Annotated in this window: 41 protein-coding genes, 2 pseudogenes and 1 riboswitch (1 of these 44 cut by a window edge); of the genes and pseudogenes, 5 read left to right on the top strand and 38 right to left on the bottom strand. The window is 46.6% G+C overall.

Annotation, left to right across the window (positions count from 1 at the left end):
- Positions 1 to 101: 101 nt before the first annotated feature.
- The 15 genes and pseudogenes from ACQ5DJ_RS04070 to ACQ5DJ_RS04000 form a co-directional block, all read right to left on the bottom strand.
- Positions 102 to 1,034, bottom strand: coding sequence for a D-alanine--D-alanine ligase (locus ACQ5DJ_RS04070; protein ID WP_429841298.1), 933 nt, complete (start codon positions 1,032 to 1,034; stop codon positions 102 to 104).
- Positions 1,031 to 2,536, bottom strand: coding sequence for a PLP-dependent aminotransferase family protein (locus tag ACQ5DJ_RS04065; RefSeq protein ID WP_429841297.1), 1,506 nt, complete (start codon positions 2,534 to 2,536; stop codon positions 1,031 to 1,033). Before ACQ5DJ_RS04065 ends, ACQ5DJ_RS04070 begins: the two co-directional genes overlap by 4 nt.
- Positions 2,537 to 2,734: 198 nt before the next feature.
- Entirely contained in the window at positions 2,735 to 2,965 is a 231-nt protein-coding gene (locus tag ACQ5DJ_RS04060) for an aspartyl-phosphate phosphatase Spo0E family protein (RefSeq protein WP_429841296.1), read from the bottom strand.
- A gap of 195 nt (positions 2,966 to 3,160) precedes the next feature.
- On the bottom strand, positions 3,161 to 4,411 hold the full coding sequence (locus tag ACQ5DJ_RS04055; RefSeq protein ID WP_429841312.1) for an aminopeptidase P N-terminal domain-containing protein: 1,251 nt from the start codon (positions 4,409 to 4,411) through the stop codon (positions 3,161 to 3,163).
- 223 nt (positions 4,412 to 4,634) lie between these two features.
- Positions 4,635 to 6,266 carry a peptide ABC transporter substrate-binding protein gene (locus ACQ5DJ_RS04050; RefSeq protein WP_429841295.1) on the bottom strand — a complete coding sequence of 544 codons (1,632 nt, stop codon included), beginning with the start codon at positions 6,264 to 6,266 and terminating at the stop codon, positions 4,635 to 4,637.
- A 27-nt stretch (positions 6,267 to 6,293) separates the two neighbouring features.
- On the bottom strand, positions 6,294 to 7,250 hold the full coding sequence (locus tag ACQ5DJ_RS04045) for an ABC transporter ATP-binding protein (RefSeq protein WP_429841294.1): 957 nt from the start codon (positions 7,248 to 7,250) through the stop codon (positions 6,294 to 6,296).
- Positions 7,243 to 8,266 (bottom strand): annotated as a pseudogene (locus ACQ5DJ_RS04040) (ABC transporter ATP-binding protein). Before ACQ5DJ_RS04040 ends, ACQ5DJ_RS04045 begins: the two are co-directional and overlap by 8 nt.
- A 13-nt stretch (positions 8,267 to 8,279) precedes the next feature.
- Positions 8,280 to 9,227 (bottom strand): ABC transporter permease, encoded by a 948-nt coding sequence (locus ACQ5DJ_RS04035; protein WP_429841293.1) that lies wholly within the window; start codon positions 9,225 to 9,227, stop codon positions 8,280 to 8,282.
- Positions 9,228 to 9,231: 4 nt separating this feature from the next.
- A complete protein-coding gene (locus ACQ5DJ_RS04030) occupies positions 9,232 to 10,164 on the bottom strand; it encodes an ABC transporter permease (protein WP_429841292.1) in 933 nt (310 codons plus the stop codon).
- A gap of 109 nt (positions 10,165 to 10,273) precedes the next feature.
- Positions 10,274 to 10,378, bottom strand: a riboswitch (SAM riboswitch).
- A 94-nt stretch (positions 10,379 to 10,472) separates the two neighbouring features.
- Complete coding sequence (locus ACQ5DJ_RS04025; RefSeq protein ID WP_429841291.1) at positions 10,473 to 11,255, bottom strand: sulfite exporter TauE/SafE family protein; 783 nt, start codon at positions 11,253 to 11,255, stop codon at positions 10,473 to 10,475.
- A 31-nt stretch (positions 11,256 to 11,286) separates the two neighbouring features.
- Complete coding sequence (locus ACQ5DJ_RS04020; protein WP_429841290.1) at positions 11,287 to 12,705, bottom strand: MBL fold metallo-hydrolase; 1,419 nt, start codon at positions 12,703 to 12,705, stop codon at positions 11,287 to 11,289.
- Between the two features lie 26 nt (positions 12,706 to 12,731).
- Positions 12,732 to 13,307, bottom strand: coding sequence for a hypothetical protein (locus tag ACQ5DJ_RS04015; protein WP_429841289.1), 576 nt, complete (start codon positions 13,305 to 13,307; stop codon positions 12,732 to 12,734).
- 34 nt (positions 13,308 to 13,341) lie between these two features.
- The gene (locus ACQ5DJ_RS04010) at positions 13,342 to 14,541 is read right to left on the bottom strand and encodes an FAD/NAD(P)-binding oxidoreductase (protein WP_429841311.1); all 1,200 of its coding nucleotides are present in this window, start codon (positions 14,539 to 14,541) and stop codon (positions 13,342 to 13,344) included.
- Positions 14,542 to 14,673: 132 nt separating this feature from the next.
- Positions 14,674 to 15,317: pseudogene (locus ACQ5DJ_RS04005) on the bottom strand (response regulator).
- The gene (locus tag ACQ5DJ_RS04000; RefSeq protein ID WP_429841310.1) at positions 15,295 to 16,386 is read right to left on the bottom strand and encodes a PAS domain-containing sensor histidine kinase; all 1,092 of its coding nucleotides are present in this window, start codon (positions 16,384 to 16,386) and stop codon (positions 15,295 to 15,297) included. The pseudogene ACQ5DJ_RS04005 and the gene ACQ5DJ_RS04000 overlap by 23 nt, the downstream one beginning before the upstream one ends.
- Positions 16,387 to 16,576: 190 nt before the next feature.
- Here ACQ5DJ_RS04000 and ACQ5DJ_RS03995 point away from each other — a divergent pair, with 190 nt between their 5' ends.
- The gene (locus ACQ5DJ_RS03995) at positions 16,577 to 17,794 is read left to right on the top strand and encodes an MFS transporter (protein ID WP_429841288.1); all 1,218 of its coding nucleotides are present in this window, start codon (positions 16,577 to 16,579) and stop codon (positions 17,792 to 17,794) included.
- A 25-nt stretch (positions 17,795 to 17,819) separates the two neighbouring features.
- Here the strand turns inward: ACQ5DJ_RS03995 and ACQ5DJ_RS03990 are convergent, their stop codons facing one another.
- From ACQ5DJ_RS03990 to ACQ5DJ_RS03980, 3 genes are all read right to left on the bottom strand, one after another.
- Positions 17,820 to 18,452, bottom strand: a complete 633-nt coding sequence (locus tag ACQ5DJ_RS03990; RefSeq protein ID WP_429841309.1) for a YczE/YyaS/YitT family protein — start codon at positions 18,450 to 18,452, stop codon at positions 17,820 to 17,822.
- 63 nt (positions 18,453 to 18,515) lie between these two features.
- Entirely contained in the window at positions 18,516 to 20,333 is a 1,818-nt protein-coding gene (locus ACQ5DJ_RS03985; RefSeq protein WP_429841287.1) for a PAS domain S-box protein, read from the bottom strand.
- A 154-nt stretch (positions 20,334 to 20,487) separates the two neighbouring features.
- Entirely contained in the window at positions 20,488 to 21,057 is a 570-nt protein-coding gene (locus ACQ5DJ_RS03980; RefSeq protein WP_429841286.1) for a cupin domain-containing protein, read from the bottom strand.
- A 231-nt stretch (positions 21,058 to 21,288) separates the two neighbouring features.
- Here ACQ5DJ_RS03980 and ACQ5DJ_RS03975 point away from each other — a divergent pair, with 231 nt between their 5' ends.
- Complete coding sequence (locus ACQ5DJ_RS03975; protein WP_429841285.1) at positions 21,289 to 22,332, top strand: FUSC family protein; 1,044 nt, start codon at positions 21,289 to 21,291, stop codon at positions 22,330 to 22,332.
- Here ACQ5DJ_RS03975 and ACQ5DJ_RS03970 read toward each other — a convergent pair.
- The 6 genes from ACQ5DJ_RS03970 to ACQ5DJ_RS03945 all read right to left on the bottom strand — a co-directional run bounded on the left by ACQ5DJ_RS03970 (position 22,305) and on the right by ACQ5DJ_RS03945 (position 28,410).
- A complete protein-coding gene (locus ACQ5DJ_RS03970; protein WP_429841284.1) occupies positions 22,305 to 22,925 on the bottom strand; it encodes a nucleotidyltransferase family protein in 621 nt (206 codons plus the stop codon). The two genes, ACQ5DJ_RS03975 and ACQ5DJ_RS03970, sit on opposite strands and share 28 nt — an antisense overlap.
- Complete coding sequence (locus ACQ5DJ_RS03965) at positions 22,915 to 23,967, bottom strand: XdhC family protein (protein ID WP_429841283.1); 1,053 nt, start codon at positions 23,965 to 23,967, stop codon at positions 22,915 to 22,917. The genes ACQ5DJ_RS03970 and ACQ5DJ_RS03965 overlap by 11 nt, the downstream gene beginning before the upstream one ends.
- A 42-nt stretch (positions 23,968 to 24,009) precedes the next feature.
- Entirely contained in the window at positions 24,010 to 24,483 is a 474-nt protein-coding gene (locus ACQ5DJ_RS03960; protein WP_429841282.1) for a (2Fe-2S)-binding protein, read from the bottom strand.
- A gap of 3 nt (positions 24,484 to 24,486) precedes the next feature.
- On the bottom strand, positions 24,487 to 25,320 hold the full coding sequence (locus ACQ5DJ_RS03955; protein ID WP_429841281.1) for an FAD binding domain-containing protein: 834 nt from the start codon (positions 25,318 to 25,320) through the stop codon (positions 24,487 to 24,489).
- Positions 25,307 to 27,631 (bottom strand): xanthine dehydrogenase family protein molybdopterin-binding subunit, encoded by a 2,325-nt coding sequence (locus tag ACQ5DJ_RS03950; RefSeq protein ID WP_429841280.1) that lies wholly within the window; start codon positions 27,629 to 27,631, stop codon positions 25,307 to 25,309. Before ACQ5DJ_RS03950 ends, ACQ5DJ_RS03955 begins: the two co-directional genes overlap by 14 nt.
- Before the next feature lie 95 nt (positions 27,632 to 27,726).
- Positions 27,727 to 28,410, bottom strand: a complete 684-nt coding sequence (locus tag ACQ5DJ_RS03945; RefSeq protein ID WP_429841279.1) for an MOSC domain-containing protein — start codon at positions 28,408 to 28,410, stop codon at positions 27,727 to 27,729.
- Positions 28,411 to 28,536: 126 nt separating this feature from the next.
- Here ACQ5DJ_RS03945 and ACQ5DJ_RS03940 point away from each other — a divergent pair, with 126 nt between their 5' ends.
- Positions 28,537 to 29,433, top strand: a complete 897-nt coding sequence (locus ACQ5DJ_RS03940) for a LysR family transcriptional regulator (protein WP_429841278.1) — start codon at positions 28,537 to 28,539, stop codon at positions 29,431 to 29,433.
- A gap of 88 nt (positions 29,434 to 29,521) precedes the next feature.
- On the opposite strand, the gene ACQ5DJ_RS03935 is transcribed toward ACQ5DJ_RS03940, so the two are convergent.
- The 4 genes from ACQ5DJ_RS03935 to ACQ5DJ_RS03920 all read right to left on the bottom strand — a co-directional run bounded on the left by ACQ5DJ_RS03935 (position 29,522) and on the right by ACQ5DJ_RS03920 (position 32,721).
- Complete coding sequence (locus tag ACQ5DJ_RS03935) at positions 29,522 to 30,136, bottom strand: MarR family winged helix-turn-helix transcriptional regulator (RefSeq protein ID WP_429841277.1); 615 nt, start codon at positions 30,134 to 30,136, stop codon at positions 29,522 to 29,524.
- 110 nt (positions 30,137 to 30,246) lie between these two features.
- The gene (locus ACQ5DJ_RS03930) at positions 30,247 to 30,486 is read right to left on the bottom strand and encodes a glutaredoxin family protein (RefSeq protein ID WP_429841276.1); all 240 of its coding nucleotides are present in this window, start codon (positions 30,484 to 30,486) and stop codon (positions 30,247 to 30,249) included.
- Positions 30,487 to 30,657: 171 nt separating this feature from the next.
- On the bottom strand, positions 30,658 to 32,022 hold the full coding sequence (locus ACQ5DJ_RS03925; RefSeq protein WP_429841275.1) for a sensor histidine kinase: 1,365 nt from the start codon (positions 32,020 to 32,022) through the stop codon (positions 30,658 to 30,660).
- Between the two features lie 12 nt (positions 32,023 to 32,034).
- A complete protein-coding gene (locus ACQ5DJ_RS03920) occupies positions 32,035 to 32,721 on the bottom strand; it encodes a response regulator transcription factor (protein WP_429841274.1) in 687 nt (228 codons plus the stop codon).
- A gap of 147 nt (positions 32,722 to 32,868) precedes the next feature.
- On the opposite strand from ACQ5DJ_RS03920, the gene ACQ5DJ_RS03915 reads away from it, so the two are divergent.
- A complete protein-coding gene (locus tag ACQ5DJ_RS03915) occupies positions 32,869 to 33,522 on the top strand; it encodes a C40 family peptidase (protein ID WP_429841273.1) in 654 nt (217 codons plus the stop codon).
- 81 nt (positions 33,523 to 33,603) lie between these two features.
- On the opposite strand, the gene ACQ5DJ_RS03910 is transcribed toward ACQ5DJ_RS03915, so the two are convergent.
- Positions 33,604 to 34,452, bottom strand: coding sequence for a M15 family metallopeptidase (locus tag ACQ5DJ_RS03910; protein ID WP_429841272.1), 849 nt, complete (start codon positions 34,450 to 34,452; stop codon positions 33,604 to 33,606).
- Between the two features lie 196 nt (positions 34,453 to 34,648).
- On the opposite strand from ACQ5DJ_RS03910, the gene ACQ5DJ_RS03905 reads away from it, so the two are divergent.
- Positions 34,649 to 35,311, top strand: a complete 663-nt coding sequence (locus ACQ5DJ_RS03905; protein WP_429841271.1) for an S-layer homology domain-containing protein — start codon at positions 34,649 to 34,651, stop codon at positions 35,309 to 35,311.
- Positions 35,312 to 35,363: 52 nt separating this feature from the next.
- On the opposite strand, the gene ACQ5DJ_RS03900 is transcribed toward ACQ5DJ_RS03905, so the two are convergent.
- The 9 genes from ACQ5DJ_RS03900 to ACQ5DJ_RS03860 form a co-directional block, all read right to left on the bottom strand.
- Positions 35,364 to 36,200, bottom strand: a complete 837-nt coding sequence (locus ACQ5DJ_RS03900) for a M55 family metallopeptidase (RefSeq protein ID WP_429841270.1) — start codon at positions 36,198 to 36,200, stop codon at positions 35,364 to 35,366.
- A 24-nt stretch (positions 36,201 to 36,224) separates the two neighbouring features.
- Complete coding sequence (locus ACQ5DJ_RS03895; protein WP_429841269.1) at positions 36,225 to 37,646, bottom strand: serine hydrolase domain-containing protein; 1,422 nt, start codon at positions 37,644 to 37,646, stop codon at positions 36,225 to 36,227.
- A 291-nt stretch (positions 37,647 to 37,937) separates the two neighbouring features.
- The gene (locus ACQ5DJ_RS03890) at positions 37,938 to 39,812 is read right to left on the bottom strand and encodes an ABC transporter ATP-binding protein (protein ID WP_429841268.1); all 1,875 of its coding nucleotides are present in this window, start codon (positions 39,810 to 39,812) and stop codon (positions 37,938 to 37,940) included.
- Complete coding sequence (locus tag ACQ5DJ_RS03885; protein ID WP_429841267.1) at positions 39,809 to 41,548, bottom strand: ABC transporter ATP-binding protein; 1,740 nt, start codon at positions 41,546 to 41,548, stop codon at positions 39,809 to 39,811. Before ACQ5DJ_RS03885 ends, ACQ5DJ_RS03890 begins: the two co-directional genes overlap by 4 nt.
- The gene (locus ACQ5DJ_RS03880) at positions 41,545 to 42,099 is read right to left on the bottom strand and encodes a helix-turn-helix domain-containing protein (RefSeq protein ID WP_429841265.1); all 555 of its coding nucleotides are present in this window, start codon (positions 42,097 to 42,099) and stop codon (positions 41,545 to 41,547) included. The genes ACQ5DJ_RS03885 and ACQ5DJ_RS03880 overlap by 4 nt, the downstream gene beginning before the upstream one ends.
- Positions 42,100 to 42,159: 60 nt before the next feature.
- A complete protein-coding gene (locus tag ACQ5DJ_RS03875; RefSeq protein WP_429841264.1) occupies positions 42,160 to 43,272 on the bottom strand; it encodes an NADH:flavin oxidoreductase in 1,113 nt (370 codons plus the stop codon).
- Positions 43,273 to 43,560: 288 nt separating this feature from the next.
- Positions 43,561 to 43,989 (bottom strand): MarR family winged helix-turn-helix transcriptional regulator, encoded by a 429-nt coding sequence (locus tag ACQ5DJ_RS03870; protein ID WP_429841262.1) that lies wholly within the window; start codon positions 43,987 to 43,989, stop codon positions 43,561 to 43,563.
- Between the two features lie 209 nt (positions 43,990 to 44,198).
- On the bottom strand, positions 44,199 to 45,785 hold the full coding sequence (locus ACQ5DJ_RS03865; RefSeq protein ID WP_429841261.1) for an esterase/lipase family protein: 1,587 nt from the start codon (positions 45,783 to 45,785) through the stop codon (positions 44,199 to 44,201).
- Between the two features lie 51 nt (positions 45,786 to 45,836).
- Positions 45,837 to 46,007, bottom strand: partial view of a thioesterase II family protein gene (locus ACQ5DJ_RS03860; RefSeq protein WP_429841260.1) — the end only. It continues 558 nt past the right edge of the window; the window shows 171 of its 729 coding nt (coding positions 559-729); its start codon lies beyond the right edge, outside the window; its stop codon occupies positions 45,837 to 45,839.

Raw genomic sequence — 46,007 nt, 5'->3', positions numbered from 1 at the left:
TAGTGGCCTAACGGCCCGGGTTTTTCTTACTGTCCACTAAACGGGGCCTTGACCACCCACTACATGTAGGGTTTCTCTTCCGTTAGACACTTGTATATATGCTATCCGTTAGCAGTGTTACCCCATTCCTGTTTCCGCTCATGGAGAGATATCTCGATAATACGGTCCAGCAGTTGTGTAAAGGTCATACCTGCTGCAGCTGCACTCTTTGGAAACAGGCTGTTGGCTGTCATCCCCGGTAAGGTGTTCACTTCTAGTACATAAGGCATATCCTGACACAAAATCATATCGACCCTCGCATAGACCTTGCACTGCAGCAATCGGTAGCTGGCGAGCGCCGCCTCGCGTACACGCTGCTGGGTATCGGGAGGAAGCTCGATCACCTTCTCCTCCGCGCCGCCGTCCTCATATTTCGCTCGGTAATCGAACCACTCTGAATGCGCGGAGCGAATGCCGATAATCGGTAGTACCTCGCCATCCAGAATTGCGCAGGTAAGCTCTGTCCCTTTCAAATAGGGCTCAATCAAGATCCCCTGATCCAAATGGCTTGCTTCCTGAACAGCCGACAGCAGCTCCTTCTCATTATGCACGAGCTTGACCCCGATGCTGGAGCCTCCCGTATTCGGCTTCACAATCACCGGGTAACCCAATTGCTCCACCGCCTGAGGATCATATACATCCTTCCAGTAAAATCCTGCAGGCGTTTGAATGCCAGCCTCCTTCAGCAGCATTTTGGACAGCTGCTTGTTCATACATAGGCTGCTTGCCAGGACACTGCTTCCTGTATATGGAATACCCAGTGTCTCCAGCGCTCCCTGTACCGTTCCATCCTCGCCATATTGGCCATGTAGCGCCAATAGCGCGAAATCGATGCCTGCCTGCTGAACCTGTGTGATTAAATCCGCTCGTTGCGTAACGACAATGGGAACTGCCTCATAACGACTGGGATCCAAATGATTGATCATCTCTTGACCAGTCTTCAGGGAAACCTCGCGCTCTGAAGAAATACCCCCCATAATAACGCCTATCTTCATGATGACACCTCATTGTTCTTCAAAATGGTTCGCGCCTGTTTGCCGATTATCTGAATGCCTCGCTCGATATTTTCATCCGTTACTCGTGAAAAACCAAGCCGCAAAGTATTCGTCCCTGTTCCTTCTTGAATAAAAAATTTGTCCCCCGGTGTAAAAATGACACCGTGTTCTACGCATGCTTCTAGTAGCTCGCGTGTGTTTACGCCTGACGGAAAGCTAAGAAACAAATGCAAGCCCCCATCGCCAGACAGCTGCGCCAGAGGGAGATGTGCTTCACAGCATGCCTTCGTCAACTCATATTTGCGCTTATATTCCATGCGCGCTTTTTTTACATATTTATCAAAATTTCCATTCAGCAAATATTGGTATAGTATCGCTTGATCGATGGTAGATGTATGAATGGTGCGTGCACGCTTAATGCTTTCCAGGTTGTCGATCAACGCCCTGTCTCCAAGCACCCAGCCCACTCGTAATCCTGGGAACAGTACCTTGGAGAAGCTACCAATATAGATGACTCCGTTCCCTTTCCCTGCTGTGGCGATTAATGGCGCAACATGCGCTCCCGAGTAGCGCAGCTCTTCATTGAATCCATCCTCGATCACCGGAATCTGATAGCGCATCAGCAATTTCATAACGGCACTTCGCTTCGCTGGCGACATGACAATGCCTGTCGGATTGTGATAAGAAGGAGTCAAATAGGCCAGATCGAAGCTGTTTGTCTGCTTCTGCAATACCGCCTCAAGCTGCTCCACATCAATACCATCACTCTCCATCGGAATGCCGGTAATCTCAAATCCTTGCAGCTTCAAATTCTTGATCGCAGTATGATGGGTCGGATTTTCACAAATGGCTGCTCCACGGCGAGCAGAAGGGCGGAGTGCCGACAGTACTATGTCAAAACCTTCAGTAAACCCGCTTGTAATCAGCATATCCTTGCCGCTTACATCGACGCCCTTATTCTCCATATAACGCATTAAGTAATCGATCAGTGGCTTGTAGCCCTTGGCATAGCCGTAGTTGAGCAGCACCTGTCCTTCGATTGCCATCCGATCCATAAAGGCTCGCCTTACATCCCCCAGATCAAACAACTGCTCATCCGGCGCGATGCTTGTGAACGAAATCGTTCCTTTTTTAGCGCGAATGCCCTGCTTCATCATGTCCATCTCAGCAGCGGATACAGCATATTCATTCATTCGTGCCTTCCAGTCGATCTGCCAGGAGACGGAGCTGTCAGCGCCTCCGTTATCCGAAGCCAAATGGCCCACCATAGCAGTAACATAGCTGCCTTTGCCGGGAATCGCATACGTAAATCCGTCATCCTCTAGACCTTCGTAGGCTGCGATGACTGTATTGCGACTCACTTTTAGCAAACTGCTCATTTCTCGTGTGGAGGGCAGCTTTTGATCTGAGTGAAGCGCGCCTTTGACTATTAAGCGTTTGACGTATTCTTTCACTTGTATCGCGACTGGACGGTCACCAACAAGCTTGAAATCCTGGAACATCCTTCATCGCCCCCGTTTATAATGATGGCATGGGAGACGAAAGAAAAAAAGAACCACCGCACTGGATTTTTCATCCTTCGGTGGTTCCTCTGTAGCAGTCAGCATCCACCCAGCGGTAAAAATGAAAGTAAAAAAGAACCCATTTTTCCTAAGGGTTCCTCTTTTGTTGTTATTTTTAGTAGGCCGATCGTGAATCCTTCACCAGATGCTATCCGCTTTATGGTTGTTTTGCGCCATCATAATATATTTGTCCAATTGCTGGCTTACACCCAAAACTGCGTCACTTGAAAGACCATGTTGTCCTGCCAATTCAATCATTTGCTGTCGTAGTTGTTCGATGCTTGTTTCTAGATCTAAGTGGTGGCGACTTTCTTCTATTCCCGCGCCCCAGATCTTACTCTTACCTTTCAGGGATGTTCCTGGGTGCACAGGAACGTCGCTTTCTAATGAACTTGTGATAGTTTTTATGTTAAGCACCTCCTATTTTTACAAATTATTACATTATCAAGTATAAATGAATATGCAAGAATTCACCATCTAAGAAAAAATTGAATAGAAAAAAACATCCTATCGAGAGGATGTTTTTTCCTATTATGGATGAATCCATTCGCTCGTAAACGTTCCCTATTCCTTTTGCCCGATTAACAATTCCACTTCTTCAATTTCCTTCGGGATTTGCGATGAGAGCACCTCGTAGCCGTCTTCCGTTACTAACACATTATCTTCAATCCGAATGCCAATCGCTTCTTCCTCTATGTACAGACCAGGTTCAATCGTGATCACCATACCAGGTTGCAAAACAACATTGTAATCCGGGATATCGTGGGTATCCAGTCCAAGGTGATGAGACACAGGATGATAATAGTATTTGGACAGCTCACTGCTCTCTTGGATGAGTCCAAGACGTAGCAGACCATCTCTCAAGACTTCTTTCGTGACATCATTTAGTTGTGGAAGTGTGGCACCAGGCTTCACTGCTTCTATGGTCTTGATTTCTGCCTCGAGCACGAGTTGATAGATCGCTTTCTGACGTTCTGTAAAGCGACCATTCACGGGAAACGTGCGCGAAATATCAGCCGCATAGTAGTTCGATGTCGCACCGAGGTCGAGGAGGACCAAGTCACCATCTTCCGCAGGCTGATTATTCGCTTCATAGTGCAAGATAGTGGCATTGATCCCACTAGCAATAATGGGCAAATAAGGAATCTCGCGAACACCATGCGATTTCAACGTGAAATCATAGTGCGCCTCTAGCTCATATTCCATGATTCCAGGACGTGCATGCAACCACATGCGTCGGATTGCTTCATCTGTGATCGCAATCGCACGTCTGATTTCTTCGATTTCAGCCGGACTCTTCACATTGCGCAGTTCTTTCAGCCATGGGCCCGCATCGTGAATCTGCAGGGTCCGGTATTTCTTCTGCGCGTCTTCGGCAAAAGCCTCTTGAGGGGTCACCTCATCGCTCCACAAATAGCGATACAAGTCAAGATACAGCGAGGAATTGCCTTCGCAGCGCCTCATAAAAGTTCCAAATGACTCTAGCCACTCATCGAGATAGTCGAAGTGTTCGATACCAGACTGCTCTTTCGCCTCTTGATCCGACAAGACGGCTCCCGTCCATTTCGCTTCCAGTTCATTTGGGCGCTGGAGAAATAACGTTTCGGTCACGATACCAGCGCGTTTCGTGATCATGAGAATGAGGTTGTTGCGCGCAATGCCGGTTAGATAATAGAAGTTGCGGTTCGGTGAAAACGGATATTTATCGTCATGGCTGCGTGTTTTGACAACCCCTGAAAATAGTACAAGCGCGCTGTGATCAGGCATTTTTTCTGCGAGTCTTTGACGGCGATTGATGAACTCTTTTGAATCCATGGTTATTGTCATCTGCTTTATACCCCTTCGCCTTAGAGTTCAGTATAGTCTGATAATTGTCCGCCGATTTCACTTTGATAGATCGTCATATATCCTCCTTTCTTCTATATTTTAGGATACTTTCATCTTTTTAGAAACGACTTTCGTAATAAAGCTATTATTGCGTCCATAAAACAAGGAGCAGTTGTATTACGCAAGCTGCTCCTTGTTTTAGTAGATTACGTTATTCTGCGACTCTTTTCGCCCAACGCAGGTCCGGTGTCCCCGTTACACTAAAGCGGATGCCTTCGATCTTTTTGCTGTTCAGATAGTTATCGTTATTGAAATAAACCGGGATGACGGGCATGTCCTGCATCAAAATGGTTTCAGCGTCGTGCAAAAGCTTCATGCGTGCTTCCTCGTTTTGTTCGACCTTCGCTTTTTCGATCAGCTCGTCAAACTTCGGATTGGCCCAGCTGGTGAAGTTGCGGGAGCTTTTCCCTGTGTACAGCTCCAGCATCGCGAGCGGATCGAGGTAATCGCCGCCCCAACCCATGCGGGCAATCTGAAAGTTTTTCTGCTTGAACGTATCGATGTACGTTTTCCACTCCTGATTTTCCAGCTTCACTTGCACGCCTAGGTTTTGCTTGAACATTTCTTGCAGCGCTTCGGCGATCTTCTTGTGGTTTTCTGCGGTGCTGTATTTCAGTGTAATTGGAGGAAGCTCTGCCCAGCCTTCTTCCTTCAAACCTTCAGCCAGGAGCTGCTTTGCCTTGGCCGGATCAAACTGATAATAAGGCGCCACTTCTTCTCGGAAGTCCTTGCCCGAAGGAGTTTTCACTCCGAATGGCGTATAACCGTACGCCGGGAGTTGGCCTCCCTTGGTCACGTTTTTCGTCAGGATCTCCCGGTCGATCGCGTAGGAAAAGGCCTGACGAATTTTCGCATTAGTAAACGGCTTTTCCTCTACGTTAAACGTGTACGTATAAATGCTGTAGTCCGGGAATGATTTGTACTCTTCTTTTTCTTTTTCCTGCTCAATTACGTCGATCGGCAGAGAGTCAATCAGATCAAGCGCTCCTGTTTTGAACATCTGATAGTAGGTAGTTGCTTCGTTTACCATCTTGAAGTGGACGGTGTCCATCGTTACCTTTTCTTTCTCCCAATAGCTCTGGCTTTTGGCAATTGTCAGCTGACTGTTGTGGTCCCAGCTCTCCACGGTGTACGGTCCATTGGTCACGATACCTTTCGCTTCGGACGCCCAGTTTTTGTCTGCATCCACGACTTTCTTGTTCACCGGCAGATAAGCGCGACTCATCATGATTTTCGGGAAATAGGTGATCGGGTCTTTCAGTCCGACGATGATTGTTCGGTCATCCTTTGCCTTGATCTGAACGTCATCCACGTTGCCTTTGCCCGTGTTGTATGCCTCCGCGCCTTGTATGTAATAGAGAGCGGATGGTTCATAGGCGGCGGTTTGTGGATTCAGCACGCGCTTCCAGGAGTATTCGTAGTCATGTGCCGTCAACGGATCGCCGTTCGACCATTTCATTTCGGGACGCAGGGTAAACGTGTAGGTTTTTCCGTCCGGGGAGACTTCCACCTTTTCTGCTGCGCCTTCGCTGATGTCGCCATTCTGGCTATAACGGTACAATCCTTCATACAGATGGTCAATCACCCAGTACGAGGTGGTATCGGAAGCGAATGCCGGATCTAATGTGTACGGTTCGCCCCGCAGGTTAGCGGTAATGACTTGTTTGACGGCTGCTGCCGTCTGTTGATCGGAAGACGCAGCCGGTTTATCGCTGCCGCACGCAGAAAGCGCAGGCACAACGAGCGAAAGCATTGCGGCAAAAGCGAGTAATCCCTTTTTCATTATGATTTCCTCCTTGTTCTCCTCTGTCTACTGTACAAGATGGCAAGCGATCCAGTGTTCGTGCTTCACCTCCTTCCAGACCGGCGCTGTTTCGGTACAAACGCCTTGAGCAACCGGACATCTGGTGCGAAACGGGCAACCGCTTGGCGGATGAATGGGGCTGGGCGGTTCTCCGGTCAGTACGATCTGCTCCCGCTCTTCGCGCTGGGCTGGATGGGAAACCGGCATAGCCGAGATCAAGGCCTGCGTGTACGGATGTAGCGGTGTGGCAAACAACTGCTCGCTCGGTGCAAGCTCCATCATCTGTCCCAGGTACATCACGCCGATCCGGTCGCTGAAGTGCTTCACCATCGACAGGTCATGGGCGATAAACAGATAGGTGATAGACCGCTCTGCCTGAAGATCGGCTAGAAGATTGACGATTTGCGCTTGGATGGACACATCCAGTGCGGAAATAGACTCGTCTGCCACGATAAAACTAGGCTCCACCGCAAGCGCACGGGCGATGCCGATACGCTGTCGCTGTCCGCCGCTGAATTCATGCGGAAAGCGTTTTGCGTGGCTTGGATGCAATCCTACTAGCTCCAGCAGCCGATAGATGCGTTCTTCTCGCTCTTTTCCTTTTGCCAATCCATAGGAGTCGATTCCTTCTGCGATGATGTCGCCCACTCGTAAACGCGGATTGAGCGAAGCCTGCGGATCTTGGAAGATCAGTTGCATGTGGCGGTTTGCTTCCCGTCGCTCACGTCTATCCATACTGGCGATGTCTTTGTCTTGAAACAGGATGCGCCCCGCACTAGCCGGGTACAGGCCAACGATAGTCCTGCCCAGCGTAGACTTGCCGCAGCCGCTTTCCCCAACGATTCCGAGCGTCTCCCCTCGTCTGATTTCAAAAGAGACTCGGTCAACAGCTCTAACCCGTTGGTCTCCGCCAATCTCAAACGATTTAGCGAGATTCTCCACCCCTACAATGTTGTCAACCATGTATCTCCCTCCCTGCTACCATCCATTCTTCTGCTCTTTTGGGCACGCGGGTCGTTCAGCCAGCAACTCGCCTCATGCTGATTCAAAAACGAATTCGATTGCGGCATATGCTCCAGGCAAATTTCCATGGCAAACCGGCAACGGGCAGCGAACGGGCAACCGGCAGGTGGACGAAACAGATCCGGCGGTGTCCCTTCGATGGGGATCAGCCGTTCTTTTTTACCCGCATCAAGACGTGGCACCGACTGCAACAGCCCTTGTGTGTATGGATGGCGTGGATTGTCAAAGATCTCTCCCACCGGGCCGCTTTCCACCACTACGCCTGCGTACATGACCGCTACATGGTCGGCTACCTCTGCGACGACGCCCAGATCGTGGGTGATCAATATGATCGATGTGTTCGACTGCTCCTGTAACTCTTTCATCAGACGAAGAATCTGTGCCTGAATGGTCACGTCGAGCGCCGTCGTCGGTTCGTCGGCGATAACCAACTGGGGTTGGCAGGCAAGTGCCATCGCGATTCCTACACGCTGCCGCATTCCTCCGCTTAGCTCGTGCGGATACTGCTCAAATCGCCTCGCCGCTTCTGGAATGCCTACCCTCACAAGCAGTTTCAGCGTCTCTTCCTTTGCTTCTGTCTTCGTCTGCTTTCGATGTTTGATCAGCCCTTCCGCAATCTGCTGGCCGATTTTCATCGTGGGGTTCAGCGAGGACATCGGGTCCTGGAAGATCATACCGATCTGCGAGCCGCGAACTTGCTGCCATTCCAGCTTCGTCAGCCCAGTCAGTTCACGCCCGTGAAACCGAATGCTGCCGCCTTTTACCTGACCGGATCGCGGAGGAATCATCCCCATCAATGCCCGGGCGGTCACACTTTTTCCGCAGCCGCTTTCCCCGACAATGGCCAACGTCTCACCCTCCTTTACAGAAAAGGAAACCCCTCTTACTGCCTGCACGTCTCCACCGTACGTACAAAAGGAGACACGCAACTGATCGACTTCCAACAATGGTTTCACGATGTACTCCTCCTCATTTCCTGATCCGCGGGTCCAGTGCGTCCTGCAATCCATCCCCGAGCGCGTTACACGCGAACATGGTAAGGGAAATCATGAATCCGGGAAAAAACAGTCGCCACCACTGTCCGCTCAGCATAACGGCCAGCGCGTCGTTGGCCATGGTTCCCCAGCTGGCGGTTGGTGCCTGCACTCCCAGCCCAAGAAAGCTAAGAAACGATTCGGCGAAAATCGCGTGCGGTATCGTAAAGGTCAGGTTGACGATGATGACGCCGATCGTATTCGGCAGCAGATGCTTAATGATGATTTTGACGTGAGAGGTACCCAACTTTTCTGCAGCCAGCACAAACTCCTGACGCTTGATCTGCATGATTTGTCCTCTGACCAAACGAGCCATGCCGACCCATCCGGTTAGTGATAGGGCAATAATGATTGTTGCGAGTCCAGGCTCCAGAACCACCATCAGCAGGATTACCACCAGGAGATACGGAATGCTGTACAGAATTTCAGCTAATCGCATCAGGATGTTATCCACACGGTCGCCCAACTTGTTCCTTCCTGCCATGTAACCGGATATCCCGCCGATGCATACACCGATCACCAGGTCGATGGCAGCTGCCGCCACACCAATAAACAAAGAGATTTGACCACCTACCCAGGTACGTGCCCACATGTCCCGCCCCAAGTCATCCGTTCCAAACCAGTGCTCACCCGACAGTGGCAGATTTCCCTTTGTCAATGACTGTTCATGCGGGCTGTGGGGAACGATCATCGGCCCGATGATCGAGAGGGTCACCACTGCCATGAGCAGGAAGAACCCGAGCATTGCCAGCTTGTTGCGGAATACTCGCTGCAATACCTCCTGCCAATACCCAAGACTGGGACGTTCCCGAATTTCCTCGGATAGCCGGGTTCGGTCGACTGGTCGAAACAGCGAATCCAGTTGTGTTGCCTGATTGGCCATAATGCTACTTCCCTCCACTCGTCAATCTGATGCGCGGGTCAATCACCCGATACAGCAGGTCGATGAGGTACAAAGTAAAAATGAGCACAAAGCTATAAAACACTGTCGTTCCCAAAATTACGGGGTAATCGCGGTTAAAAATGCTTTCCACGAAGTATTTGCCGAGCCCGGGAATAGCGAAAATCTTTTCCACCACAAAGGTTCCTGTCATCAGGTTGGCAAATAGCGGACCGATAAAAGTAAGAACCGGCAATATGGCATTCCGTATCCCGTGTCTAACGACAATGGACAAGGTGCCAAGCCCTTTCGCCTCCGCCGTGCTTATGTATTCCTGTTGCCAAACCTCAAGCATGCTGGCTCGTACGAAGCGAGCGATAATGGCGAGCGGACCGATAGCGAGCGCAAGCGTTGGAAGAATCGAGTGTTCCCAGCTCCCCCACGCAGCAACGGGAAGCAGCTCCCATTTGACCGCCAAGTACTTGATCAACAGTGGCGCCAGAATAAAACTGGGGACGGAGATCCCAATGATGGCTGCAAACATAGACAAGAAATCCAGCGTTCGATTGTGATAGAGTGCCGCTACGATTCCCAGTGTGATTCCACCTGCCAGCGCGACAATAAACGACTGGAGTCCCAGAACGGCCGATGCGGGAAATCCCTCTGCAATCAGCGTGTTCACATCCCTCGTCTTCGACTGGATAGAAGGCCCCAAATCAAATTGCAGCAATCCTTTCAGATAGAGCAGGTACTGTATCGTGATTGGCTGATCTAGGTTGTACTCCGCCCGCATGTTCTTTACCACTTCTTCTGGAAGCATTTTGGCATCAGACGCAAACGGGTCACCCGGAATCAGGTGCATGGTCACAAACGTTACCGTGACAATCATCCACAGTGTCAAGATCATGAGAAAGCCACGCTTGACCGCATAATAAAGCACATTGTTTCCTCCTTCATATAATAACGAGTAAAAAGATGTGAATACTATGAATTTAAAATATAGAAAACCCCTCTCCGAAAAGAAGAGGGGCGATTAGTCGGTTCCCACCTTCTTATCTCGCAGAATAACTCCGCAGGAATTAGCACCGTAAGGTCAATCAGACCAAGGTTGCCGGGTTTCATCGGGCCAGTCCCTCCACCACTCTCGATAAGAACGTTCTATGAAATTTAATTACATCGTAAAATTCATTTTTATCTTATCATTTTACTCGGATATGTCAATCCTGTTCAATGACATTTGATTTTTCTTTATAATATCAGGATGTCAGCCCAAATCTTAATCGTGGTGGCTAGGATCAACAAGGCAAGAATGGTTTGGAGAATCCGGGTGCCCAAGCGTTTGCTGACCTTCGTACCGAGCGGCGCTGCCATGATGCTGGCGATGACCATAATCACAGACGGCCATAGCAATATGTCCCCTGCCATCCATTTCCCTACCGTCGAACCGATGGAAGAAAGAAAAGTGATAGCAAGAGATGTAGCAATCGTAACTCTTGTCGGAATCTTGAGGATGATCAACATGATGGGAACCAAAATAAAAGCGCCAGCTGCCCCGACAATTCCGGATGCACCCCCAACAATCAAAGCGGATAATACCGCTGTTGGTTTATGAAAGATAACCTCGGTCTGTTCACGTTCGTCCATCCGCTTTTTTGGCAGGAACATCAAGATTACAGCAATCGTGGCCAGAATGGCGTAAACGAAATTGATGGCATCTGCCGAAAGATATTTTCCTCCATATCCTCCAAGCAAGCTCCCGACAATAATGGCACTCCCCATGTACACAACGAGCTGGTAATGAATGAGCTTATCTTTGCGCAGACTCCAAACAGCAGCTAGGGTGGCAAAAAATACTTGGACTGCACTTATTCCGGATACTTCGTGAGCTGTGTAAGCAACCAATCCAAGGGCGGGCGGAATGTACAGAAGCATCGGATACTTGATGATGGAGCCCCCGATTCCGACGAGACCAGAGATAAACGATCCCGCGAAACCGATAACAAAAAGTGTGATCACAAGGTCGATAGTCATAGGCTCACCCTTTGCAACATCTCGCTTCGTTTTATTCCTGCTCTACAACTGTTAAGCCGTCTATTTGCCAATTCAAGATTCCGCCACTCAAATTCATGACATCCTTGAAGCCATTTGCTTTAAGAATGCTTGCACCAATAGCAGATCGGGCACCGGAACGGCACTGTACGAGAAGCGGCTTATCGTGAGGAATCTCTTCCAGCCGCATGGCGAGCGTACCGAGCATGATGTGCTGGGCATCCGGAATATGTCCTTCCTTCCACTCAGCCAGATTGCGTACATCTACTACGTGAACCTCTCGCTTTTCCACCCGTTCTGCAATCTCCAACGGTGTTACCTCTTCGATTGTCTCGAGCGAAGACGCTTTACTTTCCATTAGCGTGTCGCAGTCGAGAAAACCTGTGACATGATCAATCCCTACGGAATGCAAGGCTTGCAAAATCTCGTCCAGCTCATCTGGGGTGGCCAGGATATGAACCGGGCGATCGTAATCAACGATCCAGCCCGCCCAGTTGGCGAATGACTTGTTAAAAGGAATGTGAAGTGTTCCCGCTAGATGCCCCTTCGCAAATTTCTGAAAAGGACGCGTGTCGACAATCTGTCCGTTTTCAAGCGATTCTTTTACCTGTTCAAGCGAGTTGAACTCTTGAACAACAGGGAGTTCGTTGAGCAAGGCAGGCCCTTCCTTATTAACCCGTTTCATCACTGCAAAATACGTTGGTGGCTCTGGTTGTCCATCCAGGAGTGCCTTGACGAATTCCTCTTCATTGGAGTGTGACATCGCCCAGTTAAAGAGCTTTTCATAACCGACGGTAGAAGACGGCACGGCCCCCAGTGCTTTCCCGCAAGCACTTCCCGCGCCATGAGCTGGCCATACCTGCATATAATCCGGCAGTTGCTTGAATTTTTGGAGAGACTGGAACATGGCTCTTGCGCCTGACTCGGACGTACCCTTCATTCCCGCTGCTTTTTCCAGCAAGTCCGGTCTGCCGATATCTCCCACAAAGACGAAATCTCCTGTGAAGATCCCAATGGGGCGATCTGCATTCCCACCGAGGTCTGTCAAAAGGAAGGAGATGCTTTCTGGTGTATGTCCAGGGGTATGCATGACTTCAAATAGCAAGTTCCCGATATAAAAGCGATCCCCATCATGAACAAGCTGATGGTTCAAACCTTCCAAGTATTGATATTTCCACTCTTCATCGCCCTCATTGGATAAAAATAGTTTCGCCTGATAAGCTGCGCCCAGTTCCCTTGCACCAGAAACAAAATCAGCGTGAATGTGGGTTTCGGTGGCGGCTACAATGGTAACCCCCTCTGCTTTGGCGACTTGAAAATAAGGAGCCAGATTGCGGCCGGGATCGATCACAATCGCCTCCCCGGTTTTTTGGCAGCCTACCAGATAAGATGCATGGGACAGTTTTTCATCATAAAAGTAACGCAACAACATCGTGCATTCCTCCTTTTACACCTCTATTATTTGTTTGATTTTTCCGCGAGTACTTCGAGCAGCGATTGGGTAAAACGAAGTGTCTTTTGGACGGTGGGATCCTTCATGAGCTTGTAAAGCGTGAACACGGAAACGGGTTCGCTTTTATGTTCGGCTCTTACTTTTGCTTCTTGGAAGACGGCCATTCCGTGCTCCACTTGCGCGGACACAGGAGCGATGTACGCTTTCACACCGTTAAGCAGATATTGCTGTGATTGCTTATCCTTTCCAAAACTTTCCAAAAAATCAGCAGCTTGTTCGAGGACGCTGACATACTTAACGAGCTTTGGCATCTTATCAAGCAAAGTAAACAGGGCGTCTATCGATTCTTTTTCCACAAAGAAACGGGACAGTTTACCATCTACTCGTTCAAACAAATACCGTAGCGATTCCTGATCGCGCAAGATCGATGTTGCTACTTCAAGTCCCTCTTCGACTGCCAGGACGGTATCTTTTATCTTCGGGAGCTTTTGGATCAATATGGTGATGGCTTCCTGAACTTCTGGATCAGATAAATCCTCTAAAAACATGTCAGAGCTTCTCTGTTCCTTCCTGTCATTCAAAATGTTGCTCTCCCCCTCTCTTTCAAAGACTGGCTTACATCAATCCTTTTAACATGCCATTCCAATAAAGGATGGGAAGCAGCTCTCTTTTCATCAGGTACATACTGAATCTCTCTTCAGATTGGTCAAAAGGAAAGGTTTCACATGGCATCAGGTTGTAATCAAATTCAGCCAGCACCAGTTTGTTGTATCCCGTTACGAGTGGGCAGGATGTATAACCGTCGTACTTGGCAGTCATTCGATTACCATTGATCAGTGCGAGCAGATTTTTCTCGACGACTGGCGCCTGTTTGCGAATAGCAGCTCCGGTTTTGGACGTGGGAAGATTCGCGCAATCTCCTATGCCGAAAATAGTGGGAAATCTTTTGTGCACAAGCGTAAATGGATCGACATCGACCCAGCCTCCTGTGTCTGCCAAAGCGCTGTTTGCAATGAAATCGGGCGCTTTCATGGGAGGGGTCACATGAAGCATGTCATACTTCCATACTTGCTGCTCTTTGGTGTCCAGATTCTCGAAAACGGCTTCTTTGGTATCCGCCCGCACTTCCATTAGGTTATGCTTGTATCTGGTTTCGATGTTCTTGCGACGAATGACGTCATTGAGAGTATTGGCATACGTCGGAACGTCAAAAATACTTCCCTTCGCCGACGCAAAAATGATCTCTGACTGGTTGCGAACATGTAACTTGCGAAAGTAATCATCGGCCAGATACATGATCTTCTGAGGGGCTCCGCCGCACTTTACGGGTGAGTTCGGGTGCGTAAAAATGGCAGTGCCGCCTTTAAAACTCCGGATAGCTTCCCATGTACTTTCTACCGTTTGGTAAGCGTAGTTGCTGCAAACACCGTTCTTGCCGACGGCATCTTTTAGGCCCTTTACCCCCTCCCATTCTATTTGCAGACCAGCAGCAACAACGAGATAGTCATAAGAGACGATGGCTCCCTGTTTCGTACGAAGCGTGTGTTGTTCCGGTTGAAACATGGTGACCGCATCGCAAATCCAGTCGACGCCCGCGGGGATCAGAGAGGCGAGGTCACGTTCGGATTCCTCTTTTTTGGCTGCACCCCCTCCGACTAATGTCCACAAAGGCTGATAATAATGCTTGAACGTAGGGTCGATGATGGCGACTTGTCCCATGAGCCTGTTGGAAGCCCGGACGATACGGGCAGCAACAGAGATACCGGCTGAACCTGCTCCCACGATGACAACCGTATAATGAACTTGTTTTGCCATAGTTCCTCCTTCGACGACGATATCATTTCCAATCGTACGATGATGGTTCATGAGGTGTAGTCTCTCTATTCAGTTTATTCCTTTGTCATTTTTTCCATATAGGGGAAGTCCCCTACTTTTTGGTCTATGCGATTAAAATGCCAGATCGAGATATCTATTTTTAATAGCGTATTGGATCAATTGATGCTTGGAATCCAGTCCTAGTTTCTGCATGATATTCGTTTTGTGGTTCTCTACGGTTTTGACACTGATTAACAGCTTATCTGCCATTTCTTTATTGGTATAGCCAAGCACAATGAGTCTGACAAGCTCCTTTTCACGTAGCGTTAAAACAGAAGGCATCGTCTTGGCATCCGATTTCAGCCATAGATTGATGATCTCTTCCGAAACGGAAGTCTTGTAAAAGCGTTTACCTCTGTAGACCTCCACAATGGCTTGGAGCAGCAGCTCGCCATGGCTGTTTTTTAAAATATACCCGTGAGCTCCGACAGTAATAGCCTTTTGGACAAAATCTCCTCGTCATGCATGGTCAATATAACGATTTTCACGAAAGGATTCGACTTGCGAATCTCATTGCTCGCTGAAAACCCATCTAGCCCATTCGGCAATGACAAATCCATCAGCACCACATCAGGCTCCAGCTGATTTGCTTTTAGGATGGCATCGTTCCCTGTATGACTCTCTCCGACAATTTTAATTTGAGAGTAACTTTCGAGAAGCACACGCAATCCCTTCCGAATCATCGTGTGATCATCAACTAAAAGCACTCGTATCACTCTGCTCTCCCTCCTTACCCACTACCGTTACCTTGATCGATGTACCTTCGTGGAGCACGGAGTGAATCTGAAGAGTCCCCTCCATGTGATCCACGCGTTCTTCCATATGTTTGAGACCCAGACCAACCTGAACCTGATCGCGAACAAAACCGATTCCGTTGTCCTGAATCAGTAAAGTCAGTTGGTCGTCTTCCTTGTACAAGATGACTTCAATGAGTGTCGCCTTCGCGTATTTCAGTGCATTATGTAAGGCTTCTTGGATCACACGGTACAAATTGATTTCCAAGATTGGCTGAAAATGATCGCTAACATTGCTGTAGGAAAAGGTAATGGAAACATCCTGATGTGTTTTGTTCAAGCTAGAAACAAGATGGCGTACTGTAGGAATCAGCCCCAGTTGATCAAGACTATGCGGACGCAGCTGTAGAGAATACAGCTTGACGTCTTGTATCGCTTTTTCCAGCTCATTCACGATCTCTTGCATGAATTCCCGGAAATGTCCTTCCTTGTTGAGGCGCGCTTGAATCGCCTGAATGCCTACCGAAACGGAATACAAGGATTGTCCTACGCCGTCGTGTAACTCCTGCGCCAGGCGCTTATGCTCGTTTTCTTGGGCTTCTAGCGTTTTTTGCAGAACCTGCTTGGAGATTCTGACTTCCTCTTCTTTTTTCTTGACCGTCATATCTTTCAATACCAAAAGGACATCCTGCATGTTTTGTTCACCATTTTCATAGATGACAGCCGTGCTCATCTCCATGTCGACGTACCGCCCTTCATACGTGGGCATCGCAGAGAGAAAATAGGGAATCTCCCGTTTGGCGAGCAAATAACATCGTTCTTCTCCCGTTTCCAGCTCTCTGTTTTGGCAGTAGGAGCAGAACGGCACCTTTTCTCCTCGTTTCCAACCGGTCATTTTCTCTGCGGATGGATTCATCACCATAATTTTTCGTTCCTGATCCATGAGAATAATCCCGTCCTGCAAATGGTCGAAGATTTGCTTCAGATAACCGCTATCCATCGCCTTCCCTTCATCGCCAGAGCGTTCAGAATAAGTCGGACTTTGATCCATCATTGGTCCTCCAAGCTACAAGTTTTGTTTTTATCCAATCGTAAGAGACAGAGGAAGTGTTTCAAATAGGTACCTTCCCCTATCTTATTGGGTTTCTGACATAAATACCTTGACTTAACTATGTGGAACAGGTAATCTTTACGCGCACCACAAACGGGATTTCATATAGTAGAAAGGTTGTATTGACTTCATGGCATTATCTCAAACTACTACCAAGAAACAGGTCAGCAAGGAAAAGTCTTCTCTCTCTTTGCTCTCTCTTACCGCAGGCTCATTTGCCATTGGGATGACGGAATTTGTCATTATGGGTCTGCTGCCGAATGTTGCAGCGGATTTGGATGTTAGTATCTCATCTGCGGGTCAACTCATTACCATGTATGCTCTAGGAGTAGCCGTCGGTGCACCGATACTGACAGTCCTCACCCACCGAATTCCCCAAAAGAAGCTGCTCTGTCTACTAATGGTTCTGTTTATTCTCGGGAACGGAATCTCTGTTTTTGCTCCCAACTACGCCATTTTGATGGGAGCACGCCTGATCACCGCTTTGACACATGGGACATTCTTTGGGGTTGGGGCTGTTGTAGCCTCCAGTCTTGTAAGTCCTGACAAACGTGCCGCAGCCGTTTCCATTATGATGGCAGGTCTGACGATCGCCAATATTATTGGTGTGCCTCTGGGGACTTTCATCGGTCAACATATGGGGTGGCGAGCATCATTTGGCTCTATTGCGATCATGGGAATCATAGCACTGATCGGAATACTCGTTTTCGTCCCAAAAATGCGGCAAGAAAACACCGGGAGTATCACTGGGCAAATTACCGCTCTTCTCAAGCCCAAGCTCCTTCTGTACCTCCTTATTGGAGCACTAGGCAACGCAGGTCTATTCACCGTGTTTACGTATATTACGCCACTGCTGACACAAATTACCGGTTTTGCTGAGTATCATGTAACGTGGATTCTTGTCCTCTTCGGCTGTGGAGTGACCATCGGCAATATCGTGGGCGGAAAGCTTGCGGATTGGAAGCTGATGCCTTCCATACTCGGACTTTACTTTACGATTTGTATCATTCTCACGCTGTTTACGTTTACCGTATATAGTCCAATTACTGCCGTATTGACCATTTTTCTATGGGGCGCTGCTTCTTTCGCTGTATTTCCAGGGCTGCAAGTACGTGTGATGAACCTCGCACAGAATGCTCCGGCGCTTGCTTCTACCTCCAGTCATTCTGCCGGAAATCTAGGAAATGCAGCTGGTGCTTTCATTGGCGGATGGGTTATTACTCATCTTGATATTACCGCCCTTCCATGGGTCGGTGCTGTGCTCGTAGCACTGGGTCTGATTTTAGGAATCGCTTCTTATATAGCTGAACGCAAGCTGCAACAAAGTGAAAAAGGGTACTCCATGTGAGCACCCTTTTTTCTTTTGTTCTGGTCTAAGCCGTTCCATACGGTTTTGCAAGGAGTCGTTCCCACATCGGAATAAACTGCTTGATCAGCGGTCCAATCGCAAGTGCCGTCACAAAGGTTCCCACCGAAACGGGCCCACCAAGCAACAATCCCAACACCATTACCGTACACTCTATACCGATTCTGACTTTACCGATGCCCCATCCCATTCGCTCATGTAAAGCCAACATAAAACTGTCGCGTGGACCAGCTCCCAATCGCGGCGAAATATACATGCCCGTGCCAACCGTATAGATGAGCAGACCGACAGCGAACAAAATGGCTCGTTCTATAACGGTCTCTCCTGTAGGAATCCAGTGCAGCCACATGAATATGTCAATAAACAGCCCGAAGAAAAACATGTTTAAAAACATACCCACGTTAGGCCGGATCTTGCCAATGATGTAGGAAGCGAGAATGATTATGGCTCCCACGATTTGCGACCATATGCCGATAGTCAGTCCAAATGTCTTCTGTAATCCAATATGCAGTGTATCCCACGGTGCAACACCTAAATGAGCCTCAATCATCATGCCAATACCAAACGCCATGACCGCTAGTCCGCTCATAAACACACTGTATCGAACGGCAAGCGGATGAAGTAGTAACTTCCTCCACATCATTTTCTCCCCCTCTAAAATTTCTAGCTTTTACAGCACACGTAGGTGGGGATTTGGTGAATGTTACCTTATTGGCAACTTGATTTCCACGATGGTACCCTTGTTGATCTCACTTGAGATGCTGATGGTGCCTTTGTGATCTTTCATTATTTTATTGCTGACAAGTAAACCTAAGCCTGTTCCTTTCTCTTTCGTGGTATAAAAAGGTTCGCCGAGTCTAGGTAGCAGCTCTTGGGAAATGCCACATCCATTGTCGGTAAAGCGAATTAGTACGTGGTTATCACGTAGGCATGTGGTTTCTATGCTGATTTCGCCATTCCCCGTGATTGCATCCAGGGAATTCTTCAAAATATTGATAAAGACTTGTTTTACTTGATTTTCTTCTCCATTAATCGTGATCGGAATATGGCTGAAAATGGTGTTGATCGTAATGTTGTTTAGATTCGCTTCTGATTCGAGAAACTTTACCACACTTTCAATGAGAGGGTGTAATAGAATCTGCTTCACATTCAGAGTTTGCGGTTTCGCCAATACAAGCAGCTCACTCACGATAAAGTTGATGCGATCTAGCTCGGCCAACATAATGTCTGTATAAATGGCGCCATCTGATAGTGTTGGCCGCAAATACTGAATAAAGCCTTTTAATGACGTAAGCGGATTTCTTATTTCGTGCGCGATACTTGCAGCCAATTCACCGATTACGGACAACTTCTCTGTTCTCCTGAGAAGTTCTTCATTTTGCTTCATCTCCGTAATGTCACGTGTAACGTTGATGAAGTATTGTCTTTCGCCATCCGAGCTGAAAAAAGGCATTCCTTTTGATTCGAGGTAGATCCATTTCTCGTTTTCCACTTTGTATCGATACTCACATGTAATAGGTATATGGGATTGAAGCATAGTGGAAAATCGCTCACAGACGAGTGATGCATCTTCTGGATGTATGCTTTCAATGATAATTTGGCTCGTCCCTAATTTCTTCAGATGTGAAGGTGAACTATACGATACGTGACCGTTCTTATCAATCACGGATATAAAGTCTGCCGTGTGTTCCGCAATAAATCGATACTGTTCCTCGCTCTTGCGCAAAGCTTCTTCAGACTGCTTTCGCTCGGTGATATTGCGTGAAACGAAAAGAAAGCTATCGACTTCTTTGTTCTCAGACATGATCGGAACACAACGCGACTCCCAGTACACCCACGATCCATTTTTATGGCGTATTCTGATCTCCATTTGTACATTTTGGGGATTCGTAGAGAGTAAGTAACGCAGGTCTTGCACGATTTTCACATCATCGGGATGAATGAGATCAAAACTATTCGTTTGCAGAAATTCATCCGGTGTGTATCCCAAATGGTGCTCGATAGAAGGAGATACAAAAAGATTATTCATGTGTACATCATGCTGACAAATAACATCACTTGTATTTTCTACGAGGATACGGTACTTTGCCTCGCTGGTCACGAGAGCCTCTTCCGCCATTTTGCGGTCTGTAATGTCCCTTGCGATGACTGAAGTGCCAACGATCGTTCCTTCTGTATCTCTTATAGGGGAAGCTGTTAGACCAACCTGCACGATCTGGCCATTTTTTCGTTGACGCACGGTCTCATAGCCCGTAATATTTATTCCTTCATATTTAACCTCGTGGAAAATTTCCTTTGTCTCATGAATGAGATCTTCAGGTACAAGACAGTACGGGTCGTTCAGGAGGTCTTGATATGTCCAACCATAGATTTTTTCAAAAGCACTATTCACAAAAAGTATATGACCCTGCATGTCCCTAATTGAAATCGCGTCTGTAGTCGTTTCAACCAGTGACTGTAGCAGCTCTTTCATGTTGAACTGTTCTTGTCTAAGGTCGACTCGCTGAGCTTCTTTATCCATAGGTTTATACCTTCCTTAAACGAAGATTGTGAATAATGTTAATATTCTATGCTTGTTGAAAATATCCTTGAGAAATTATCTATCCCACTAAAAAAAATACCGCCCCTTAAAAAGGAGCGGATATTCAGGCATCATTTCCTAATCTACTCGATTTTTATTGGGTGCTTTCCTCAGAAGCCATAGCACTGGCTTTCGTCTCATGAACGGTGCCAAATGGATGTTGAGGTGGCGCGTAGATGGAATATACTTTAAGCGGCGTATTACCCGTATTAATGACATTGTGCCATGTGCCCGCAGGGACCATGATGGCATCGTTATCGTTGACTCTTTGTTCAAAATCTAAATGATCTTTGCGATCCCCCATCCGAACAAGTCCTTGCCCTTCTTCCACTCGGATGAATTGATCCGTATTCGGATGAATTTCTAAACCAATGTCGTCTCCAACATTTATACTCATCAGCGTCACTTGCAAGTGCTTCCCTGTCCATAATGCCGTACGGAATGTATTGTTTTGCTTTGTGGCTTGCTCAATATTCACGACAAATGGCTTTGGTCCATAATCTCTTAATTCGATGGTACGCTGATAAGGATTCCGGCTTCTATTCCAGCTTGCATGGTTCCCATTGTAATAATGAGGACTCCAGCCATAGTGAAAATGGTTGTTATTCCAGCTGGCAAGCATGGGATAATGCCATTGATAGTAATAGTAAGAGTTGTTGTACATCTCCATCCCCTCTTCACTGTATAGGATTTACCCTTTAGCCTATGTGGTTACCTGATGAGAGGTAACTATCCTGAAGAGCAATTTCGGATGGGTCTTCCTCCACAAACACATTCCTTATAAATAATCGTCTCATGAATACGAAAACCGTACATGATAATCCTAACGATAAGGGTAAAGGAAAAATAAAGATATTACGTGAGGAGTTCGTGGCGAATTGGAGAGGAAGGCTCTATGTGTCATGAAGAAAGGGCGAACGAATTGAACAATAAAATCATGAATTTTATCAAATACAAAGGGGTTGTATGGAAAATCCCGCTTGCCTCCGCACTGTCATGGGAGCTTGCGGAATGGGCTGGGTCCAAGCATCCGTACCTGGCTCCTCTGACGGTCATTTTAACCATTCAATTATCGCTCGACAAATCCATACAATTCGCTTGGCAACGTGTTTTGGGGACCATTGTCGGAGTCCTTTTTACTGTATGGATAACGCCTATAATCGTTACAGACGGTTGGAGTATCGGCCTTCTCTTATTTGTCGGCGCTCTCATCGTAACGTGGGTGAAATGGGATCATGCCATCCTGGTGCAAGTTGCTCTTAGCATCTTATTAGTCATGTACTTTCAAAGCAAAATGCCAACTTATTCTCTAGATCGTATACGCGATACAATCATTGGAGCGGTAGTCGCCATTGTCATCCATATCATGTTATTCCCTCCCGATTCCGTTCACAAAGCCCGCAAAAAGATGATTCATTTCTCTGATCATCTATCTAATCATTTTAAACAGACTGCGGCTTGGATTAATGAGGGCTGTCCCGCCAATAAGACCCAAGCTTTGCAAACAAAATTGCAATCGCTATTTCAGGAGCTTCATCAGGCGACAACTGAGCTGGATAAAGCAGAAAAGGGCTTGCGTTACCATCCGTTTGGCACCCAAAAACGCGAGGCTTTGAAACCACTGACTCAGCAAATGGAACTGCTTCGGTCGGGATATGCCAATCTAGTCGATATGATACGAGTTTTTACGAAATGGTCGGAAAGTGGCGATTTTGCGAAGGAAAATCAACAAGTATGGACACGGCATGTAAGCGAGTTAGCGAAGCTGATTCAGCAATGGAAAAACGGATTGGATGATCCTGTAACTTCTAGCTCCACGACCACGGAATCCACTCCGCAAATAAAATCCCCTGTCCATATGCAAAACGCTCTATACCCGGCTGCGTTACATATGAACGCCGAACAAGTGATTCAAGATTTCCAGCGTTTTACTAAATGACTGTAGTCTTCAACCGTATCGACATCCGTGAATAAGTCCGCGCTTGTAAAATCGATGGATACTCCCAATGTACTTTCTCGGATGAGCTTCCTCGCTCCTTGGTCGTACTCCAATCGCAGCAGGTCAGGGAACATCCGCCGAGCAAAAATAACGGGTGGTCTGGACAAACCGTCATGCCTCGAGGCTACGAAACCAACGTTGGTCGTAGCCTGATAGTGAATGAGCAGTTCATTGATCATCGCTGTTGTAATCAATGGTTGATCCGCTAACAAAATCATAACAGCTGCCGCGTTCATCGCTTGTGCAGCCGCTATACCGCAACACAGGGAGTGCGATTGCCCCAAGTGCGATTCCCAGCAGTGAATTACTGTCCACTTTCGATGAGACGGTCCCTGGTAAAATGTACGATCGATCCAATCTGCCGTAGGGTCGCCAGATACGATTACGACATCATCCAACTCGGAGCGTAAGGCCGCTGCCAACGCATAATTTCCCAATTTCATAGACCCCAATGGAAGTCGAAGCTTATCCGAACCCATTCGGGTACTTTTTCCTGCCGCCAAATAAATACCTACGATTTTATTAGGCTTCATGGGAACCACTTTCTCGCCTTTGGTTTTTTCTTCGTACCGATATCAGTTCTGCTAAAATACTGATGGCAATTTCCTCTGGCCCCTCAGCTCCTATGGCGAGACCTACAGGAAAGTGAACATTCATTGGAACCTGTAAGCCTGATAGCAACCGTTCCGTTCTCCTTTTCGATCCCAAAATTCCTACATAACGAAGCTGCCGATCAGAAAGTAGTCGAAGCAGCTGTTGATCCCTTCTCAAATAGTGAGTCATAACAACCACATAATCGAAGGGAGAAAATTGAATGGCACGTATTGCTTCCTCCGGAAACCCCAAAATAAAAGACGTAGCATCCGAAAAAAAACGTCTGTCGCATAAAGCCGGTCTCCAATCTGAGACGATTACGGAAAAGCCGGTGGCTGCCGCCAATTCGGCAAGCGGTCTCGAATCTGGTCCCGCACCAAATATGATCAGACGCGGTTGTGGGTCATACCGATGCACGAAAACATCGGATTGGATAGTTGAGATAAATCTCATGCCGCTCGTACAGGAAGGCTCTGACTTGGTCGATATCATATCTACAAGTGCCTGAGGAAATTCTCCTCTCCACTCCCCGAACAGCTGAAGATTTTCGGTCAGGAAAGCATAATCGGTAACAGAACCGTCAGCGCCTAATCTTTTAACGTGCATGACCACGATTTGTTGATCCAAGTAATGCTTCAATGTACATAAATGATCCAGTAGAGTATCATGAACCGGCTCCATTGTTACATGAATGACACCGCCGCACCCTTGTTCTTCCCCCCAAGACAAAATCTCCGATGATTGCATATCGAATAAGAAGCTGCGAGAAATGCCTGCTTCCAACATTTCAGGTACGAAAGACGCAAGATGAGCCTCCAAACAACCGGCGCTTACTACCCCAATTTGGGAACCACCTTCCAGAAACAGCATGGAGACACCTTCTCGACGATAGGCGCTCCCTTCGACTTGGGTAATCGTCGCTAGCACGCTTCTTAGGTCGGTACGTTGAATGGTTTCCAAAATACGATGGATTTCCTCCAACCTCTCCCCTCCTTGGGCTACCAAAGGCAGCAGGACCTATCCTTATTTTTTGGGTGTAAAAACGTCCTTCACCGCATTGTGAATTTCTTCATAGGACATGCATCTGCAAATGTTGGATTCTAGCCAAACTTTGATGGTTTCTTCATCTGCTTGCGGGTGAGTATTCCGTAGCCCTTCACAATTCATAATAAAGCCCGACGTACAGTAACCGCACTGGAATGCCTGATTCTGAACAAAAGCATGTGGAACGGGTGAATTTCTCAAACCCTCAATCGTAGTAATGCGCTTCCCATTCGCCTCCACGGTAAGCATCAAGCACGCTTTCATAGTTAGTCCGTCTACCAAAATCGTACACGTGCCGCAATCGCCGTTATCGCAGCCAGATTTACTTCCCGTGAGTCCTAATTTGTCTCGAAGTGTGTATAAGAGAATATCAGCCGCTCTTCCATGAATGGCTTGTTTTTCCCCATTCACTTCGAATTCAATAGGATACCATGTAATTCTATGCGATGACATGCTTTACCCTCTTTCTAAAGTTTTGATTGCATCAGCCATTGTTTGCTTAAGGACAAATTTTCGATAAGGTGCGGAGCCTTCAGCATTCGTTATCACTGGAGCAGGTAATTTACTCATCGCCTGCTCAATTCTTACTGCCAATGGGATCGAGGATTCGTTCAACACCTCTTCGATTTCAAAAGATCGGAACGGGAAAGAGCACACGCCACTGTATGCCGTATGAATCCGATTATTTTTCTTAAGTGCAGCTATTGTGACAAGCGGGTAACCAATTTTGCCGATCTGTCTTTTTTTGTAATGAACATAAGGCGATGATAAATAACTTCGGTGTGTTACGGTTTGCACAAGCAATTCATCCGGTTCCAATCTCAATTGTTGTGTGAATACCTGATGTATGGAAGCCTCTTTTACTCCTCGTATTCCTGCTATGATCACTTTACTGTTTGCCAATAATAGCGGCAAAACGGCCTCCCGGAAATGAATTCTTCCAGCAATATTTCCCCCGAGCGTGATTTTATTCCGCGCTGTTTGATCGGCAATGCCCTGTGCCGTTTCACTGAGTAACGGAAACAAGTTCGCCGCGGATAAAGCAGATAATGTGACACAAGCTCCGATAACCAGCTTATCGTTCTGGATTTCCATTACATTGCACGCTGGAATTGCTTTCAAATCAATAACAGCACCCGGATGAATGGAATTCGTTCGAGCCCATGTGATGATTTCCGTGCCTCCGGCGTAATACATCGGATTTTTACCCCGTTTGTGCAGCAACTGAAACCATTCCACAGCTTTCTGAATGGAAGCGGGTTGGTAATAGTCAAAGTCAAACGGAATCATGGGTCGTCCTCCAGATCATCTCAGGCGTCAGAGGCAAATGATTAAGCGCTACTCCAGCGGCGTTACTCAGACTATTCGCCAATGCTGCGGGCATACCAATTAATCCGTGTTCTCCGATGCCACGCAATCCGTAAGGCGCTTCCAAATGAGGTGTCTCAACGAAATCAATAAGGTACTGCGGCTGCTCACCAAAACGAATCAATTTGTAGGTTCGAAAATTCGGATTTAAGATGGCGCCTTTCTCATTGAATAAAAAAGCTTCGCGGCTAGCAAAACTTAAGCCCATGCTGATGGCACCTGTAACTTGGCTGCGTGCAAATACAGGATTGATTATCTTACCAGCATCGATGACTGATGCTGCTTTCACAATTTTGTACGTGTAGTCTTTCGTATTGAATTCTACTTCTACCGCCTGTGCGCCAACTGTCCATTCCGGGCCGGGATTTCCCTTACCTGTTTCAGGATCCAGTTCTGTTAAGTTCCGCATCGCATAGCTTCCGCGACCGATAATTTGACCGCCGATCGTATTTCCATTTGGGTATTGATAGCCGTTAGCGATTTTCTCAATCCGTATCCCTCTATCAGGATGATCCGTAAAGAAAACCCTGCCCCCTCCTACCTCCAAATCCTTCGGTGAACATTGCAATACGATGGCAGCTATGTTTTTTAACTGTGCGATGGCATTATCGGCTGCATGTAGAATCGCATTGCCAACTAAAAAGGTACTGCGGCTCGCCACTGTTTTCCAATGATGAGGATCGGCCTCGGTGTTCACTCCTGTAGAAATTTGAATCATTTGCTCATCCATCTGTAATCGCTCTGCCAACAGCTGAGTCAGTGCGGTTCTCGTACCTTGACCGATTTCTACTGCACCGCAGAGCAGATTAACGCTTCCATCCTCATTAAACGCAATAATAGCTCCTGCACCGGCATCGGTCGGCGTACTTGAATTTTTCCAGAAGCAGCAAACCCCTTTTGCACGAATGAGGTGGCCATTCGATGTCCGCGACGGAAGGTCGTCCCAGTCGATTATTCTTTGTAATTTGGCAATACACTTGGGCAAATCCCCCAAATTACTTCGATTCAGCAAGGTTTGCGTGGGGGACGTATCTCCGGGTTCTATCGCATTGTATAAGCGAAATTTCAATGGGTCCATCCCCACTCGGTTCGCCAAAAGATCCATCGCCCGTTCTATGGCAAAAGTTTGTTCTGGATGACCGAATCCTCGAAATGAGGTGGAATATGGATGATTCGTATACATGCAAAAAGAATCGCATTGAACGTTGTCGATGCGATATGGCCCCGTACAATCGGAGGCTCCGGCTCGGCTCATGACCGCACCCCGATCGGAATACGCGCCGCCGTCATACAAATGCAAAATTTCGGCGGCCATTAGTTTTCCATCGCGGGTACAGCCTAGCTTGATTTTGGCATCCAGGCCGATATGTACGGGAGAAGAGATCATATCCACTTCCCGAGAGTTTACGAATTTTACAGCTCTTCCTCCAACCGCACGGGAAGCCAAATAAGCAAGAAATTCCGGTTGAATCGCGGCTTTTCCTCCAAAACTTCCGCCGACTAATGGCGTATGAACAATTACTTTATGAAGGGGAATATGAGCAGCTTGGCTGATTGCCCTACGGATGACGTAAGGCGATTGTGAAGCGGAATGGATGATCACTCTGCCATCGGGCATAATTTGTGCCGTACTGCATCTCTTTTCCATTGCAGCGTGATCCGATTGTGGTAAAGTCACCTCGACCTCTACGATATGGTGGCAATTTCTCCAACCTTCCGCCATATTTCCCTTGCGGATTTTGGTTCTGTTCGCAATGTTGGTTCCCGGCTCAGGGTAAACCTCTTCGTGGCGTTTGTACTCGGCAAGATGATCGTGAACAAGTGGAGCATTTTTTTGAAATGCCTCCCGAGGGGAAAGAACCGTCGGCAAAAGTTCATAATCCACCTTGATTCGGTAAGTCGCCATCTCTGCAATATATTCTTGTTCCGCGACCACGAGGGCAACGGGCTCGCCGTAATATCTTACTTTGTCTATTGCGATTGGAGGACGGTCTTCCAGTGGTGACCCTGTCAGTTTCGGGTAATATTGTCCGGTTATAATCGCTTTTACACCGGGTATTTTCATGGCTTCAGTCAAATCGATCGATTTTATGGTAGCGTGAGCATGCGGACTGATAGCAACTTTGGCATGTAGAAGTCCTGGTGTAGAACGATCATTGGTATATTGGGCTGTCCCTGTTACCTTTTCCCATGTTTCCTTTCTAGGAATACTTTTCCCAATTGATCGTCGCATGTAGACCCCATCCTTAAACCGTAATGAGTTTGCTACGCTCCCGTACTTCCTAGCCTATATATATACAACACTTGTTGTCCGTATTAATGAAATGGCTATGATTGGTTGCCTGTCAGCCTTTCGCGCGTATCAATTTCTATGCCGGATAATCGTTTGGTAAAGGTCGCTCGCCAATTTGTAGATAGCTCCTCTACTTCAAGTAGCTTTTTCATGCCCTCGATATTCTCTTTTTCTTGATGCATGATTTGGTTTGCATAAGAGACTGTTATCGCTTTTGGATGAGAAGAGAGTCTTGTCAATCCATCCGTAGGAGACACAAGCCCTTCTTTCAGCACGCGAAAATAAAAACCGGTATAGCCGGTCTCCTGAACCTTTACCAACATTTCAGGCACACCGTAACGCACGGATAATTTATAACAAGGTTGTCTCGGTTGACTGACCTGTACGATCGCTTCCCCTAGCTGAAAGGTATCACCGATGCATACGTCCGTCTCAACTAATCCCCGAATCGTCATATTTTCTCCGAATGCACCGATTGCCAGCTCTCTCTGTAATTCAGCTTCCCAGAATGGGTAGTGTTCATACGGATAGACGCATACTGCCTTTTCCTTCCCTCCATGGTGGACAAGATCTGCCTGTCCATCTCCTTCGAAGTTCAAAAAGGATAAATAAAGAGCTTTTGTGGCGGGGGTTTTGTAAATGCCGGTAGAAACCTCTTTGTTTTGATACTGTACTTGTTTTGGTTTCCCTACATTTATGGAAAGGATTTCGATATTCACAAGAGATCACCTCATTCTTTCATGGAATGTGTATTGTGCACTACATCCATATAATTTCATAATAGTTTGTTCTATAATAATAGGAAAATCCTATTGTTAGATCATGTATCGCCGGAGGGATGGTCGTTGGAGCTCAAGCAATTAGAGTACTTTATGGCACTGTGCCAGGAGTTGAATTTTACTCGTGCAGCCGAGAAATTGGGCATTGCGCAGCCTTCACTCAGTCAGCAAATCCGTTTGCTTGAGCATGAAATCGGCATGCCCTTGTTTGATCGCGTCGGCAAACGAACGGTTATGACAGAAGCAGGCAAAACATTGCTTCACCACAGCTATAATGTGTTTCATGAGTTGTCACAGGCACGTGCAGCGATTAGTGAGCTGCAAGGCTTAAGCAGAGGCACTTTAAAAATTGGCGTACTGCTGACGGTTGTCAATTACTTGCTCCCACCTACTGTTATCGAGTTTCACCAGCGTTATCCGAAGGTTGAATTGTCTATTTTCGGGTTAAGAACCGGTGATATTTATGAAGGACTTTTGAAAAACGAACTCGATCTTGGTATTGTTTTTTTGCCTATGGAGCATGACGATCTGGAAACCATTCCGCTCTATACAGAAAATCTGGCCTTAGGAGTACCTGTGGCTCATCCGATCGCGAAGGAACCATTTGTTTCGCTTGCGATTTTGAAAGAAACCTCCTCCATTTTATTGCCCAACACGTACTTTTTGCGTCAGTTGATTGATGAAAAGTGTCAGGAGCTGGGCTTCTCGCCACAGCCTGTTTTGGAGATGACCACAATGGAATCTATCACGAATATGGTCGGGCAAGGTGTCGGTGTCACGGTACTTTCGAAAGGCTACCTCGACTATATCGATGATAAACGGATTCGCACAATTCCGATCCAACAGCCCACTATCACGGCGCAAATCGGTATCGTTTATCGGAAAAACAAGTATTTGTGTGCAGCAAGCCGAGTTTTTATGGAGCATTTGATTGCTACGGTAAAACGCGATGATGCTCGATGATGAGAGAGTCAAGATCAGTTTATGGCGAGGCAAATCATTGTTCAATAGCATAGTTATTATCGTTTCGATAGGTATTACCTATCATTATTTAGTCATTCCCAGAGGAAAGATGCTCGGGGCATTCTCTCAAAGATGCTTCGTGCGTGAGATACTTTTCCATGAACGCGCAATAATGAGGTGTATGGGAATCACCTGTATTCGGTCGAAAATGAATGCAGCCTAAACAGGGCTCAGCTACAACGAGATGTCCACGTCTTTGCATCGCTGTTATCACGGACCCGAGCCCGATCTCGAAATCTTCCAGTATCTCATCTGGAATTGAGTGAAGGGCTTCCTCCAGTGTATGCCCCCATTTTTCAAGGCTCGATGCAGCTTCTTCCCCTATTGCAGTCAGTTGAAGCAGGGTCACTCGACGATCTTCTTTTTTAGGTACTTTCGTCATGTGTCCTTTTGTTACGAGGCCATTGATGATCTTAACAGCTGTCACATGCGTTGTTCCTATTGCTTTGGCAAAGTTACCAATGGACGCCACGTCGCTTCTCGTATACAAAGTGAACAGCAACGCCTGAATTTGTACGGGTGACAATCCCTGTTCATCACTCTCAGCCTGGGACACCTTTTTTATCGCTTGGGACATACGAAATAGCGCCATCATGATACGGGCTGAGCGATTTTCCTTACGTTGTTGGGGATCAAACATCATGAGCTTATCTTACCTTCCATGTTCCATTCTTCTATCCATTGTAAATGGAAACATGGTCGTGTAAAAGTATAGGCAAAAGGAGGCGCCTCAAAAGCACCTCCTTTTCTAATTCAGCCGTTTTTCACATCTTCCAAGCTTGCCCCAAAGTTAATGTGGTAGACGTTTCCGCCAATCACGAGAGCAGGTACTGATTGAATACCAGCCTTCTCTGCTTCCTCAAGGCGATTCCGCGCTGTACCAAGGTGGACAATTTCGAGATCGATTTTTGTTTGATCCAGGTAATCAAGGACGACTTGCTCCGCATCTACACATACTGGGCAACCTGCGTGATAAAAAATGGCTTTTAACATTAGGAATCAGCTCCTATCGATTTTATGTAGCATTGCTACGTACTTGATTATAGGAGCCACTATCTTTCGGAACAATTACAAATTCCCTATGATTATCATAGGGAATCACGATCATTTTTTCGAAAGCGAATGGCGGAACATGAGCCGCCCTATCGTTATTCATCCGAGTCGTCAGGCCACCCCCGCTTTTTTCAACAAGACATGAACAATCAAGCCTCTTTCCTCGGAAGGAGCAATAGAGATGCTCCCCTCGTGATCTGCGACAATCGCTTGAGCGATGGCCAGACCGATCCCGCTTCCTCCCCTTTTTCGTGTACGGGATTTATCCACGCGATAGAATCGCTTAAACAGGTGGGGAATCTCTTTTGCTTGAATACCGATCCCTGTATCCTCTACTACAATGTGCACGGCCTCTTCATCCTCATATGCTCGTACCTTCACTTGTCCTTCATCTGTGTATTTCCGTGCATTGTCCAAGAGAATGTCCAATAACTGTCGAATCCTCTCCCGATCCATCAAAAGGACAAGAGCTTCTTCCCATTCAAATAGCAGCTTAATTTGTGGAGGGAAAATGGGTACCCATGCTTGCTTTACTTCAAGTAGCAGAGGGGTTAATGGCTGCACGACTTTCGTTGAGCCTAGTTGTGAGGTATGCTGCAATTTGGCTAGCGACAACAGGTCATCAATGAGTTTGAAAAGTCGTTTACACTCCTGCTGAACAGCAGCAAGTGCTTCGTCCCTTACTTCAGGTTTGTGCCGCCCCCATCTTTGTAAAAGACTTACATATCCTTCAATAATCGAGAGCGGTGTACGCAACTCGTGAGATGCATCTGTGACGAATCTCTGTTGATAGACCATTGCTTCTTCCATACGATCTAACAACAGATTAAAGGCATGGATCAGCTCGTAGATTTCATTCTCTACGCGATGATGATGAATTCGTTGGGAGAGACGTTGAGGGAAAATGGAATGGATTTGCTGGATCAGATGATCGAGAGGCTTAAGTCCCCAGTTACTTAACCAATAGCCTCCAATCGCCGAAAGAAGCAAGGTAAAAAAAGAAGAGAGAAAAAGAATGGTGAGCAAAATGGAAAAATACCATTCAAGCGCTTCTGTTGTAGTCGAAATTTGTACAACCAAAAGCTCCGATGTGAACGGTAGCTGTACAGATTCTTTTGCGACCAAGGTCCTTTCATAATAGTCTTCCGGCTCTTTTGTCCAATTGGCTCCCTGTATCGAAGCGATTTCCTTGCCGCTTTGGTCGCTAATGTTTATGAATTGATTGACGTCAGCGTAATTGGTTAACAAACGAGTCAAATAGGTAATCGTCAGCGAGGCTTCTTCTGTGATTTCCGTTTTCAAATCGGCTGCGATGGCCGTTGCTTTCTGATTGAGCAATTTTTGCTCATGTTGATGGACGAGATTTGAGGTACTAAAAAAAATAAAAATGGACAAAAAGAGAAGCAAGACCAGCATGCCAGAGCTAAATAACAGCGTAAGTCGCCATTTGAGTGAGTATCTGCGATGTGTAAGCACTGCGCTCTCCTTTTAATCTCGTAATGTATATCCAATTCCTCGAACGGTATGAATCAGTTTGACGGACGGATCACTTTCAATTTTGTTCCGCAAATACCGGATATACACATCCACGATGTTGGTATTCCCCATAAAGTCAAAGCCCCAAACAGCTGTGAGAATTTGCTCTCGCGAGACCGCTTGCTCCTTGTTTTGAACCAGATAATGAAGCAAATCAAATTCGCGTGCTGTCAACATGATTTCCTCTTCATCAAGGAACACTCGTCGCGCGTTGGGCTGGATACGCAATCGGCCAACCACTATCTCCTGGTTCGCTTTTGAGTCCCGTTGACGCAATAAGGCCCGAATCCGGGCAAACAACTCCTCGATTGCAAACGGCTTCGCTAGGTAGTCATTGGCTCCACTGTCTAATCCCGTCACAATATCAGGAACCTCTCCACGAGCCGTGATCATGATAATAGGGACATCTTTGGTTTCCCGAATTCGTCGGCATAATTCTATCCCCGATAGTTCGGGCAGCATGACATCCAGCAGGATGAGGTCGTATTCAATCGTTAGTGCCTTTTCTAATCCGGAAAGCCCGTCGTATTCAATATCCGTCGAAAATCCTTCATTCTCTAACTCCAACTGTAAGTATCTTGCCAAGTTATGCTCATCTTCCACGAGCAGCAAATAGCCTTTTCCATCTGGCGTAGGCATGCGAATCATCTCCGTTTGAATATCTTACCAACAGTTTTCTCAGAAAACTCTCATGAAATTCTACCGGGAATCTTAGTTTTATTCTGTACGATAAGAGCGTGGATGAGAAACACACAACAAGATCAACCATTCAGAAGGAGGAACATCATGACAAAGCGAAACTGGAAAGGTACAACTACTACGGTCGTAGCTATTCTAATGGGGACTTCTCTTCTCATGAGCGGACAAGCCTATGCGGCTTCTGAGACAAGCCTCACCTCCACAATTACAAATAATCAAGATAAACAGCAGAATCAACAGGCTGATTATGAGCAATTTGATCAAATGGTGCAAGATGGTATCAATATCGACCTGACAGCCAATGAGGAAAGTAATACCAGCAGTATTCAGAATAAACAGACACATGCTACTCCCTCTTCCGACATGGCCGATCAGGTCATTTCAGAAGGAATGAAGTATAAAGGCGTACCTTATAAATTTGGTTCTAGCAAAAATACAACGCGAACATTTGACTGCTCTTCCTTTACACAGCGAGTGTTTAAGGAAGTCGGAGTAAGTCTGCCGCGAGACTCACGTCAACAGTCTAAAGTCGGTCAAAAAGTCTCGAAGGATCAACTGCAAAAAGGAGATCTCGTTTTCTTCCGCAGCTACGGTAGCTCGTCTTCTCGCATTACGCATGTTGCCATCTACGCTGGGGACAATAAGCTGCTGCATACGTACGGTAAGCCGGGAGTTACGACAACCAACTTCAAAGGGACTTCCTGGGAAAAACGCTTTGAGCTTGGAAGACGTGTGATTTAATCATCTTCTGGGGCGCAACAAAAAAAGGCTGCTGAGAGCTTCAGCAGCCTTTTTCGCACGCTATGCAAAAGAATGAGCAAACTACAAAAACTCTGTTACAATGACACCTCCCTGATTGTCGCCAGAAAGCACATACTTCCCATTGGTAGGTACTTGAATCATGATGCTAGTCGCCACTGGATAATAATAAATTTTGTAGTCGCCGCCATTTATCGTCCCTGACACTTCCTTCGTCTCCTGCAAGTAATTCACATACTCCTCCAAGGATAATTGACGCTCTTGCATAATGGCGCTGTGCGGCAAACCTACAAACCGGTAATGCATAGGATTGTAAGGAACGCCAGTGATTGCGACCTTTTCCTTCGAATAGCGCAAAATGAACCCGTTTTTCCAAGCGTTTTCTCGTAGCCATTTCCCTTCTGGGGATGCGTCGATTTTCATTTGTGTGGATGTAACATCCAAGGCTGTACCCAGATGATGTTCGTGAAAACAATCTGGCAATGCATCGTGGTCATGTCCCTTCTCTTCAGCCGAATTTCCCGGTTTTTCCAAGCTTCGATAGCCGCTTTTGAGCATGAAATGCTTTACATTGTCACTGCTTGCTGCATAGACCATCTCGTTGAACGCTTTCGCTGCGTTCTCAGACAATTCAATGGAATTATCTTGCAAGCGATAGCCATCCACTAAATATTTGTGCGAAGACAAATGGATCACATCGGATGGCACCGCCTCTGAATGGATCGGATCGTTCTTGTTGACCAGTAACAAATCGCCCTGATAAATCTGATCTTTTTCAACGCGAATCTCTTTGTATTTAGGGAAAGCTGTAGCATTCGGCTGTTTTTGCCATACGTCCTCTACAAAAGGTTGCAAAAATGGATAACCCAGTAGTAATAAAAGGATACTTAGTAAGAGAAATCGCTTTTTCATTTCCTTTTCCTCCATGGTTCAAACACTATTCTTTTCAATATGATGATAATAGGCAATAATAAATGAAATCATGCTCAAAAGATAAACTTTTCCTTAAAACTTTTTATTGTATAAGGTGTGAGAAAGAAAGCTGAAACGTTGCCAATTGTTCCTCGTCAAATGGAGTGAAACTTCAAAAATTGACGAGGTGGCTACTATGAATATCAGACAAAATATGATGTCTCTTTCCATCCTTGCTTTTTTAACTGTGTCATTCGCTCAACCAAGCTTTGCTGCAACGACTCCTTTTACGGATCTTGCCCACTCGGGAGCGAAAGATAAAATTCTTGCCTTACAACAACAAGGTGTGATAAAAGGCGTAGATGATAGCAAATTTGCACCTAACGAAACGATAACGGCAGCTCAAGGCATTCAACTGATTGTAAATGCCTTTGATTTGAATCTGGCAACAATCCGTTTTGTAAAGGCTCCACAAGCCACTGACTTTTTTTCCAAAGCGGATAACGATGCTTGGTATGCAGAGAGTCTGATCATAGCGGCTGCGAACGGATTGGAGCTACCAGCTGATCTCGATCCGAATGCAGAATGGACCAAAGAGCAGTTCATTCACCAGCTAATGAGAGTCATGGAGACCAAGAGTAATCTGCCCATGATCAAACTAGTACCAGTAGAAATCCAAGATAATCATGAACTCACCGTGGATTACCAAGGCTCCATTCAAAGAGCTTTGGCAAGAGATATTATCGAATTGGATAAGGAAAACAAGCTCCATCCGCAAAAGCTCATCACGCGTGAAGAGGCAGCCGAAATGATTTATAATTCCCTTGCCTATTTGAAAAGCCATATGCCTCTGAACTAAAACGAAAAAAATGCAGCGATCCTCGTGATGAGGAGCTGCATTTTTGATTTATTTAACCAGTAATCATCCGATTCACTTGCCCAGTTATCAACAGCATCGCTTGCAAAACGGGCATCATGCTAAGAAGATCAGGCGAATGGAAGCGTACCGTTCGTCCTTCGATGAGTTCAATTCCTGGCATCCAGCTGACTGCTGTGGCAAATTGTGATTTCGTAAACTCGACTTCTATCGTATTCTCTACTCTTTGCTCGAGCGGTTTCACTGTACTGCGATGGAGCAATGCTTCTTTTGCTTGCTGACGGATCAATTCTCTCGCACGAACGGGATGCATCGCTTGCGACGAGAGTCCCGTAATTCCTGTCTTCACAGCGACCGTAAAGACTCCAGGGATATCTTCTTCGACCTCTTTGGCCGTTTGGGAATCTCCGGTAACGAGTACGACAGGAACACCATAGGCTCCCGCGATTGCTGCATTTAAACCTGCTTCGCCCACTTCTTTGCCATTTAAGATAAGCCGATGGATTGCAAGCCCAGACAACGTATGATTGAGTACCGCATCTCCTGTTCCCGCTTTTCCATGATAACCGATGAAAAATGCGGCATCGCAGCTACTGTCGATCCCCTGCATCATACAGAGAGGCTTGAAAAAACCACGGATGACATCTGCCTGTGGATGCAATTCTTCCAGGATGATATTGTTCATCGGTCCATGAGATTCATTGACGATAATTTGGGTAGCTCCTGCTTCCAGTGCACCCTCAATCGCCGCATTAACATCTTGGGTCAGCAGTCTTCTCCCCGCTTCGTAATGTCCGCGACCGGGGATAACATCCTCCCATTCGCTTAGTCCGGAGATTCCTTCCATGTCCAACGAAATAAACACCTTCATGAGAAATAGCCTCCCTATCTTTGATTAGGTTGCTTTCGACATTTGGCGCGATCCCAACGCCAAGCGCTTGACTTCACCGTCTGGTTGGCGAACAAAACGGATGAGTGAATCGATGTTGTGTCGCGTGAACAGAAACGTATCTTCACCAACGGAACGCAGTGGGAACTCATCACTGCCTAGAACAAGTACGAGCTGTCTCTGTGCTTCATCGAATCTGATCTCTACTACGTCTCCTTCCCCGGATTTATATGTACCGGGACATTGCTGCAAGTAAGCAAGCGACACTTCCCATTCGGAAAATGTGGCGAACTGCGTATCGAGTGGGCGACCGAACATGCTGTTCAACAAACCTAATGTCAGATTGGAAATAGGGGCATCATCCATGTTGGTCAAAAGAATGCCAGTTACTCCCACCTCCGGGACGATGAACATTTGCGCGGTCATCCCTTTTAAACCGCCGGTATGGGTAAGTAAGGTGTAATCTTCGGAAAACGGAAACACGCCGAGTCCGTAACCATAGCTGCGGCCCAAATCAATACGGATAAGAGGAGAAGTCATTTGTGAGAAGCTATCTCCCGAAATGATTCTCGCTCCATTTGAAAGCCCGCCTGTCCGATAAACATCTGCATACCGAAGCATGTCACGTGCAGACGATTTGAGGAAGCCTGCTGCCCGCATGGAGGGAGCATCCCACCAACCGGGAGCACGTACTACTTTTCGAACACCATCTTTCATGCGCGGTGTGTACAGCATGGTAGCATTGTCGTCCTCGCCTAATTCCTCCACATGAAAAACTGTTCGTTCCATCTCAAGTGGCTGTAAAATATGCGCTTGGACATAAGCTTCGTATGTTTTGCCGCTAACACGCTCAATAATCGCCCCAAGCAAGCCAAAAGCTTCGTTCGAATAACTGAATTCAGTCCCAGCAGGTCCCAACAATTCAAAGGGCAGCTTCTCTATATATGCCATGAGGCCTTCGAAGGTATCGATTGGGAGTTTACAGTGCGCTTCAAAACGGTGAAGTAATTCTTCTGCTGTCGGATCGGCTTGTAAGCTGGGTAGCATTGCGGGAATGAGAGATGGAAGTGGTGGAAATCCGAGGGTATGTGTCATGAAATGATGAATAGTAATGCTTTTTGTTTGGGCTTCATCCGGTGTGCGAAACTCAGGCAAATAGGTGATAACCGGATCATGCACGGAAAGCTTTCCTTCTTCCTGAAGCTGCATGATCGCCATACATGTAAACGACTTCGTAATTGACCCGATGCCAAATACCGTATCTAGATCGATGAGAGCTTGCTTTTCACGGTCCCGATAGCCAAACGATTTTTCATAAGTGAGTTCCCCGTCTTTGGCTACGGCAATGATCGCACCGGGAACTTGAAAATCATCCATCAGCCTTTGGACGTATGCTTCAAACGTCGCTTCCCACTCATTCACCTTCATGTCATTCCTCCTTAGGTTCATTACTTACAAACAGGAAAGCAATTTCAATTTCGATCTCGAAGTATACACTTCAAAAAAATGAGGATATGAAGTTTATGCACTAGTAGAATTATAAGCGGCAAATAAAAAAACAACAATATATAATTCTGAAAATAAAAAATATTAATAACAAATCGCTGTCAAATAAAAAATAGCCCTTCGTCTTGTATGACGTCGGGCCCTGACATGTCGTTGGTCAAATCCAGCATTCCTCTTTTCACTACATTTGGCGGTTTCGCGTAAATCATCGTTTTAGCCTGTTGATGTGGACTCTGCAAACTGACTGTTGTATAAATCAGCATAAAAGCCATCTTGCTCCATCAACTCGTCATGTGATCCTTGTTCAATGATCGTTCCCTTGTTCATGACGAGGATCAGGTCTGCATTTCTGATCGTAGACAGTCGATGGGCGATCACGAAGCTGGTACGTCCCTTCATCAGTTCGTTCATCGCTTCCTGGATATGCACCTCGGTTCGTGTATCAACGCTGCTTGTTGCTTCATCCAAAATCAGTATCGTAGGGTCTGCCAAAATAGCACGAGCGATGGTCAACAGCTGTTTTTGCCCTTGGGAGATATTAGAGGCTTCTTCATTTAACACCGTCTTGTATCCCTCAGGTAGCGTGCGAATAAAGTGATCGGCGCGAGCTGCCTTCGCTGCACGAATGATATCCGTTTCAGAAGCCTCAGGTTGTGCATAGGCCAAATTATCGTGGATCGTTCCGTTAAACAGCCACGTATCTTGCAGGACCATGCCAAACAGGGAGCGAAGATCGCTTCGTTTCATGCGTGTAATATCGACGTCATCAATCAGAATCGCGCCGCCATTGAGCTCATAAAAACGCATAAGCAAATTAATCATAGTCGTCTTACCCGCACCTGTTGGTCCTACGATCGCAATCTTTTGTCCAGGTTCTACTACGAGATTGATGTCTTGCATCAGTAAATGCCCTTCTTTATAGCCAAACTTGACATGCTGAAATTCCACTCTGCCTTTAGGCGCTGCGATCATGACTGGTTGTGTGCTTTCAGGCACTTCCTCTTCTTCATCCAAAACCTCAAAGACCCGCTCTGCTGAAGCGATCGTCGACTGGATCAAGTTTGCGATGTTCGCGGTTTGCGCAATTGGCATTGTGAACTGACGAGTATATTGGATAAAGGCTTGGATGTCCCCGATTTCAATTGAACCGTTCGTAGCGAGAATCCCGCCGACAATGCAGACGAGCACGTAGCCGATATTTCCGATGAAGCTCATGACTGGCATGATAATCCCTGATATAAATTGCGCTCTCCATCCGGCTTCATACAGCTTTGCATTAATTTGATCAAATGTCTGCTGTGACTTCTTCTCATATCCGAACGCCTTTACAACCTGATGCCCTGTAAACATTTCTTCTACATGTCCATTTAATTCACCAAGTGAGCTCTGCTGTCCAATGAAATGCTTTTGTGACTTCGAGGCGATCTGTTTCGTAGCAATGGCACTGAGCGGCAACGTCAAAATCAGAATGAGAGTCAATAATGGGCTAATCGTCAGCATCATAATGATGACACCAATGATCGTCACGATGGAAGTGATGAGCTGTGTTAGGCTTTGCTGGAGCGTGTTGCTGATATTATCAATATCGTTCGTGACACGGCTCAAAATATCCCCATGCATTTTCGAATCAAAGTATTTCAGTGGCAGGCGGGACAATTTCTCATTTACCTGCTCACGCATGTCATAAACGATCTTCTGTGATACTCCTGCCATCACAAATTGCTGCAAATAGCTGAACAGCGCACTGATGACATACAAGACGATTAAAAGGAGCAGGATATTTGCAATATACCCAAAGTCAAATACGATTTCCTTTGGCTGTCCCTGCATGAGACCAATCATGCCTGCGAAAAGACTCGTAGTCGCCTTCCCCATCAGTTTGGGACTGACAATAGCAAAAATCGTACTCAAAATAGCAGCCAGAAGCACAACGATCAGCTGTACACGGTGTGGTCGAAAATAACCGATCAAGCGCTTAAGTGTACCTTTAAAGTCCTTTGCTTTCGCACCTGGTATCACCATTCCCATCGGTCCACCCATGTGGCCGCCACCCTTTGGCGCTTGCTTACCTCCTCGTGGCTCACTCATGCGATCTCCTCCTCTGTCAGTTGGGATCGTACGATTTCCTGATAGACTTCGCAGTTTTTCATGAGCTCTTCATGTGTACCCATACCCGCAATCGAGCCTTCATCCAGCACGATAATCTGGTCAGCGTCCATCACGGTGCTAACCCGCTGAGCCACGATGATTAACGTGGATTGGTTCTTCTCGATCTCTTCTTTTAAAGCGGTTCTCAATAACGCATCTGTTTTGAAATCCAACGCAGAAAAGCTGTCATCAAACATGTAGATGGCCGGCTGACGGACAATTGCCCGCGCAATCGATAACCGTTGCTTTTGCCCACCGGACACATTCGTACCGCCTTGGGAAATGTGTGCCTCGTATCCGCCTTTCATACTCGCAATAAAATCGCCTGCCTGCGCAATTTTGGCGGCATGCTCGATTTCGGCATCCGTCGCGTCTTCTTTACCGAAGCGAATATTGGCAGCGATCGAGCCTGAAAAGAGCAGCACTTTTTGTGGGACATAGCCAATTTTTGCTCGCAATTGCTCTAGAGGTAGGTCACGTATGTCACGGCCGTCTACCCGAATGACTCCGGAAGTCACATCGTAGAATCGCTCAACTAGATTGAGTATCGTCGATTTACCGGAGCCTGTCCCTCCGATAATCGCGGTGGTCTGCCCCGGACGAGCTGTAAAGCTGATCGAGGTCAATGCGGGATGCTCTGCACCCGGGTAAGAAAATGTGACATCCTGAAACTCCACCGTGCCTGGAGATGTTGTTTTCGTTTGCGTCACAGGCTCAGGTCGATCATAAATGGTCGAATGTAAATCCAACACTTCATTAATTCGGATAGCGGATGCAGAAGCCCGCGGAACCATGACGAAGATCATGGACAGCATGACCAACGAGAACATAATCTGTGTCGCATATTGGATAAACGCCATAAGATCACCGACTTGCAGGTCCATATTACTGACACGAATGCCCCCAAACCAAAGAATGGCAACGGCAGACAAGTTAAAAGTTAGCATCATAATCGGCATCAAGGCTGCCATGATTCGATTCACGTTAATCGCTGTCTGCGTCAAATCAGTATTTACTTCGTTAAAACGCCTTTTCTCCGCATCTATTCGGTTAAACGAGCGGATCACACGAATTCCCGTCAAGCCTTCCCTCACGACCAAATTCAGCTTATCCAGCTTCTTTTGCATGGCTTTGAAAAGAGGCATCCCCTTACGTGCGATCAGGAAAATGGCTAAAGCTAGAAAGGGGACAGCTACTGCAAGTACAAGCGTCAGCTTGGCATCCTTAGATGAAGCCATAATAATTCCACCGATACACATCATGGGAGCAGCCAACATGATACGCAAAATCATGATCAAAACCTGCTGTACTTGATTAATATCGTTCGTTGTCCTCGTAATGAGCGAGGCTGTCCCGATTTGATCGATCTCCTGCATGGAAAAGTGTTCTACTTGGTTAAACACCTTGGCACGCAGCTCACGACCAAAGCTCATGGCAACCTTGGATGAAAAGTAACTGGCTCCGATGGCACAAAAGCCCCCTCCAGCAGCGACGAGCAGCATAAAACCGCCAACCTGCCAAATAAAGAAGGTGTCCCCATGCACAATCCCAACATCAACGATATCCGCCATTAATGTTGGTAAGTACAGATCGGATAACGATTGGACGAATACAAGCACCAATATCGCTGCGATCGGCCACTTGTAAGACGTCAAGTAGCGAAACAGCCTCATCATACGGATACACGCTCCCTTTCCTGCCTCTTCCATACTACAATTCCAATCGCCTTACGGTTGTATGCATATATTTCCGAAAGTACTGCACTTCCCATAGGGACTACCGAAGGAGCGCTCACATCTGGATTTGTCCATGCGCTTAAAAAACGACCCTTTATCAGAATCGTTTCGTAGTTTGTTCTTATGAATGAAGCTGCATCGTTCTTTTCAGCCCACTTCCTTTTTGAGTTCGGAAGGGTAAAACCAACTCTATCCTTGAACACCCTTGAAAAATGGGTTACGTTTTCGAATCCAGTGGAGTAACAAACATCTGTTACGGATAATGACGTATTTGTAAGAAGTTCTTTGACTTTGTCTAGCCTGCGGTTACGAATCCATTTTATGGGGGATGTATTGTACAACGCCGACAAGCTTCGTCCAGATAAATAGGCCAGATCGTGAAGAGAAACGGGATTCATCAGGTTTTCCTCTACTACTTTGTCAATGTTATTCCATTCTTTTCTCTTAGGTTGCAAAAACTGGCGAAAATGGTCGGCCATCAGAAATAACACAACAGGCAGCTTCTCATTACAGAAGCTGCCTGTTCATTCGCGCGCAGAATAAAATAGCGATCAACTCAATGTTGTTAATGCTTCTCGCGTAAATGGTTGTAGTTCTTCGGTGTCGCCGTTACGAATTTTTGATACCCAAGCTGGATCGCTCAGTAGCGCACGTCCAACTGCCACAAGATCAAACTCTTCTTGCTCAATACGCGCAATCAGATTATCGATGTTAGCCGGTTGACCACCCTTGCCTTCGGTGAATAGACTCAGGAACTCAGAGTCCAATCCAACAGATCCAACGGTGATGGTTGGTTTTCCCGTCAGCTTACGAGTCCAGCCTGCCAGGTTTAGATCAGAGCCTTCAAACTCCGGCTCCCAGAAGCGTCGGGAGGAAGCATGGAAGATATCCACACCAGCTTCGGACAGCGGTGTAAGGAAAAGCTTCAATTCCTCGGGCGTCTTTGCCAGTTTGGATTGATAATCGCTCGGTTTCCATTGGGAAAATCGGAAAATAATCGGGAAGTCAGGGCCGACTGCTTCCCGTACAGCCTTAATCACCTCTACAGCAAATTTGGTGCGGCCAACGAGATCACCGCCATATTCATCTGTACGCTTGTTGGTGACTTCCCAGAAGAACTGGTCAATCAGGTAGCCATGTGCTCCGTGAATTTCCACTGCATCAAAACCAATTTTCTTAGCTTGAGACGCGGCTTGTGCATAAGCCCGAATGAGATCATTGATTTCTTCGATGCTGAGTGGTTCTGATACCTTTTCTCCAGTAAGACTTAGACCAGAAGGACCGATTGGTTCGGCATCTGATTCTGGGAATTTCTCTTTTTGGCGCGCCATGCCGGTATGCCAAATCTGCGGAGCAATTTTTCCACCCGCCTCATGTACTTCTCGAACAACGCGTGCCCATCCGTCCAGCGCTTCCTCTCCATAGAAATGTGGAATATTCTGGTTTGCACCCGCAGCTGGATGCTCGATTAGCGTTCCTTCGGTGATAATTAAGCCCACCTCGTTCTCTGCACGTCGACGGTAATATTCAGCTACATTCGGCCCTGGAATCCCTTTGGGTGAAAAACCGCGGGTCATGGGTGCCATCACAAAACGATTTTCAAGTTTCAGTCCTCTATATTCAAACGGGGTGAATAATGCTGCTACAGATTTTGATGTATTCATGTGACTCCCTCTTTCTTTTCACTATTTTTCCATACAAATTTTTCCTTACCACTTCTGAGCGGTAGGTGTAACAATCACATTATTTTATGATTTATTAACTCTACACCTTTTAAACCCCCACTCCTTTACTGATTTTGTGAGTAGAGCTTTATATTATTTTTAAATGCATGCGCACGCATTCAATTTACCATCATCCTTTTTCACCTGTCAACCGATAAGTGTAACGGCGATCCTTACACGAAAAAAAGCCGCTATTCCCATGGGCTAGGAAATGGTGGCTTTTTGCAATTACTTCTTATGCACTAACAATTGTAATGCTTCATCAAATTTACCACATGAAAAAGCAGAGTGGAGAATTTCATTCATCGTCACGAGGTATCTCTGGAGTTTTTCTTCACCTAATTCGGTTAGCTGAGTATAAACGCCTCTACGGTCGTCCTCACATACATTCCGCTGTAAAGCTCTGCAGTTTTTTGCCTCAAGTCTTCCAACCAGCCTTGATATCGCACTTTGACTTAATCCAACCCGTTCCTGTAATTGTTGTAACCTCAGTGTTTTATTACTTTCTTTCGATAAAAAGTAAAGGACGTAAAACTCTTTTAAAGAAAGATTGTAATTTTCTCGTAAATCTTTTTCAAGCATATTGGAAATACTTTCAGTAATGTGAGTAAGAGCCAACCAATCGTTTATAAGTTCATGATTAGGGTCGGTTTTCATAGTAAATTCCACCTGTTCTCGACTATATATCATGTTAATCCGTTTCATTATAATACATAAAGGTATCACGCTCCAAACTCTCGTCACGAATACTTCTTCCGCCAAAACAAAAAAGCCCTCACTTTCTGCGAGGGCTGTGAAAAAATGAAAACGAAATCGAGACTCGTTTAACTCGTTCAAGTATCGCCAATAGCTGAAGATGCTTCTAATTAGTCTTCGATTTCTCCATCACGATCTGTTACTGCAAAGTTGTAATTAATAGAGCGTGTAAATGGTTCGCCGTCCTCATTGATGCCGGTTACGTCAAAGGAGAGATTATAAACGCCTGGCTTAGTCGGCACGGTAAAATTGCCAGTAAGCTCATCTTCTTTTATGGCAAACTTCACTTCATCAAGGACGCTTGCTTTTTCTCCGTTCATCGAACGAGTCAGGTTTGCTTTTTCCAGTAACGACTGATCAATTTCATTTTTGCCCATGTCGACGGAAATCTTCGCTTTGTCGCCTTTCTTGAATACCTTTTTGCTCGCCTTTACTTTCGCTTCTTCTCCGCCTTTCACCGAACCAACCATGAAAAAGGCATCGTCAGAGCCCTCTACTTCAAGTGTCCATTCGCCTGCTTCCGGCTCCTCTACTTCAATGAAGTGATGAACAGCATCTTGGAATATCTCGGATTCATCCGCCGATTCGCTTTTTTCACTGCGGTCCGCTTCATACTTTTTGCCAGACGGACTGATCAGGGTCACAACGGTGTCTTCCGACGAGGTCATCGTATCCAGATTGAACTGATCAATTCCGCTCTCCAGGAAAAATGTTTCCGAGACGGTGTCTTCCACTTCGCCGCCACGGAGAATAACGGAGCTCTCTTCCAATGTGGTTGTTTTTGATTTGTCTTCGCTTGCTTTATTTGCACGTTCGCGAATAGAAGCCTTTTGCAATTTCGGTTCGACGAGATCCCATGTATGCGAGGCTTTCGCGATTTGACCGTGGGAAATGTCTTTTGTAAAGCTCTTGATTCCATAAGTCAAACCGAAGGCAGAATCAACGGAAACAGCGCCATCATCTTCACCAGGAAGAACCGCATGACCAAACCAGGTAGGACTAAACATGCCATCATCCCCTGTGCCGGCAGCCATGTATATCTTGGTTGAACGAATTTCGGTACGGTTGTCAGTCTGGGAACGGAAGTTGGCCATGTAAGAAGTTTGCAGGGAATACACCGCATCGTCTTTTTTGCCAAGAATATCAGCAAGCCATCCTGCCCAATTGCTGTAAGCTAAGTCAGCCAATTCTGAACCTTTGTTTGGCGTTGAAAGCTGGTGAACAACGTTGACATACGGATGTGCGCCATAGTGGACGAGTGCTGTCTGTGTATCGATGCCACCTTTGGAATGTGCAATGATATTGATTTTGGAGACGCCGTAATAATCTGCGACCTTTTTGATGACTTCCGCGAGCTTGGCTCCGTTTGTCCACATGTTGCCACCAGTACCATCCGCGTCCTTCAACTGCACAAATGCGGTACGATACCCAGCGTTATAGGCTGCATCATAAAATCCGTCTGTTGTATACCAGGTTTTGTAGGTGGAATGCAGACCTTGGACAAACAGGATCACAGGCTTGTCTTTGGATGCATTGGGTGGAACCGCACCTGTGTACCAGTCACCAAAATGACCACTTGGATTGTCGTCATGCAAAGCCGGGGGTGGAGCCGCTGCGCTTGCAGCTTGCGGGTAGACCAGCGCCGTTGATAATGTAACGGCCGCCAGCAAACGAGATAATGCTTTCTTCTGATTCATGTAAAGAACACCAACCTTCACCTTAGGATTTATTGTTGCCGTGCACAATCGTTAAAATTGTGCACGGATTGCAACTGTCCGTTCTACATTCAATGTGTCTTGAATGATCGCTAGGATCGGATTCATTTGGTGATGAATAAAGAAATGCCCACCAGGCATTGGAAAGAATTTGCACTCTCGCCCGCAATAGTCTCGCCACGCCACAATATCTTGGATTTCAAT

The organism is Brevibacillus sp. FIR094 (assembly GCF_050477165.1).
In the GTDB taxonomy this organism is placed as follows: Bacteria; Bacillota; Bacilli; order Brevibacillales; family Brevibacillaceae; genus Brevibacillus.
This window is presented reverse-complemented; position numbering and strand designations above follow the sequence as displayed.

What these genes read in the sequence shown, in the direction of transcription:
- ACQ5DJ_RS04070 (WP_429841298.1), bottom strand. Translation starts at nt 1,034, where the DNA reads ATGAAGATAGGCGTTATTATGGGGGGTATTTCTTCAGAGCGCGAGGTT.
- ACQ5DJ_RS04065 (WP_429841297.1), bottom strand. Translation starts at nt 2,536, where the DNA reads ATGTTCCAGGATTTCAAGCTTGTTGGTGACCGTCCAGTCGCGATACAA.
- ACQ5DJ_RS04055 (WP_429841312.1), bottom strand. Translation starts at nt 4,411, where the DNA reads ATGGATTCAAAAGAGTTCATCAATCGCCGTCAAAGACTCGCAGAAAAA.
- ACQ5DJ_RS04050 (WP_429841295.1), bottom strand. Translation starts at nt 6,266, where the DNA reads ATGAAAAAGGGATTACTCGCTTTTGCCGCAATGCTTTCGCTCGTTGTG.
- ACQ5DJ_RS04045 (WP_429841294.1), bottom strand. Translation starts at nt 7,250, where the DNA reads ATGGTTGACAACATTGTAGGGGTGGAGAATCTCGCTAAATCGTTTGAG.
- ACQ5DJ_RS04035 (WP_429841293.1), bottom strand. Translation starts at nt 9,227, where the DNA reads ATGGCCAATCAGGCAACACAACTGGATTCGCTGTTTCGACCAGTCGAC.
- ACQ5DJ_RS04025 (WP_429841291.1), bottom strand. Translation starts at nt 11,255, where the DNA reads ATGACTATCGACCTTGTGATCACACTTTTTGTTATCGGTTTCGCGGGA.
- ACQ5DJ_RS04020 (WP_429841290.1), bottom strand. Translation starts at nt 12,705, where the DNA reads ATGTTGTTGCGTTACTTTTATGATGAAAAACTGTCCCATGCATCTTAT.
- ACQ5DJ_RS04010 (WP_429841311.1), bottom strand. Translation starts at nt 14,541, where the DNA reads ATGGCAAAACAAGTTCATTATACGGTTGTCATCGTGGGAGCAGGTTCA.
- ACQ5DJ_RS04000 (WP_429841310.1), bottom strand. Translation starts at nt 16,386, where the DNA reads ATGGATCAAAGTCCGACTTATTCTGAACGCTCTGGCGATGAAGGGAAG.
- ACQ5DJ_RS03995 (WP_429841288.1), top strand. Translation starts at nt 16,577, where the DNA reads ATGGCATTATCTCAAACTACTACCAAGAAACAGGTCAGCAAGGAAAAG.
- ACQ5DJ_RS03990 (WP_429841309.1), bottom strand. Translation starts at nt 18,452, where the DNA reads ATGTGGAGGAAGTTACTACTTCATCCGCTTGCCGTTCGATACAGTGTG.
- ACQ5DJ_RS03985 (WP_429841287.1), bottom strand. Translation starts at nt 20,333, where the DNA reads ATGGATAAAGAAGCTCAGCGAGTCGACCTTAGACAAGAACAGTTCAAC.
- ACQ5DJ_RS03980 (WP_429841286.1), bottom strand. Translation starts at nt 21,057, where the DNA reads ATGTACAACAACTCTTACTATTACTATCAATGGCATTATCCCATGCTT.
- ACQ5DJ_RS03975 (WP_429841285.1), top strand. Translation starts at nt 21,289, where the DNA reads ATGTGTCATGAAGAAAGGGCGAACGAATTGAACAATAAAATCATGAAT.
- ACQ5DJ_RS03970 (WP_429841284.1), bottom strand. Translation starts at nt 22,925, where the DNA reads ATGAAGCCTAATAAAATCGTAGGTATTTATTTGGCGGCAGGAAAAAGT.
- ACQ5DJ_RS03960 (WP_429841282.1), bottom strand. Translation starts at nt 24,483, where the DNA reads ATGTCATCGCATAGAATTACATGGTATCCTATTGAATTCGAAGTGAAT.
- ACQ5DJ_RS03955 (WP_429841281.1), bottom strand. Translation starts at nt 25,320, where the DNA reads ATGATTCCGTTTGACTTTGACTATTACCAACCCGCTTCCATTCAGAAA.
- ACQ5DJ_RS03950 (WP_429841280.1), bottom strand. Translation starts at nt 27,631, where the DNA reads ATGCGACGATCAATTGGGAAAAGTATTCCTAGAAAGGAAACATGGGAA.
- ACQ5DJ_RS03935 (WP_429841277.1), bottom strand. Translation starts at nt 30,136, where the DNA reads ATGATGTTTGATCCCCAACAACGTAAGGAAAATCGCTCAGCCCGTATC.
- ACQ5DJ_RS03930 (WP_429841276.1), bottom strand. Translation starts at nt 30,486, where the DNA reads ATGTTAAAAGCCATTTTTTATCACGCAGGTTGCCCAGTATGTGTAGAT.
- ACQ5DJ_RS03920 (WP_429841274.1), bottom strand. Translation starts at nt 32,721, where the DNA reads ATGCCTACGCCAGATGGAAAAGGCTATTTGCTGCTCGTGGAAGATGAG.
- ACQ5DJ_RS03915 (WP_429841273.1), top strand. Translation starts at nt 32,869, where the DNA reads ATGACAAAGCGAAACTGGAAAGGTACAACTACTACGGTCGTAGCTATT.
- ACQ5DJ_RS03910 (WP_429841272.1), bottom strand. Translation starts at nt 34,452, where the DNA reads ATGAAAAAGCGATTTCTCTTACTAAGTATCCTTTTATTACTACTGGGT.
- ACQ5DJ_RS03905 (WP_429841271.1), top strand. Translation starts at nt 34,649, where the DNA reads ATGAATATCAGACAAAATATGATGTCTCTTTCCATCCTTGCTTTTTTA.
- ACQ5DJ_RS03900 (WP_429841270.1), bottom strand. Translation starts at nt 36,200, where the DNA reads ATGAAGGTGTTTATTTCGTTGGACATGGAAGGAATCTCCGGACTAAGC.
- ACQ5DJ_RS03895 (WP_429841269.1), bottom strand. Translation starts at nt 37,646, where the DNA reads ATGAAGGTGAATGAGTGGGAAGCGACGTTTGAAGCATACGTCCAAAGG.
- ACQ5DJ_RS03890 (WP_429841268.1), bottom strand. Translation starts at nt 39,812, where the DNA reads ATGAGTGAGCCACGAGGAGGTAAGCAAGCGCCAAAGGGTGGCGGCCAC.
- ACQ5DJ_RS03885 (WP_429841267.1), bottom strand. Translation starts at nt 41,548, where the DNA reads ATGATGAGGCTGTTTCGCTACTTGACGTCTTACAAGTGGCCGATCGCA.
- ACQ5DJ_RS03875 (WP_429841264.1), bottom strand. Translation starts at nt 43,272, where the DNA reads ATGAATACATCAAAATCTGTAGCAGCATTATTCACCCCGTTTGAATAT.
- ACQ5DJ_RS03870 (WP_429841262.1), bottom strand. Translation starts at nt 43,989, where the DNA reads ATGAAAACCGACCCTAATCATGAACTTATAAACGATTGGTTGGCTCTT.
- ACQ5DJ_RS03865 (WP_429841261.1), bottom strand. Translation starts at nt 45,785, where the DNA reads ATGAATCAGAAGAAAGCATTATCTCGTTTGCTGGCGGCCGTTACATTA.